This window comes from Gordonia sp. NPDC057258 (assembly GCF_042668985.1).
Lineage (GTDB): Bacteria > Actinomycetota > Actinomycetes > Mycobacteriales > Mycobacteriaceae > Gordonia > Gordonia hongkongensis.
Genome location: NZ_JBHUXZ010000012.1, coordinates 1 through 57671, shown reverse-complemented (window position 1 = coordinate 57671; position 57671 = coordinate 1). Strand labels below are relative to the sequence as shown.

The window sequence follows — 57671 nt, the reverse complement described above, 5'->3', positions numbered from 1 at the left end:
GGCGCGCAGCACTTTTCCCGCCTCCGCCACGACCGCCGCCGCGGCCGCGTCGACCCCTTTCTGGGGTGCTGCGGGCGCGTTCACGCCGACCATCGTCTCGTAGCAGTGCCGCCGTTCCCCCGACCGGTCATGGAAAGCATGCTGGTCGACGCGGCAGGGCAACGCAAAACGGCGGGGTGTCAGGCGCCGGCGGTGCAGGCCCAGATGATCGTGCGGGACCCCGGCCCGGACTCGTTCGCCGCGGCTACCTCAGCGGAGCGTCGGGTCGGGGCGTAGGCCCACCCCCACCGCAGGGTGCGGGGCTGCTGGGTGACCGCCCCGCAGTTGCGGGCCATCTGCACCACCCACCGACAGTCCGAGGCCCGGCACTTCGCTTCGGCGGCCCGTTTGGCCGCCGACGCGGTGGCGTAGTTGATCGCATAGGCGGTGTTGCCGGTGCGCTGGGAGATCGCGATCGCACCGTAGACATGCTCGGCGGCGTGGGCTGGTGCCGGCGCCACCAGCAGCCCAGCACCGGCAGCGACGACGGCCAGAGCGGTCACCGCCGCGCGCACACAACGAGTCGAGATAGGCATCAAGGGACTCCTCATCCAATGATCGAGAACGCCTCGACCCTAGATCGCACCTCCTGTGACCTGAGGGGTCGAGACGGGTGGTTTCGACCGTTCGAATGGGGGCACCGCCCGCCCGATGGCGGACCCGACTGTGCCGGCACGACGGTGGGCGCACTATTCTGCAGCCGAACAAGAGATCGTGCAGATTCGGGTTTCGGGGGAACCGTTCGGGGTTCGCGCAGCAACACACTGAGCAACACCAGTGTGTGCGGCGCTGGCCCGGGTGAGGTCGTTGGTCCTCCGCGGCAGGGCTGCAGGAGAGAAACGAGACCCTGATGAAGCGTTGGTACCCACTCGCGGCCGCAGCCGCGGTCACCGCGGGCATGCTGGCCGCATGCTCCACCGGCGGCGAACCCGCCCCTGAATCCTCGACGACCGGCAGCGCCGAGCCGACGGTCGATCTGACCGCGCTCGATCCGGGCGCCTACCCCACCGACCCGCGCCCACCGTTCGGTGTTGCCGACGACTCGCAACTGGTGCAGGTCGAAAGCCAACGGATGGCGCAGTTCATCGTGGTGCCCTTCGAGGTCGACCCGGACCTGACCGCCCCGGACAAATCCAACGCACCGATCACCAGCCGCCGCAACCTGGTGCCACACATCAACGCCGACGCGGCGGCGATCCCGGCCAATGACGCACTGCTCGGCGGGTTCTCGTCCCTGTTCACCACCGCGCCGACCGAACGTGACAACCCGCGTGGCCTGCACAACATGGTGCTGCGATACGAAACCGCCGCTGATGCCCGCGCCGCCGCGCAGCAACTCGCCCAGGTCAGCGCCCGCCAGCAGAACAGCCCGGTTACCAGCCTGCCGGGGGTGGAGGGCGCCTACGCCCTCGAGACCACCCGCAACGACAAGAGCTACTTCACGACCTACACCCCGCACGGGGTCTATGTGATCTATGAGTTCGCCTCCTCCCTGGCGGCCCACTCCGACCAGCTTGAGCCGATGGCCCGCAAAGCAATCACGTTGCAGTCGGCGCTGATCGACCAATTCCCGCGCACCCCAACGGCTGCGGAGAACGCCGCCCGCGGCAACGGCGGAGGTTTTCAGCCGCCGAAGATGGACGAGAACAGCATCCTCATCTACGCCCTGCCCTACACCGACACCGAGATGGAAAACGGCATCACCGGCCGACCACAGCAGAGCATGCGCGCGGTGTACGGGCCGCGCGGCTTGTCGCACTTCTCCAGCGACCCGGCCGGCATCTTTAACGACCTTCGGGCGGCCGGATCGACCGCGAACGCGATCGAACGTTCCATCGTCTACCGCGCCGACACCGAGGAGCAGGCCGCCACGCTGGCCGCTACGAGCGATGCCGACGATCAGAAGATCGACGCACCGCCCGGGCTGCCGACCGCCAACTGCTCTGCCCAATCCAGCGCCGACGGCCGCTACACAATCTATCACTGCAAGGTGCAGGTCGGCCGCTACGTCGGAGAAGTGCAGTCGCCCAACAAGACTGACGTCTACCAGCAAGCCGCGGCTCAGTATCTGATCCTCACCAAGGCCGACCAGAACGCCAAGTAGACGGGACGAGAGGCGACGATGACGCGCAGCTACCTCGGTCGCTCCATCGCCGCGGCCGCGGCGGTGACCGCAGTGCTGGCCGGCTGCACGGTCGACGGGCAGCCCAGTTCGGCAACATTCACCGACCCTGCCGTGCAGGTTGTGGCCCTCGACACCGGCGACTACCCCACCCGGGCGCGAGCGGCGTTCGGACGCGCGGTCACCGACCCCGAGCGGGTCGAGGCGACCCGGATGGCGCAGTTCGTGCTGGCACCGTTCGAGGTCAATCCCGATCTCACACATGGGCAATGGCCTGTCGGCGAGTTCGACGACGCTGCCGGGATCGGTCGCGCGGTCGTCCCGGGCGCGGCCGACGTTCCGGCCAACGCGGAGTTCGTCACCGGATTTGTCACCACCGCCGACAACGGGGATGCCAACGTCGGGGCTGCTCGTCACCTGCTGCGGCATGCGGTCCTGAGATATCGCAGCCCTGCCGACGCCTCGGCCGCCGCTGAGCAAATGAGTGCCGCGGTTGCCGAAATCGACAACAAGCCCATCGTGCCGCTCGACGGGGCGCCGGGCACCCGAACTGTCATCCAAGATTTCGGTGCGTCCACAGCGATCCTGGCTGTCACCGCTCACGACTCGTATGTGTTCTTCGATCGGTACTACGGCCCCACGACGCAGTTCCGTAGCGGAGAGTCGTTGGTGCGTATGGCCAACGCGATCACTCAGCAGAAGATTTTCATCGACGAGTTCACGCCCACCCCCGACGGTGAAACTCCGCTGATCGACCCCGACGCCATCCTCATCTACGCGCTGCCGTTCACCGCGGCCTACCTGCGGGCGAACCCCGAATCCCCTGACCGCGGAGCGGTGTACGGGCCCCGCGGCATCGCCCACACCAGCACCGACCCCGTCACCGACTTCGAGGTACTGACCAAGATTGGCTCGGATGCCAACGCAGTGGAGAACTCGGCGGTCTTCCGCGCGGACACCGCCGAGGGCGCGCGCACCTATCTCGACAGCTTCCTCGGATCCAACCGCACCCGAGGCTGGACCGGCGCCGACAGCCCACCAGGCTTGCCCACCGCCACCTGCCAAAAGCACCCGACAAGCCAAGCACACAGCTGCGCACTGACTGTCGGGCGATATGGCGCCCAGGTCATCGGCAACACCAAAACCGATACTCACCAACAGGCCTCGGCCCAATACCTGATCCTGACGACCGCCGACCAACGAGCACACTGACCGACGACATCGCGCACGTCGTCATCTCCTCGCAGACAGAGGTGCCCGGACCCGCCACTGCGGGTCCGGGCACCGAACTCACCCCGGATGTCAGGGGCGGAAAACCTTCGGCTGCCCAGCGTCACCGATCGGATCGCCGTAGCCACGGCGGGTGAAGTCGTCGTTGTCAACTGGATCGCCGTACTCAGCACCGAATTTGAAGGTGAAGGGCTCCTGACTCTCGGTGGCACCGCCGTGCACTTGGTGGATTCCGAAGTCCGAAACGAACGGGCCCGTCGCCGCGGTCGCGACACCCGCTCCGAGTCCCGCGAGGCCCGCTGCAAGCACAGCGCCGGCGAGCAGACGAGTCGAGGTTGTTGCCATAGGTTGGTTCTCCAATCGGGTGAGAGGTGGCCGCTGCGGCGACCCTTACACCCGTCAGTTGCTGTGTCGTCACCTAAATGTTCCCGAGTTTCGACGCCCGACACCCGGCCGACCATCAACGGCCCGCCAACGGAGGTGTGCCGGCGTGAGCAGGCGTCCAATCCGGCCCAGCACTATCTCCTTAAACCCCGCGGGAACTTCGCTGTGGCGTGACGTTGAACTGTCACGCGGAGTCCTGATGATCGCGGTGACACCTAAGCAGCGTTACTTGTCTGCATGTGACTACGCACCAACGAACGAGCCGACGGATAGTCGACCTTTCCGCTGGGCCGCGTCGGGAACCGCCCATACCGTGTCCGCGAGGGCGCTGCGATTGGCAGTGCGATTGCTTGCGGATCCGTTGCCACTCTGCCCGGTCCTCGATACCTTCGCTTCCCTCTTTGCTTTCGCCAGCGAAGTTCTTCATCCCACCAGTCCCGAACCAGTCGATCGACAAGATGGCTCTGCGCCCGTCGGACCATTGCGCCGTAAGATCCGAATGCGACGGCTACTTCGTCCCACCTATTTCTGTAGGGAGTCAGTAGGTTCAGCTCCCTGAAGTAGCGAAGCCACGCACGGACGCACCGGCTGGAGTAACCCGTGGCACTCACAAGGCCGAGCACGGATACGTGACCACCCTGCCAGGCTGCGTGGATCCTCTCGGCGATTCCGCCTAAACCTTCTCGCCAGACCCAGATGTCGTGGTGGGCATGGTGGAGTCTCAGGGTGGAGCTGGCAAACGGGGGGCGTGTTTCCCCTTGTGTTGCAGCTGTGTCATGCGCAACATGTGCGAGCTCCCAAGTTGCCGACTCTGTCCCCTGCGCCTCAGCGACTCGTCTGATCCAGCCTTCTGCCTGGAGGCGGTGGAGTGCCCTCGATGCTGTTGCGGCGTGAACGTTAGCGGCTTCGGCTAGCCGGCGAACGTCGATGTTCACGGTCGTTGTGTGCGCCTGAGCGCACACAACGAGGAGGCTGTGCAGGACCCGTTCAGCACTGGCCCACCCCTTCCGTGCCCAAGTTGCGGGATCTGAGTTCGCTGCAGCGAAGACAGCCTCAATGTGAGTGCGGACTGGGTCGTCGACGGTGTGGTCGCCTTGCGCTCTTGGCCACGCTGTCTCGGCAGCAGTGCGCAGAGCTTTGTGCCATTGCGTGAGGGCGTGCGCCTCGTTCTGGCGGAGGTCTTCGCGCAAGCGGACGAGTCCAGGCTTGTGCAGATGTTGAAGCACATCAGTCCAGCACCAACCGCTAGCGGCCATCCCGAGCATGATCGACCACGCGTGTGCCGAGCGATCGTCGGCGGCTGTGAGCCGCGTGGCTAGGCGCTCAGCCGTAGTTGTGGATAGTTCGGTTCGCGTGCGATCAACCCGTGTGGCAGGCCCCTGCCCGACCAGCCGTAGGCCGATAGTCGTCGTTCGCTGCGTGGAGTTTTGCCGCGCGGTTGTTGGGAACCTCGCTATCAGCCACTCAGCTAGGTCGGGTGGCGCCGGCCGAGCCTGCATGTCCCTGACGGCGTTGCCCAGTTCCCGTCCGGTCAATAGTGGGCTCGCGTTTCCGCCCGACCGGTGCACAGACCCGGGGATCCGAACTGCGCCCGACACGGGGTTGGTAAGCGGTGAGATGTCGAGGGTTGGAAGGTGTGCGCGCAGCCTACGAGCAAGGTCGGCGACTTTTTCCGCGGGTATCCCTGGGTCAATGACGCGCACCCAGATGTGCCGCCCTCCTGAGGGCCCCGACTGCACTTGCAGGTGGCTCACACCCAAGTCGGTTAGGACGCCGGTAAGTACGTTGGCATCCACAGCAACGGCCTCGGGACCGTACGGTCCTGCATCCAGGTCGAATGCGAGCAGCGTGTACCGGGAATGGCGGTCCGCTAGATACGTCGCGATAGGCACCGGTGGCATTCGTTCTGGCCATGGTGCTGATCGGTATCTGTGTTCATTTGTTGCGTCGACACGCACTGTGGAGCGGGGCGACCACTGCCTCCATTCACTCAGCATGTCCACCCACTAGTGGGTGAGTGCTGCGGACGAATGCAGTCGATTCCCCGCGTGTGGTTGTGCGACACGCGGAGCACAGGGATTGCGGGCACTCCGAGAGGGCGCACGCTACCCTGAGATCTGTCCGGCAAGACAGTCCCTTCGGGGATGGGCGAGAGCCCGTGAGACCGAGCTGGTAACTCAGTCTCGAAACTTCAGATCAAGGACCCTCCGACTGGTAATCGGGGGGTCCTTGTGTTGGACCTCGCGCGTTATTCAGATGTCAGCGTTCGGAAGGTTCGGAGGCTCCCTTCTGGGTTGGCGATGCTAGGCGCGCAGCACGAAGCTGGCGCAGGGTAGGAAAGATCTGGTTCGCGCCGAAGGCGCGGCGCCGGCGTTGATCGACCCTCGTCGGTAGTAGGGACCGACCGTGGTGCTGGGCTGAAGAACTGCGCAAGCTCGAGCACGATCTTCCGCAGGGACGATCGAGCCGCGGTGCAGTGGCCACGCTAGGACCGGCGCTACCTGCGCGTCCTGCAGTCATCACACCCCCTTGCTGGCTCGAATCACATCGGTGTAATTGTATGAGCGCGATTTCCGCGCGATTTTATGTTGGTGTTGGACGGCGGGTCAGGGGACATCAAGTAGGGCGGTTCTCTCATCTCCGCAGGTCATGGGCGTTGTTCGGCTGTATTTTCGCGCGAATTTATGCCACACTGGGTGGATGGATCGGTCCGCTGACGGCCGGCGTGGGCGCCTTGGCGCACCCACGCCAGTTCCGGCAGATATCGAGAACCGGTCGACCAAAGCTCCGGTAGTGACGGCGTACTGCGCTGACCCGCAGTGCCGAAAGGAGTTTCGTAGGACCGCGGGTCGTGGTCGGCCTCGGATCTATTGCTCGGATGCCTGCCGGCGCTCCGCCGAGAACGCCGCTCGACGAATTTCCGCGCAACTTCAGCATCATCGCGAGATGGCGCAGATGCTCGAACGCGACCTTGCGGCGTTCGATTCGTCCGCGTCACCCAAGTCCGCCCCGGAGCCCTCGTCAGTCGCTGGCTTAGACACAGCCGTTGCCCGCGCGGAAGGTGTGCTCTTGGGGCTTTCAGACGGGAGTGTTCTGGCAAGCGAGTTCACTCGCTTGCTGGACGCAGTTCGTGCTGCGCAGCCCTCGCAGCAGCAACATCGAGCGGGCTAACCGGCAGGCAATCGACAAGCCGTCGGCCTGTCGGTAGAAGCGGTACCGACTGAGGCACAGGCGCGCCTCAAGCGGGCCATCAGCAGTAGTTCGTTGATGGGTCTGAAAGATCTACTCCGCCGCGGTTCTCCGCTCCCCCACCGGCCAGCGGTGCCGGTCGAGAGCCAGCGCGTGACTACGATTATCGGATCACGACAACATTTGAGCACCGTGACCTGCGCAAATCGAAACTGCCTCCCAGTTTCCCGCAGAACGACGAAACTGAGTTGTCCTATCCCCTAGGGCCAAAATGGGTGGCAGCTCGTCACGGTGCGATCTGGAGCCGTTTACGTAAGTCTGTCGGTCTCAGCGCGATTGCCAGGACTCCTGTCAGCCGCACTAAGCGTTCATTCTTGATTCCTCAGCCCCAACGGGTCGTCGATACGCGATGGCCCACCTTCAGAGTCGAACATTCTCCCGCCGGCCCATACGGCCGACCCATACGGGTGTCATCCGGTTGGTGACGACGTCGGCTCAGTTCTCGGAACCCCACCGCAGCCATAACTCAGGGAGTCTCCCGAAGTGCCGAGAGCTTTGTGGCATTGGGCCTAGCGGCGGAACTCGAGGGGCCGGCGGCGACACCGGTGCCCCCGGGGGAGTGAGACGACTCGGTGATCTACGTAGAGCACGGATTGTAGGTGCCCGCCTGAGCTGCCGCATGTAGTTGTGGCACTGGTTCCCCGGTCAGCCATCAGGTCGTCCTAAGTCAGCCCGGTTCAGTTGTGGACCCACAAGAGCGGCCGATGTCTGTGTCGTGACCCAACAATGCGGTCCGCCCGGCCATTCCAAAGACTTCGAGGGCCGCTGTTACATGTTGGCGGATGGCTGCGTCGAGGTAGACGAGCGATCGAGCAAGGCGGATGCCATCCCCCGGTCATCATTGGTGGGACGAAACTCGTCGTGAACGAGCTGCGCTGTGGTCTCATGTCTTTATGGCTCTGTGCACCCGATGTCGCGAACGGTCAAAACCCGTCCCACCGGGTCAGGTCACGCAGACGCGCAAGTCTGCGCGGGGACCGCTTCGTTGAGCTGTCGGCTCACAAGCCACTTGGCCGACAGCCGTGCTGTGTGGCTATGTCACCCGGCGCCTTGGTCTTTCACGAGTCTAGTCGAGAGCGCGAATCTCTCCCGGGTGCAGACACGATGCTTCTGTTCGTCCCTGGGTATCGTATCCGCGATCCTGGTCTCCGACTTTCGTTCCCCGCACACGTGGCTACCGACCGCGTCGATGGGGACTGCCGTGCGCACAAACGGCCTGTTCAGCTCGTAATAATGCACGCATTACTTCGCGCTGCAATGCGCGCAGTCACGCGCTCAGTGCAGTTGACGAGACCGTCTAGGTGAATCGCGACAACACTGTGGTCACGGAGCTACGCGCTACGCCAAGCAATGGGCCTCATAGCACGAACTACAACACTCGAGACAGTGCACCCTCGATGGTGGCCGCCCGGATCTTGTGCGTTAATGGGCGCCACCAGTCAGACCACACGCCAGCAAATACGTTCCTACGTGTACCGGTCCGTACCCTGCACTGTTCGGCGCGCCATACATACAGCGTGAAGTGCCGCACCGATGTACGGGATGGGCCTCAGCGTCCTTACCCCCATACGCTGCGGAGCAGTAAGACACGTACCCACTCAACTGCGAGACACCATGTCGCACTCAGTACACGGTGCTGTGAAGTGCTACGTACTGGGCTGCTTGCGGACGCTGGCAAGGCGCTCTATGCGGCACAGAGCACTCATGTCCGCATGCATCGCCATATCTTGTCCCACGTCGCAAGCGTTGTGTGTCGAGATGTTTCACCATCTACCAGCTCCGCTGATGCGGTGCATGTAGATCGATGTACATACCAAACTACTGAACACATACCCGTGCGCAGTGATGGCAGCTCTGTCTAAGCAGTTATGTCTATACGTAACGCAAGACGTAGATGTTGCCCGCCGACCGGCGACATCGTCGTTGTTAACGCCTCGATCATTGCCACGCTCAAGTGAGTATCTGCGGCGTCGCGCACGGGAGACCTCGCGGTAGAACGCCAAGTCGTCCGTAGCGTGTCGTACACCGCGCGAACCGATGTGCGCTGTTATCCTCTGCGCATAGCGGACCCCAATGCGCCCGGGAGGCACTGCCTTCCTGCGGTCCATGCGCACCACCCCATTGGAGGACTCAGTGCAACACCTATCTCAACCCGCACTAGCTCGGGTTGTCACGATCGCAAACGGCAAGGGTGGCGTCGGTAAGACGTCAACGGCGACAAATGTCGCTGGTTTGGCCGCTGCCGCCGGTTGGCACGTCCTGTTCATTGAGCTCGATCCGCAGGGCAACGCGGGACGCGACCTCGGCTACGAGATGGATGGGTCAGGCGACTCCGGACAACAGATCTTCGACGCGATCATGCAGGAGAAGCCACTACGACCCAGTCTTGTCAACTACCGACCCAACTTGGACGTACTTCCAGGTGGGAGCGGACTCGACGATCTTGAAGCGATACTGATCGGTCGTTCTCAGCGTTCGCCAGGTTCACACAGGCAACTCGCAGATGCATTAAGCCCCATCGCAGATGATTACGACCTCATCATCATCGATACCCCACCTACACGACCCCATCTTCTACGGTTAGCGCTGGCTGCAACACGTTGGATCGTCATCCCGACGAAACCGGACGACTCGAGCATCGACGGCCTGCAAAAACTCGCTGACGAACTGGTTAGTGCCAGATCAACAAACCCCGACATCGAGGTCCTGGGCGCCGTGCTTTTCGGTATCGAGGCCGCTGCGAAAGCCATTCGTAGAGAGGCGCGGGCCAAGCTAGACGCAGCGCTCGGAGGAGTGGCCCCGCTGTTCAATTCTGTTGTGCGCCATAGCACCATGACCTCGGTTCAGGTACGGGAGAAGGGCTTGCTTGCCCACGAGCTGGCCGAGCAAGTCGACAACGCCGAGCCGTACTGGAAGGCCCTCAAGGAAGGCAGGCGGCCCGACCGTGTGCCAGGCACCGCGCCGTCTCTCGCAGAAGACTACGTCCTCCTCGCCCAAGAGATCCTCCAGGAGATCGACCGACGCGAGACCGAACAAGATTCCTCCGCGGAGCCGGCACACGAAGGAGCATCTGCCTGATGACCACCGATCGCAAGCCTGTCACCGGTCTCGCGAGGACCGGTAGCGTCCCGGGGCCGCCGCCCCGTAGACCAACCGCTCCTACAGCGGCACCGGCGGCAACCCCAGCAGTACCCGACGGCACAGCGCTACCGCACAATCAACCGCAACCGGCAGCGTCCACTCGGCCTGTCTCGCGAGGTGCCCGACGCCCGAAACGCGTCGAAACCCGCCCAGACGAGATGCTGGTGTCAGTCACCCTGTCGCTTCCCACGCCACTCTGCACAGCCACCAAGGCACACAACAAGCAGAACGAAACAACCATTGCCGGGACATTGATGGACGCGATTGTCGCCAATCACGACCGCTTGCCGGCGTTAGTAGAGAAGCTCAAACGCCAGCACCACGACGATGGGCTGTTCGTACGAATCGAAGCCAGACCAGAAGAAGAGCGATCTTCGCTGACGTTCCGGATGCTTGGTCGCAACCTGACTGTCATCGATCGCTTAGTTGTCGAAGTTGGTGCCGAGAATCGCTCGCAGCTGTGCAGGGCGGCTCTAGAAGCCCACCTCCAGTCTCAGTCGGTGGATTCGGAGTAAGCCGGTACACCCAATCCTCGGACGGTTCATCCCTGCCGGCTGGCGGTTCGCAGGCACGAGCTGCACACCCAAACCCGCGGCGTCCCTGCAGTCACGCGGGGGAGGGGTGATGGGTCCGCGCGACTAAACGCAGTTCGATAGGTGAGGGTCGCCGAAGGGCGTCTGATATCTGGGTACGTATCAGAACGAAGCAACGGGCACGCAGGGAATTGCCAGTCCATACCGTTGCGGGCCAGCCTGGGACTCACCCGCTTTGACGGACGCGCAGAGTGCACGCCCTTTATTTTGGTCTAATATCGGTGTAACTTCGGTTTGCCACCACCAATGGCGTCTTGTGGCGCGGCGCGATGTCCAATGACTGCGCAGCCTAAAGACTGGTCTTGCCGGATCGTGCTCGCGGGTCGGGTTGGAGGTTGCAGTAGACCAACCCGGCCCGCTGGGCCACCGCACCTAGCAACACCTGAGGAGAACTCCAAGTTTGTGTCAGTCAGCTTGCTCTGACTGACTCGCTACGAAGTCAGCGAACCGCGCTTCGTATCGCCGAACCTGAGGCATTGACACCGGGTAGCCGGCTAGCCACCTCAAGTAGTTGAGGTCATCGCTGTCAGAGGTGGACTCGCCTTCCGGTGGTGGCATGCGTAGATGATCGTCAAGAACAAGGATTAGATCAGCGAGAGTGTCATCACGACGCGCTATTTCTGCTTGCCTGATTATCCACGCTCGGGTCAACCTGTCGGTCGCATGACGAAGATTCGCAACCACAACGCGCTGGTCCTCGTCGAGCGAAGGCGACAGGTCATCGACTGCGCGCACCTTCCGAGCGAGTTCGGCCAGCGCGTCGGTTCGAATGAACACGCCGTAAGCAGAGGGCGTCAGAGGACGTGTGGGGCGAGAAGAGACCGGATCATTCGTACCCGGGGCCAGATCGGTCGTGGGTTCGTCCTGCAGAGGTACCGGGTCACCTCCCTCGAAAGCGCGCGCGGCGCTTCCGGGGGACCACCGCAGCGGAGCGTCCAGCTTGGTCAACGTGACGAACCTCGGCTTGGCCATTAAACCTTGCTCAAGGCGTCGCATAGTCGGGTCACTCGGCCCGCCGGCGAGACTTACATCGGCTTGCGACATTCCCAGTTCCTGCCGGCGCCGTTGCACGAGGCGCCCAAAGCGCAAAGCATCGGCCACACCCGCACTCTAGGCGCTATAGACCGCTCCGGGGCGTGCCCCCTACGGTATGCCACCAATGATCGTCTAACTTCGGTTTTCAATCGGTCTACTGTCGGGTTATAATAGGTATCGACGCTCGATAATTGATCGGTTACTGCACGGGTCAAGTTGCCGATTGAGCGGCTTTGGCACCTGGCGAGACCCATGTACACCACGTAGGCACAGGGTCTCTGTCTCGAAGTTTGACCCCGGCCGGACGCTGCAAAGTTTGGCGACTCGAACGGCGTCCGGACCGGGTGATTACCAGCTCGATGCGGTAAGTGCAGGCATCGAGGCGGGCGTTGAACAGTGTACCTGCGGGTATGCGCTGACAACGGTCGTCTGGGTGGGCTGCTCCTACAGCTTCGAGGAAACCCTTGGAGTGAAGGAACTCGCATGACGAACCTTCTTGAGCCCGATCCTCGTGGGCCAGATTGGTCTGGGCATGTCGCTGTCGACTCTCGATCGATCGCACAGGTCCCAGGCTCCGGAGAGGGACGGTCAGATTGCCGTCGAACAGTCCCTCTCCGGAGTGGTGGTTGGCGACTACGCGCGAGCGCGATTGATTTGCCGTCGAACGGCTCACGCGTAGTCACCCGAGGAGACAGCTCCCTGTCTGTCGATGGGGGGCTGTCCCGGTGACCAGTGTAGAGATGCATCGTCCTGTCCAGAGGGGTGGACAGGAGTCGCGACATTCGATCTGGGCCGCGACCTTGGCAGTCATGGCGACGGCCGTCATCGCCCTGGCCAATGTCGGGGTCGGGAACGTGTCAGCGGCGCCGGCGCAGCCGGGGGGCTGCCCTGGTCTGATGGTGTATGCGGTGCAGGGCACCGGCCAGTCGTCGCCAGACGCCGATCCGTCGAAGGACGCGGGCTTCCTGTCTCAGGTACTTCATCCGGCGATCACGGCCGCCCGCGGTGATATGGACCGCGCGTATGTGCCCTACGACGCCGGCTTCGGTGGTGCTGTAGCGGGCGGCAAGGTCCCGTACGAGCAGTCCGTTCAGGGCGCGGTCGCCAAGACACTGTCCTGGATCAAAGACAAAGCCGCCGCGTGCCCGGCCACGAAGTTCGGTCTGGTCGGCTACTCCCAGGGCGCTCACGTCACGCGGATCGTGTTGAACGACATCGTCGGTGGCAAAGCAGCGATCGGCGCCGACAAACTGGCTCTGCTGGCCAACCTCGGCGATCCTGGCCGTCCCGAAGGGGCTTCGTTGTTCCCCGGTAAGCCGGGGCAAACTTCTCCCGATCCGGTGCCGGGAACAAGCGGCGCGAACGTGTCCAAGGTCGTGGCGGTGTCGACGACCAACGCCCCGGGTGGCGGTATCGCCCCGGTCGGTGACGTCGAGGACACGTCGTACCAGGCCATCGCGGGGCGCTATCTGTCCGCGTGCACGCCCGGCGACCTCGCCTGCGATGCCCCGGCGAACGCACCGCTGGCGCGGTTGGTCACCAACATCGCGGGTCAGTCGGAACTCAACCCGGACGATCCGATCGGGTCGTTGTCGACGATCGCCGAAGCACTGGCATTGACCGCAGTCAAGACCGCGGTGCCGGTGGTCAATGAAGATGTCCAGGCGCCGGAGAACAACCTCGAATCCGTGAGTTACCAACCGCGACAGACCCTGTCAGAGCGGTTGGCCGTGGCCTCAGACCCTCGTACGCCCTTGCCGAGTGTCCAGGACGCGTTGTCGGCGGTCATCAAGGTGGGCACGATCGGGTTCAACGCGGTGAAGACCGTTGTGCAGACAGTCGCCACCCCGAGCACCATCGCCGCGATCGCTACTGCGGGTGCTGCGAATCCACTGGCCATCGTCGGCATTCTGGGCGCAAAGCTGGGCCAGGCAGCGGTCACGCTGGTTCCACCGGCAACCCAGGAACGTCTTGTCTCTGAGGCATTTACCGCGTTCAAGTCCGAGTTCCAAGCGAACTCCGACCTGTTCAAGGTGTCCTCGCTGTTGAAGTACTGGGATGCGGCCAAGCAGCACACGTCGTACTCGCAGGTGTCGGCCACGCCGACAGGCCAGCCCCCGACGAAGCTGATCGGTGATTGGATCGTGGCGGCCGCGCGCGACATCGCCGGCAAGGACGGCGCGCCGTCGAACTCGTCCGCTAGCGGCAGCGGCAGCGATGACTTTTCGTGGCTGTTCGGCGAGGGGTCCGCTGGTTCGTCGACGCTTCCATCGTTGACCACGACGTCGTTGCCGCCGAGCGCTGCGACGTCGGAACCGGCGTATCCGTGGGAGCTCGACACTTCGTCACCATCGGCTTCGTCCGAGACGGTTCCCTCAGGGTCCTCACCGGTCCCGCAATCCACACCTCCTGGCGGCGCGTCCGGCCTTCCGCCGTTCCTCAGCGGGGCCTCGCAATGAGTCTGACCGTCCTCTCGGCCAGCCCTTCCCGCGTGTGCGGGCGCGGGTTGTGCCGCGCTTGTGGTGGTGGTCGAACCACCACCTCCAGCTAGACCCTTCCTCTCCACTAGCGCACTCAACGAATCACTCCGGAAGGAGCGAGTACATGTTCAGTGACAGTGCAATCCGGCCCCCGTTCGGGGGACATGCCTCTCACAACCCCGGCCATCCGAACCGTCCCATCAACCCGCAGGGTGGTGAGCCGGCGTGGTTGAGTCCTATCGATCTGATCACCGCAGTCACCGACCCGGCCACGTCGGTGGTCCTGACCGATGAGAACGGCTGCGCGTCGACTCGATGGGGGATGGGCAACGGCCTCAGCATCACGCGGCTCAAAGAGGCTTACGACGAACGGGCGCGGTGCGTACTGCCCGGTGACCGCGGCTACCGCCTCGACGCGAACAGCGTTGTGCTGGTGGTCGGCTCGAACGGCTCGTTGCCGGACGAGCTGCTGGTCGGCGCCACCTACCGCGACGTGTTCGACGACACGCTGCACACCATCGATCCGTTCTCGCTGACCGCGGTCCGGCGCGGTGTGTTCGGCGATGAACATCCCCTGCACTGGCACCTCGCCGCGTGCGATCGCTGGACCCGCGCATACCGCCACGGGAACGAGGTGACGTTCGGATGAGCACTGATTGGCAGAACGACCCGAGCGTGCAGTCCTGGCTGCACACCAGCGAGCCTCACTCCGACCAGCTCACCGAGTGGGTTGACGACCCGACGCACCCCGAGCAGGACATCACAGCAGGGGGCGTTGACCAGGTCGACGACACTTACAGCTACGCCCCACTCGATGACGCTGAATCTGATGACGCCGATTTCGGGGAGGTCGCCGAGCCCGCAGTCGAGGAGCCCCCGTACACCGATAACGTCTATGCCGCAGCGCCATTCACACGAAGTGCGCCCGCTCCGGCCCCGGTTCGACGTCGGGACCGCCGGTGGCTGCTGATCGTGGCGGCTGCCGTTGTGGTGGCGGTCATGGGGCTAGTGGCGATCGCGGTCATGATCCGGGGCCTGGTCAGCAGCGGCGGCGAGGACGGCATCACCGATCCGGTTGCTGCGATGGACACCCCGGACCCGTTCTCCGATGCGGTGGAATGCCCCTCGACCAGTGATGGAGCCACCACTACCGGCCGCGACCCGGGCGACCTGACGTCGGGCCCGAACGTGATCAAAGCGTTCAACTACGCCTACTTCCACTGGCGTTCGGGACCGGCCGCGCGGGCGATGGCCTCGTCCAATGTCGAGGGCATCGGCAGCGCCGTCGATTTGCAGTCGAGCATCGACACGCTCAATCCCCAAGCGCGGTACTGCCTGTCGATTGAGGAGACCGGTTCCAACACCTATCGCGTGGCGGTCACGTTGATCCTGCCCGACGGCACCCGCGACCCCGACCCCGATGTCCAGAACATCACCACCACCCAGATCGGCGAACGCACCTACATCGCGTCTGTCACACGAAACAAGAAATAGAAAGGTCACCCCCTCCCATGTACATCACCTCACCAGCGGTCACGTCTCCGCGGTTCGACACCCCGCCCCGGCGGTCGCGGGCACAACGCCGGCACCGCACCGCCCCACCAGCCACCCCATTCGTCGGGACAGTGCTTGCCGCGCTGATGGTTTCCGGTTCCTTCGGAGCCACCCTCCTGGTCGACAGCCCGGCCGCAGCCTACGAACAGGGCGGTATCGACCAGGGCGAGACCGACGATGGATTCGAGCAGGGTGGGGTCGGCGGTGGCGGCGACGACGCAACCCCACCGGTCGCACCTCCGCAGCAGACTGCGCCGAGCTACAACTACAACCCCGGTCCGGGCGCTATCCCGGCACCGCCCCTGGAAGCGCCATACCGGCCCTACGCCGATCCGCAGGCGTACAACCAGCCCAACTACGACACCGTCTACAACCCGGCGCCGCCGCGGGCCTACACCCTGCCCCGCCCGGTCGCGCCGGTCCGCCCAATTGCCCCGCCCCCGAAGACGTTGCGCGTGGGCAACTTCCTCGTCGAGGAAGACCAGCTCAAACGCGATGCTCCCTGGCTGACCGACCGTCAGCGGGTCTCGATCAACGAGTGGTCGGCCTATGGCGAAGCAAAGATCGCCCAGGGCCTCATCTCGGTCGGGGTTCCCGAGGACGAAGCGTCCCGCCAGGCTGCCGCCACCATCATCGGTGTGGCGCTCGGCGGCACCGCAGGTGCGGTCGCCCTCGGCGTGCCCGCAGCAGTGACCGGCGGTGTCGGTGGCGCGTTGATCGGTACCGGCGTGGGAGCCGTCATCGGGTCGACCATGGTGGTGCCCTTCCCCGGCGCGCACACCGGAACGGGCGCGGCGATCGGTGCGGCCGCCGGTGCGGCGATCGGTGCCGCGGCCCTGGGTATCCCCGCGGCGATCGTCGGCGGTGTAGCCGGTGGAACGGCCGGTGGACTCCTCGCGCACGCCCTTGGTGCCGGAGATCCGGGTGCGAACCCGCGTCAGCCCGGGCTGCCCGGCCAGCCCGACCCGAACCGCCGCGTCCCGCAACCGCCGCGTCCGCAACCGGCTCCGCTGCCCAATCCCGGCGCCAATCAGTTCGAGGTGCATCTGCCCGCCGGCCAAGCCGCCAAAGCTGGTCTGCCCGCAGTGCACTACCAGGTCAACGTCGGTGGCGATGTCAACGCCGAGACCACCATCGGCGGCCAGACCTACACCGCCAACTGGACCGCGGAGCAGGCCGACGCCCCCTACAAGGCACTCGGTGGTGCCGCCGATCAGGTGCGCAAGACCGTCACCGACGCTGCCGTCGACCTCTCCCGACAGGCGGAGAAGGCAGTCCCGGGTCTCAAGGTCACCTTCCCACAGCTCACGCCGAAGGGGGCATAACAACGATGGCCGCGAGTGTGGAGACGGTGTCGGCGCACAACGCCGGAGCGATTCGGGGTGCGTCGATTTTGCCGCCGAGCGCGTCGGAGATGTTGGGGCGGCGCACGACACGGTTACCGGCGCATCTGGTGGCGGCCGTGGGCTGTCATGGCGGTGCCGGAGTGTCCACGCTCGCGGCCCAGCTCGAACATGTCGGCGATTCCGGCCAGTTGTGGCCAGGGCGGGCCGACGAGCCACCGTTCGCGGTACTCGTTGCGCGGGAATCGGCGCGCGGCCTGGCCGCGGCGTCGCTGGCCGCGCGCCAGTACGCGACGAACAATGCGCCAGCACATGTGCAGCTGCTGGGGTTGGTGCTGGTAGCCGGGCGGAAGGGAAAGCCGACCGCCCGGCTCCGCCGCGATCGCGAATTGCTTGTCGGGTCCGGGCTTTTCGCGCACGTGTGGCACGTCGCCTGGCACGACTACCTCGTCGACACCCCGCTCAACGAGCTGCCCTCGACCGGTCCCGACCCGGCCCCAGCGGCGCGGCGCACCGATCCGCGCACCGTCGTCACCCCGGACATCGCCGCCGTCGGCCAAGGCCTTCGTGACGCCGCAGTCGCGGTGATGTCAGGCGACGCCGGCACAACCCCATAACGGCACAACTCCACAACCTCCACCCTCACGAGAAGGAAGAGATCATGCTCCAGTCCACGCTCGCCTCGGCCAAAGCCACCACCACCTACGTGGCGTTCAACCCCATCCCGATTCCCGGTTTGTCGGACCGCCTCAACACATTCGGCGGGTGGGTCACCTTCCTGGCCTACTTCGCCACCGCCGTGGCGATCGTCGTCGGTGGCGGGTACATCGCCTTCGACAAGATCACCGACCGCGGCGACAACAAGGGCGTGAAGATCGCGATCGGCGCGGTTGTCGGGACGATGCTGATCGCGACCAGCGCCACGATCATCCAGGCTGCGGGCGGGCAGGGGTGAGCCGTGCGGACCGAAAGCTACAGCGATGAACACCACCATGACAGTGGCGTACGCGAAACTGCCTACCGAGGTGATGAACAACATCACCCTGATCGGCGGCTGGTTCGTGTTCGTAGCCAACATGCTCGCACTCGTGCATCTGGTCTTTCTGGGCGCCTCGATCGCGTTCGACAAGGTGCGCGAGCATCCACTCGCACAGATCACCGCGGGGGAGTGGTTCACCAAGATCATCTTCGGGGTGTGGGTGGTCGCGATCGCCGGCAACCTCGCCGCGGCGGTGCTGGTCTTCGGCTGATCGCTGCTCTCGTTGCCGCCTACGCGCTGGCCGGGTTGCTGACGGGATGCGGATCAGACCCCGACACCGCCACACCGTCGACGCCGCAACAGATTCCGTTGACGACGCCACCCACCGAGCTGCGATGGGTGGAGTTCAACGGCATGCGCATTCCCCAAGCCGCCGAAGGCCCCACCGAGGTGACAGATGCCGTCGCTCCGGAAGGGTTCGACCGCACACCGCCGGGAGCTGGGCTGGCCGCGGTCAATGCCATCGTGCGTCTCTCGGTAGCGCTCGATGACCAGTGGCCGCAGGTGGTCCGTGAACTCATCGCACCTGGACAGACGCGAGATGACTTCATCACCAACCGCATTCAGCTGTCGACCACCTCGGGTGTACCCGCTGGTCAGGCCCCGCAAGTACAGGGCTGGAAACTGACCGCGTTCACCCCCGACAAGACGTCCGTCGACATCTACACCCGGCTGCCGGACGGCTCAATGACGGTCAACCACACCACGGTCGTGTGGGCACCCGCGTTCGGTGATTGGCGGCTGCTGCTGCCCGACGCCGCGGCGGGCGCCTCACCGGTGGACGCGATCACGGCCACGCCGACCGACATGGTCGCACTGACAGGAGCCTAGCCATCATGAGCACCCCTGATCCTCGCGAGGACCTCGGCCGCCTTGCGGCGCTGCACTCACTGCGCCAGTCCGGCGGCTACAAAGGCACCACCCTGGTGCTGTCGCTGCTGGTGTTGACCATCGTCATCGGCATGGCCGTGCTGGTCGCCGTCCGCGGCGACGATGACGATACGTCGGCTCCGCCACAGGTCACCGCCACGGACACACCGACGTCGGGTACGCCGCAAACCCCGGTCACCCGGCTGCCCGACGACGCGTTCGGGGTGCCCACCACCGACACCCGCGGCCGCCGGGTGGAAACCCCGACCAACCCGCTCGGCCAGGTCCTCCCGCAGACCACCGATCCCTCGGACACCGATGAGCCTGAGGCTGTGCTCCCACCACCGGAGGGATTGATGTGGCAGCGCGTGTACGGCGCGACGATCCCGTTCTCCACCTCGGACGGTCCGACCGCGATCAGCACAGACGGGGTACCCACCGGGTTTGCCCACACCCCGCAGGGCGCGGCGCTGGCGGCCTGGCAAATCGGCCAGCGCGCCACCTGGGCACCTGATGACCAGAACATCGCGCTCCTTGATCGCGCAGCCGTGGTCTCTGAGGCCGCTCGTCCCGAGGCCGACACTCTGCGCACCAATGGCGCGCAAGTCTATGCCGGTAACCCTGAGTTGCCCGCGCAGATGCGGGATGTGCCGGTCGCGGTCCGTATCACCACCTACTCGAAGGACTTCGCCCACGTCGAGTTCGCCCAACCTCTCAATCGTGACGACGGCTTCACCGCCATCTCGGTCGGTGTCGACATGGTCTGGCGCAACGGTCAGTGGAAATGGGTGGTCCCCGAACCCGGCAACGATCCCAGCCGCCTGCTGATTTCGACCACTGGCGATGGGTGGACCCCATGGTGAACCACCACAACGACTCTCACCTCCGGGAAACGCGTTCCGGCCGACGGGGGCGTCTGCGCACTTTTCTGACCGGCCGCCGGACCCATGTAGCGGTCGTGGTGGCGCTGATTGTCGCGACGGTGTCGTCGTGGGCCGGTGCCGGCAGGGCCGCCGCGAACCCGCTGTGCGACGTCGCGGGCCCGTTGAGCCGCGCGGTGTGCGGCGCCGCGGGCAACGCGGCCAGCAATGTGGCCGGCAGTGTGGTCGGCGGGTCGTTCGAGAAGATCGTCAACTCGCTGCTCGAGGGCTACCAGACGATCCTGACGTGGGCGTTGGCGTGGTGGATCAAGCTGCCGAACCCGCAGTTGGACAACAGTTCCTCCCTCATGCAGGAAGTGCACGACCACACCCTGCAAATCCAGATCGTGGGCCTGACGTTCTCGCTGATGTTCTTCGGCCTGCGGATGATGATCGACCGCAAACGCTCCATGGCCGATGACGCCGAGGAGGGCTTCAAACTGATCTTCCGCTCGGCGATGGCCACCGCCGCGATCCCGCTGGCACTGACCGTCGGCGGGCAGATCGCCGACGGCATCTCCAACTGGCTGGTCAGCGAATCAGTGACCGCAGGCGGCGGCAACGGCGACGTCATCAAGAACTTCCTCAAACTCAACTTGCTGACCAACTCCGCGCTGGGCACCACCGCCATCGGCATCTTCGCCCTCGTCGGATTCCTCGGAGCCTTCTTGCAGTTGGCGTTGCTGGTGGTGCGTGAGGCGATGCTGCTGCTGGTCGTCGCCGCGCTGCCGGTGGCCGCGGCGTTCTCCGGCACCGGCCCCGGGTCGCAGAGCTATCAGCGGCTCGTGGCCTGGTCGGTGGCGTTCCTGCTGTTCAAACCCGTCGGCGCGCTGACCTACTTCGTGGCTTTCCGTGCCGGGGCCTCCAAAGACAACGCCCAACAGGTCGTGCTCGGCATGGTGCTGATGATGCTGTGCGCGTTCGTATTACCCGCACTGATGCGTTTGATTGCCCCTGCTGTGGCGAGCATGGGGGGCGGCGGCTCGGGTGCCGCGGCGGCCGGCGCGGCCATCGGTGCCGGCGTCGCGGCGGGCAAGGTCGCGGCCATGGCCGCCTCGGGCGGGGCGACCGCCGGGGCCAGCGGCGGTGCGAGCGCGGGCGGCATGTCCTCGATAGCCGGTCGCGGCGGCGGTGGACCCTCGGGCGGGATCTCCACGGCATCGGCGCCCTCACCGCCACCACCGTCGGGCGGTGGCGGCCCCGGCGCCCAACCCGCCCTCTCCGGCGGCCAGGGCGGACAGGCCAGCTCCGGCGGCGGCGGTGGTCCCACGTCCGGGCTGGGCGACGCCATGGGTTCGGCCGGCGGGCTCGCCGGGGCAGCCATGCAAACCGTCGCCGACAGCGTCGAATCCGAAGTCGAATCCACCAGCTCCGACCCGTCACTGAGTAGTCCGCCGCCGATGCGTTCGGGTTGGAACGAACACGCCATGGCGCACTAGCCGCCCACCCCATCTCTCTGACTGTCGAAAGAGGTTGTCATGACAGACAAAGCCGGCACCCGCCGATTGCTGTACCGCCCGGCCGCGGCGTTCCGGTCCTCCGGCGCGTTCGGGTTCACCATGTTCTCGACGATGGTGCTGCTGGTGTTCATGTTCGTCGCCGTTGTGGGCCTGATGCTGCCGCTGCCCGGTGTGATCAAGTTCTTCGGGCTGCCGTTCACGCTGGCAGTGCTGTTTGTGCCGCTGGTGGTGTCGCTGCGGGGGCGCTCAGCCTGGGAGCTGGGCATGGGTGCACGCTCGGTGTCGAAGGCCCGCCGTAATGGTGAGACTCTGCTGCGGTCCGGGCCGTTCACGATGATCCCCGACGGCACCCCACTACCGGGGCCGCTGGCGACGGCCGAGACGTTCGACTTCTCACCCGGCGACGGGTCGGCACCGTTCGGTCTGATCAGGTTGTCGTCGAAGAACTTCTACACCCTGGTGCTACGGACCTGGCCCCAGGGCGGGGAGTGGAATGACCAGCCTGTGCGCGATCGCTGGGTCGCCCGCCTCGGAGACATGCTCACCTTCCTCGGGCAATCGCCGGACTTCGTGGCCGCGACAATCACCATGGAGACGCTGCCCGAGTCGGGGATGCGGGCCTCGACAATCGTGCGGTCCCGGCTCAAGGACACAGCACCGGCGCTGGCCCGCAAGATCATCATCGAAGCCACCGAAGCGGTACCGACCGCCGAAGTGCGCCTGGAAGCCCGGATCGGATTGACCTGGCGCGCGGACACCATGCACCGCAAACGCGATGCCACCGACATGGGCAACGAGTTGGCGCGTCGTCTCGGACGGATTCGGGACTACTGCCACGCCGCCGGTCTGCGGGTGCGGCCGATGCTCGAACGCGAAATCTGCGCGATCGCCCGCCGCAGTTTCTCCCCAGCCGACGAGCTCGACCTCGAGATCGGGCTGATGAGCGGGGAACCGATGCGCCTGCGGTGGGAAGACTGCGGACCGACCTCGGCCTCAGACCAACACGGCCGCCTGCTTCACGATGCGGCGCAGTCGATGTCGTGGACGATGCGCAACGAACCCGAGGCGCCGTTCGACTCCAACGTACTTGTCGATCTGCTGTCCCCCCACAGCGACGTACCCCGCAAACGAGTCACCTTCGTCTACCAGCCCTACACCCCGGCCCAAGCCACCACCATCGTCAACAAAGACCACAACGATGCCCGCCAGGCCGTGCGCACCCACGTCGGCAAACTACCCGAACGCGCACTGGTACGCCTGGACAGCGCCGAAGACGCCCGCAAGGAACAAGCTCGCGGTGCGGGCGTGACCCGGGTGTCGATGATCGTGACCGCCACCTGCCCGATCGGCGCCGATACCCAGAAGATCGACACCCTCGTCACCGATCTGGGCCTCTCGGCGGCCACCCCACTCGAACCGGCCCGCGACGAACAACTCGTCACCTTCTGCGCCGGACTGGGTTTCGGCGTCGTGCTCTCCGAAGAGAGCACCGTCTCCGACAAGCTCGCCGCCTAACCGGGACAGAAAGGACCACCCCGCCAATGCCGACGCTCCCGGCCCTGACCTCGTTGCTGCAGCGCTCACGCGCCCGCCTGTCCACCTCGGCGACGACGCTGCCCCAAATCAACACCGTCCTGTCGATCACCGAACACCGCTCGGCCGGCGGTCACGACTACGGCCTGATCCGGGCACACGCCACCGGCCACTACACGGTGATCCTCGCCGCGACCGGGGCGACACTGCGCGACTGGCAGCAACTGTGCGACTACACCCGCATCGACTTCGGCGCCGACGCCTGGGATGTCGTCGCGGTCACCGCAGTCGCCGACCACTTCCCCCGCACCGACACCGCCCACCGGCAGTGGATGATCCCCGAGGGCCATCACCACCTCGACGTCGCCGACCTCGCCACCGACACCTATCTCGCGGTGACCTTCGTCGCGGCCACCTCAGCAACGAAGTCCACTCCCGACGAAATGGCCGTGGAAGTGGGCCGGCGCCTGCACACCCTGATCGGGTCCCTGCACGCCGCCGGGCTGCCCACCACACCGCTGACCGCAGCACAGGTCGCCGCGGTCGGAGTGCGGGCCTACCGCGGCGGCCTGGCCGACGACCCGGCGCCCGCATTCGCCGACATCGCACCGGACTCGACACCACACCGGGTGCGCGATGCGTTCTGCCACAACGACCTGCACTCGGCGACATGGGTGATCGCCCCACACGTGCTCGAACCGCCCCACGCGATGGGTTCGGTACTGGCCCAGCTCCTCGAGCGGGACCCAACCACCCCACGCACCCGGCTGGCGATCACCTGGCGAGCCACCCGGATCGCCGAGACCATCCACCCCGATGACCCGATCCGACTCACCTTCGAGCCCGCTCTGCAGCGGTTCGGCGCGACGCTGACGATCACCGAGCCGCGCCCTCGTACCCCGTCGGTGGACTCCGTGCGCGACCGGTTGCCGCTGTTCGCCCGCCTCGGCGTGCGCAACGGCTATGACCGCCACGCCGAACTGTTCGCCGCCGGCATCGGACTCGGGGTGTTGCTGCCCGAACACGGCGACATCACCGACGAAGCCCTGCGCCACCGCCACCGCTAACCGATTGCGAGACGCCACCATGACCGTCACCGACCTCCGTAAAACCACCACCGCCGCTGGTGGCGACACCACCGCGCCCTCGACGTTGCGCCTGGACGCCGGCGCCGCCTCAGCCACCCCACCGAGCGCCAAAGAACGCTCCACCAAGCCGACGATGTTCTACGACGACGACACCCGCGAGGACCTGCTCGACACCGCCCGCAGCGGTGGCGTCAACGGCTACCTCGCCCGACAGAAACTCGGCAACGACGCCCGCCGCCGGGAACGCCACGAAGCCGCCGTTGCCCGGCCGATCCAGTTCGATGTGCCCGCCCTGATCCGCACCAACCGGGGCTTCGACGGGCGTGGCGGCGGCCACGTCGCCCACGTGCGCCGCCCCAACGAACTGCGCGGCACCACCGCGCACGTTCCGGGGTTCTATCCGTTCCCCATCGGCGCCTCAGCCCCCCTGGACGGCGCGCCCGTCGGCTCGCACCTCGACACCGGCCAACCCGTCGGGTTCGACCAGATCGGCTGGTTCGAGGCCGGCCAGATCACCGCACCGTCAGCGATGGTGTTCGGCCTCAACGGATTCGGCAAAAGCACGCTCAACCGGCGCATCGTCTGCCACGACCTCGCGACCGGGGTCCGGCCGCTCATCATGGGCGATCACCGACCCGACTTCGTCAACATGATGCGTCAGATGGTCCTGCACGACAGCACCGGCCGGGTGCAGTACCGCGAGGACGGTGTCACCCCGGTCACCCCGCAGGTCACCAGCGTCGGATTCGACTCGCCGATGAATCCGCTGGCCGTGGGCACCTTCGGCAACCTCATCGCCCGATTGCCCGCCGCGGCCCGCCAACTCGCCGAACGCGAAATGCGGGCCCGCCAGGTCACCGCCGCGACCGGCCTGCTCGAGATCAGTTCCGGCCGCCCGATCGCTCCGCATGAGGAGACCCTGCTGACCACCGCGTTGCGGGTGCTCTACGGCACGGCCAACGAGTTCACCTTGACCAATGCGCCCCTGCCCGGCGATGTGCTCACCCTGCTGCGTCAGGTCCCGCAAACCCTCATCGACGCCACCGCCCGCGACGCCGATACCAATCCCGAACTGCGCCGCGCCCACCAGGACCTCCTCGATGCCTCCGGCGCCCTGGGCCGTCGACCCCATGACGCGATCGCCGTCGACCGCTACCTGCTGCTGACCGAGAACCTGCGCCAGTCGCTCGATCAGCTGGTGTCGGGGCAGTTCGGCGAGATTTTCAACGCCCCCACCAAAGAGCCCATCGATATCGACGCACTCGGGGTGTGCGTGGACATGTCCCGGCTGCCGGCCAACGCCCGCAAGCTGCGCGCCGCGGTGCTCCTGGCGTGCTGGTCGGACGGGTTCTCCGCCGTCGAAGCCTCGCATCTGCTCTCCGATCACGGCCTGCAAGAGCCCCGCAACTACGACCTGGTGTGCGACGAGTTCTCGCTGGTGCTCGGTGTGGGCAACGGCATCGTGTGGCGCGTCGACGAAGTGACCCGCGTCCAGCGCGAACAGGGCACCGGCAGCCTGTTCACCACCCACACCGTCAAGGACCTCCAGGCGTTCGACTCGATGGAAGATCGCCAGCGCGCCATGGGCTTTCTCGACCGCGCCCGGGTCAAGGTGTGCTTCCCGCTGCCCGAGGACGAAGCCTCGCTGATGGAGGGCAAGGTCAACCTCAACGAGAAAGAAGCCGCCACCCTCGCCGAGTGGGCCACCACCCCCCGCGGCATCGACGACCCGGTCGTCTCCGAGATCAGCGAATCGGCCTGGGCCGACGGGGTCCGCGCGACCGGCACCGAAACCAACACCGTCCCCCCGGGTATGGGCAAGTTCTTGATCAAAGAGGGTGAGCAGCCCGGTATCCCGGTGCAGATGCGGTTGACCGCCACCGAGCGCGCCACCGAGATGCACAACACCAACAAGCGCTTCGCCCGCGGCCGCGGCGCCAAGTCCGGATCCGCGGCATGAGCACCGACAGCGACCCGGGGGTGGCCACCCCGATCGACCCGCACCCCAGTGCCTGGGAGCAGGTGCAGGACTGGGTGATCGAACCCAACCCGCGCCGCACCGCCCACTCCGAGGAAGTCCGGCGACTGGCCGTGCGCGCCGTGGCTGAGCTACTCGCTCGCACATCGCTGTCGCTGACCGCCGCGGCCGCCGACGTCGCCGCCAACATCGGCGCCGGCACCAACAGCGTCATGCGGTGGTGCCGAGCAGCCGGGGTCGGCCGCGACGTCACCGCCCGCGACCGCGAATGGGCCACCCGCCTCGACGTCATGCGCTCGATGAACAAGGCCCTCACCGAGCACGTCCGCGACCTCGACACCACCACCGCCGACTATCGGGGTCTGCCTCGTGGGTGAGGGCAACGCCTCCAAACTGCTGGTGCCGCTGCTGGCACTGGTGATGGGGTTCTTCGCCTCATGCACAGTCATCATCTCCGTGGCCGGCGACGACGACGCGTGTCTGCCGCTGACCAGCGGTGTCGACCAACCCGCCGACGCCTCCCTCTCACCCGGCGCCAAGGTCAAGCCGATGAAAGTCAAGGACTTTCAGATCACCTCCGGCTACGGGATGCGCGACGGGGCGATGCACGAAGGCATCGACCTGGCCGGGGCAGTCGGCGCACCGATCTATGCCGCCGCCGACGGCACCGTCACCGCCGCCGGGACCGCCTCAGGGTTCGGGCACTGGATCGTGCTCACCCACAACATCAACGGGCACGTGTGGTCCACGGTCTACGGGCACATGTTCGCCGACGGCGTGCTGGTCAAAGCCGGCCAGAAAGTCACCTCCGGACAACACATCGCCAAGCTCGGCAACGACGGCCAATCCACCGGCCCGCACCTGCATTTCGAGGTGTGGGATGGCGGGCACCGCGACTTCACCGGCGGCCGATCGGTCGACCCAGCCGGGTGGGTGTCCACCAGCCCCGAACCCGGCGCCGCCCCGGCCGGGCGAGCGCCCGCCCAACCGGGCGGGCCGCGGATACTCACCGCACCCCGGGTCCTGCCCGCCGCCGACGTGGTCACCGCCGCCGACTGGGATGCCGTGGCCAAGCACGAATCCGGCGGCAACTGGAAGATCAACACCGGCAACGGCTACTACGGCGGATTGCAGTTCGCGGCCTCGACCTGGACCGGCGCCGGCGGCGCGCAGTACGCGCCGACCGCCGACAAAGCCACCCGCGAACAGCAAATGGAGGTCGCCAACCGCGTCCTGGGTTCCCAAGGCTGGAATGCCTGGCCGACCACCTCCAAGACCGCCGGGGTCACCGGCAAGAAACCCGCACCCGCAGGCACCTTTCTCAACGCCGCCGCGGTGCCGCCACCAGCGGGCGCCCCCAGCGGCCCGCCCGCACCGTCAGGGCCGTCGGGCCCGCTGCCGCCGCTGCCGAAATCCAAGGGCTCCGAAGCGCACTTCCAGGTCGACACCATCCGCCTCGCCCGCGCGATCGCCGCCAAGTTCCCCCAGATCCAGACCATCGGCGGCTGGCGCGCCGACGGCGGCGGCTACAACGACCACCCGTCCGGTCGCGCCGTCGACGTCATGATCCCCAACTACACCTCCGCACAAGGGATCGCGCTCGGCAACGCCGTCAACAAATACATCCTCGACAACAAGAAGCACTTCAAGCTCGAGTACACGATCTGGCGTCAGACCTACTACCCGGCCGTCGGCAAGTCCAACGTCATGAACGACCGCGGCGACCCCACCCAGAACCACTTCGACCACGTCCACGCCACCGTCGAAGGCCACGGCATGCCCCGCGGCAATGAGGTCTACACCGCGCCCGGTATCACCGGCGGGATCGGCGCCGACGAGGGCGTCGACTGCGGCCCGGTCGAGGACCAGCACGGCGGGGGAGTCGACAACCTCGCCGCCGGGCGGGTCCCACCGGCCTACGAGCCGTGGTTCCGCAAAGCCGGGGTGCTGTGCCCGCAGATCAGCTCGGCGTTCCTCGGCGGGATCGGTAAGCAGGAGACCGGGTTCAACGCCTCCTTGGTGTCCCCGGCAGGGGCGAAGGGGCCGATGCAGTTCATGGACTACACCTACCCGTCCTGGGCCAAAGACGATGACGGCAACGGCCGCGCCTCGGCCACCGACATCGGTGACGCCGTCATGGCCGCCGGCCGGTTCTCGTGCGCGAACGCCAAACAGATCGACGCCGCGATCGCTTCTGGGCGGGTGAAAGAACCCGCCGAGGGCCGCGAAATTCTCTACGCCTACGCCTACAACGCCGGAGTCGGCGCGGTCCTCAATGCCGGCGGAACACCCACCGGCGGCGACTACGACACCCAGACCCGCCCGTACGGCCAGAAAGTCATCGCCTACGCCAAACAGTTCGCCGATCAAGGACTTCCGGAGAAGAACCGATGAACCACCACCGCCATCACCACCGTCGCCACCACCACCTGCTGGCCGTCATCGCGATCGTGCTGATCGCCGCACTGGCCGGATGCTCCGGCAGCGACGACACCACCGAACACGCACACGGCCACGATGACCACGGCGAGCACTACAGCACCCCGCCCGGCCTGCCCGATCGCGCCGAACCGATCGGGGTGTTCACCACCACCGTGACCACCATGTTCAGTTGGCAACCCGCCACCGACACCTCACCCACCGACGCGCTGCGCCGCACCCGCGCCACCCTCACCGGCCAGGCACTGGCCTCGGCGGACAGCCCCGCCACAGTGCGGCCCAGCGCCCAGTGGGGCGCCTGGAAGCAATCCCTCGACGTCATCACCGCCCGCGTCGACAACGCCTCGGCAGTGCTGATCTCACCGCAGAAGGCCAGCGCGCACGGCACTGTCACCCAAACCGTGCTCGGCATCGACGCCACGGTGACCTCCTACCGAAAGTTCACCGTCACAGCCGAACTCGTCCGCATCGACGGCCACTGGAAAGTCGCCACCTACCCCCGCGCCGACACCTGACCACCGACCGCCCAACACCGCCCCTCGAAGGAAGGCACGCCCCATGCTCGACCCACACAACGTCACCCAGGACAACAGCCGCGAAGTCGACGACATCTTCGACGAAATCCGCACGATCATGCGTCACTCCCGCCGCCACGCCGACGACGCGCTGCGTCAGGTCCGCAACCAGCAGCACCGCCGACGTTCCCGGCAGACCCGCGCCCAGCAACGCCTGAACACCGCGCGCGCCACCGGCGTCCGTCCGCCCCGCTACACCGACACCAGTGCCGAACGCCACCCGCTGACACCGGATCTGATGGCGCGCTGGGCCGGAGCGCACGCCGCGGCCGACCTGGCCCGCGAGGCCGCCGCCGAGGCCGCCCGCGGCGGTGACACCGCCCGGGAAGCCCAGACCCAGGCCACCGTGCAGCGCGCCGAGCAATGGGCGCACGCCTGGGATGAGCGGCTACGTGAGGCCGGCGTCGACCCCGACACCATCTCTGGTCGCGACCGCGACCACGACCTCGGCGAGGTCGCCGACACCGACCTGCTCGGGCAGGTGTCGACCGCGGCCGCGAACTACGCGATCGACGTCGACGACGCCGCGGCCGCGGGCAGGTACCGCTCGACCAGCGAGCTCATCGCCGACACCGAACCCGCGCCCGAAGCCGCGTTGATCGCCGCCGGCGACAACGGCTGGCAGATCACCCCGGCCCCTGACGTCGGGGCCAGCGTCACCCTCGACACCGGAGCCCAGCTGTGAGCACAACCCATCGCCGCGACCGCGGCCAACACGAATCCATGATCGGCTACTACCTCGCCGCAGCCGTGTTTGCGCTGCTGGCGATCATCTACGTGTGCTGGCGGGCCGGATGCTGGCTCACCGGCCATCCCGGCCCGGTGCTGATCAACCCGGCCACCGCCGCCGTCGACGGCACATTCGAGTGGCCGGTGGCCTCCACCGTGCTCCTGGTGGTCGCGGTCATCACCGCCGCCGCGATCGCGGTCGTGGTGGGACGTCATCGCGCCGCCACCGCCGTGCTACGTGAGTTCGACCAGGTGGCACAGTTTCTTCCCCGTCCCCGGGAACTGCACGCCATCACCGCCCGCGACGCCAAGCACTCCGCGCAGCGCCTCCGCGGCCGCGACGCCATCACCGGGCACCTCGACTACGGGCTGGTGCTGGGATCGCTGATCGGCGCGGGCACCTCCGCGCTCTACATGAGCTGGGAGTGGGTCGGACTCGTCATCGGCGGACCCCGATGCGGCAAGACCACCGGCTACGCCATCCCGATGATCTGCCAGGCGCCCGGCGCCGTGTTCGCCACCTCCAACAAGCCCGACATCTACGACGCCACCCGCTGGGTCCGTGACCGCAACGACCTCGACGCCGCTCCCGCCGTCGTGGCCGACACCAGCCGACAAGGGTTGCGCGCACTGTGGGCCTACCGCACCCAGCGGCGCGAACCGCCACGCACCCGCGGCACCATTTGGCTCTCGGACCTCCAGCACATCGCCGGCACTCAGGGCCAGCAGTGGTGGTGGGACCCGTTCTGGTGCGTGCACGAACTCTCCGACGCCCGCGAGCTGGCCGCGATCTTCGCCGCCGCCGAAACCGCCGAAGGATCACGCCTCGACGCCTACTTCGACGGCGGCGCCAAAGAACTGTTGGCCCTGCATATTCTGGCCGCAGCCGTCGGTGGGGGAGACCTCAAACACGTCGACGGCTGGCTCACCGACCCCAAACTCAAAGTCGCCCGCCAGGTGCTGACTCGCCACGGCCACCACGACGCAGCGGCCAAGATCGACACCGCCGCCAACCTCAACCCCCGCCAGCAAGACGGCCTCTACGACATGGCGCGCCGGTTCATCAACGTCATGACCGTGCCCGCCTACGCCCGATCGGTCCTCCCACCCCAACGTGTGCGGTTCGACGGCGACAACACCGTCGGCAGCAACGACATTCGCCACGACCTGCCCAAGTTCGATCCGCAAGCGTTCGTCACCTCCACCGACACCATGTACGCGCTGTCGATGGAAGGGGCCGGATCGGCCACCGCGCTGACCACCGCCCTGGCCGACACCATCTTCAAAGCCTCCGTCGCCCAAGCACGGCGCAACGGTGGACGTCTGCCGGTGCCCGTCGTGGCAGTGCTCGATGAGGCCGCCAACGTGTGCAAGCTGCCCGAACTACCCGACTGGTACTCCCACTTCGGCAGCCAGGGCATCGTCATCGTCACCATGCTGCAATCGCTGGCCCAGGCCGCGAAAGTGTGGTCCAAGGACAAACTCGACATGCTCGTGGACTCCTCGAACGTCTACATCTACGCCGGATCATCGAACAACGAGTCATACCTGTCGGGCCTCAGCCGCATGATCGGCCAACGCGACGTCCGCCGCCGCAGCCGCTCGCACTCCAACTCCGGTCTGGGATCGACCAGCACCAGCGAATCCTGGTCCAGCGAACCCATTCTCGGTATCGACGACCTCAAAGCACTTCCCGCCGAAAGGGCAGTGCTGGCCACCTCCGGTAACCGCACCGTCGTCACCACCAAGAACTCCTACTGGCTCGGCCCCTACGCCGAGCTGATCGACGCCTCCAAGAAGGCCTGCGCGACTGAACGCGCAGCCCAGCAGACAGCACTGACCACTGCACCGCCCCTCGCCGCCACCACCCGGGAAAGGACGACCTTCTGATGACCACCCACGACACCGACACCCCCGACGACGACAACCGCGCGCACTGGCGGTTCACCTCCGGCGCCGACTGGTTCACCAACTGGCTCAGCCACATCAAAGCCGGACGCTTCGACCGCGACACCCGCTGGTGCGCGCAGTGGTGGCGCCACGACGAAGTCGTCATCCGCCTCGAGGAGCTGTGGAAGGCCTGGGAGACCGCCCGCCTGAGCGAAGACCCCGCCGCGCTGTCGTCGTGGTGGACCGCCCACCTCGACGCCCACTGGCGAACACTCACCGCCGAAAACGGGCCGCTGTACCTGTGCACCCCCGAAAAACACACCGCCACCGACACACTCACCGGTGCGAGCACTCCACCACCGCCGGGATGGTTCGACCCACCCGCCGACCACACCACCGCCGCATAGACCGCGAAAGCCAGCTCATGCCGCCACCGGTTCATATCGCCCTCGTCGGCTGCTTCGTGCTGCTGGTGGTCGGAGCTATCACCGGCGTCATCGTCATCACCAAAGCCACGCTGCGCCAACGCCGACGACAGCCCAGACACCACCACGGACCTGACCACGACGGAGCACACCATGACGACTAAACCCGGCGACGGCGAGGACCCGCCGTGAGATGTCTCAGGCCCTGGCAGGTGCGTCAACACCTGCCAGGGCACTGATCGGCCAGAGATCGAGCCTCTGACCAGTGAGAAACGATAGCCACCCACCCTCGCCCCGGCGTAGTCCGGGCGGGAGTGGACCTCACTTTGGTAGGAGCTCGACGTATGGCACGCAACGCCACCCCTGAGGACAACACCCCCAATCTGTTCGATCTACTCGCCGACACCGACCCATCCGGGCAGCGGATGTCGGCACCGCAGAGCACTATGGATACCCACACCGAGGAGGACACCGATGTTTCACGATCTGCGCACGGCACTGACCGAGCGGTACGCCCAGGAACTGACGCAGATGGACCGCACGCAGTTCGAGGACTTCCTGACCGCGGAAGTGACACGGCTGGAAGCCGAGATCGCTCAGACGCAGTCTCAGACCGAGCTGACGACGATCGCGGCGTGGAAGGACCAGCACGGGGGCAACGACCCGGACGTGCTGACGACGCAGCGGCTGTATCAGCAGGCCCGGTACTCGGCGGAGGAGACGGTGCTGGCGACGCTGTGGGAGGGATTCAGCAGTCCCGAGGACGACGATCAGCCGGACGACGAGCCGAACCCGGACACGATGACCGGGATGCAACGGTGGCTGACGCAGTGGGCGATCGAGGCGAGCCGAGAGACCGAACGACTGACCGAGCAGGTGTGGCCGGATCAGACACCACGGTTTCAGGTGTGGGCCGAGCAACTGCTGGAAGCACGTCTGACCGACGGACTGCCGGTGCCCGACGGGCCGGCACATCCGCTGGTTCCGGAGCTGACCGCGATGGTGGACGCAGCGCTGGCCGATCAGGATCGCGCCGACGCCGAGCGCGTGCGGAGGTAGTCGACGACGGCCAGGGACTGCTGTTTGAGTCTCTGGACGATCTGCGGATCCCAACTGACCCCGCCGTCGTCGACCCCGGCGGCACGCCGCTGCCACCGAAGGCCGACGACGCACTGCCGCAGGTGCCGCAGTCCGAGACCGGGTTGCCGCTGACAGCGTGGGCGAGCACCCGAGTCGCCCCCGCACGCCGCCCGGACGGCTCGGTCGTCTACGTCAAGGCCGACCATGTGGTGGCCGGCCTCGAACCCGACCCCATCCCCGACTCGGAGGCACCGGAACCGGAGCCGCCGAGCATCGCGGCCCTCGACGAGGCCACCACCCCGGCACCGACCGAGGTGGTGGCTGCGACCCGGTTCACCCATCCGGGGACGGTGCTCGTGCCCTCCGGGGCCAAGTCCCGCGCCCGCGCCAATATCGCCGCACTCGAGGTCCTCACCGAGACAGCGCGCACCGGACGCCCGGCGACGCCCGCCGAGCACGAGGTCCTGGCGCAGTGGTCGGGGTGGGGTGCCGCGGCCGACATCTTCGACGAGTCCAAGCCGGAGTGGGCACCCGAACGCGACCAGTTGCGCGCCCTGTTGGATTCCGAGCAGTGGCGTCAGGCGAAGGCCTCCACACTCAACGCCCACTACACCGATCCGGCGATCGCCCAGACGATGTGGTCGGCGATGACTCGCGCTGGGTTAGACGAGGGACTGGTACTCGAACCGGGTTGTGGCAGCGGCACGTTCATCGGTCTGGCACCGCCCGGCGCGCAGATGGTGGGCGTGGAGCTCGACCCGACGACCGCTCAGATCGCACATCTTCTCTACCCCGACGCCCAGGTGCGGTTGGAGGGTTTCGAGACCACCCGCGTCCCGGACGGCTCGTTCGCCGCGGTGATCGGCAATGTGCCGTTCGGCGGGTTCACCGTGCACGACCCGATCCACAATCCGGCCCGCCACCGCATCCACAACCACTTCCTGCTCAAGTCGCTCAACCTCACCGCCCCCGGCGGTTACGTCATGGCGATCACTACGGCCGGAACGCTGGATGCCGCCTCGGACAAGGCGCGCCGCGACATGCACGCCGTCGCCGACCTCGTCGGCGCGGTCCGGTTGCCCTCGACGGCATTCGAACGGGTTGCCGGCACCCAGGTCGTCACCGACGTGCTGGTGTTCCGCCGTCGCGAGGCCGACGTCGCCGCACCTGCGGACGCCGACTGGCTGCATTCTGACCTCGTCGCCCTCCCTGACCGGACCGGCGAGACCACCGAGATCGGGGTGAACCGCTACTTCACCACCCACCCAGAACATGTGCTCGGCACGATGCGTGTCGATCGCGGGCTCTACCGCGACGGAATGCTCGTCGTGGCCGCCGAAACCGGCAGCGATGTCGCCGCCGACCTGAACGACCGACTGACCAACATCGTCGACGCCGCACTGGAGCGCGGCGACGGACTGTTTCTCGCCGACGACACCGCCACAGCCGGGATGGAGTTCACCGCCGGCGCCCTGGACGCCGCCGCCCTCTACGGCGAGGACATCCCGATCGGGCACGTCAGCTACGACGAGACCACCGGGGTGTTCACCCGCCGCGGGATCGACGGCGATGAGCCGATGAAGGTGCCCGCCACCCGCACCACCGAGACCCGGCACCTATTGCGGCTGCGCGATCTGTTCGCGGCCACGATCGCCGCCCAGCGCACCCAGAGCAGCCGCGCCGAGCGTGACGCGCTGCGCGCGGACCTCAACGAGGTCTACGACGCCTACCTGAACATTTACGGCCCGGTGAACCGGGCGAAGCTGGTGGGCGGCAAGGAACGCACCGCCGAGGAAGCCGCGAAGAAGTTCACAGAACTCGAAGGCAAGTGGCGTACTGCCAATCGCGACGCCGACGGCGCCGACTATCCCGGCCCGCTGCCCGAGGATGTGGCGGCCGAGCTCGATGAGAAAGCATGGCAGGTCAGCGCACCCTCGCGGCGCCAAACCCATCTCGAGGCGGTCCGCGCCGATCCAGGGATGGCCGGCGTGCTGGCGTTGGAACGCTACGACGACCAGACCGGCACGGTCAGCAAGACCGCGGTGTTCTCCCGCGACGTCGTCGTCGCCCCGGTCCCGGTGTCACGCGCGGACACCCCGGCCGAGGCGGTCGCGATCAGTCTCGGTGAACGCGGGCGAGTCGATCTCGACCGCGTCGCCGAACTGCTCGACCAGCCCGCCCAGCAGGCGCGCGAGTCGATCCGTGGGCTGGTCTACGCCGACCCGGACATGCCCGAGGACCTGGTGCCCGCGCCCACAGCGTTGTCGGGCAACGTGCGCGCCAAACACGCCCGCGCCGCCGAAGCTGCCCGTACCGATCCCGGTAACCGGGACTGGGCAGAGCTAACACAAGCACTGGCGCAGGTGATTCCGGACGACAAGCAACCCTCCCAGATCGGGTCAGTCAAACTCGGACCGACCTGGATCGAGCCGCGCGACTACGAAGCGTTCGTGCGCGAAACCTTCGGCGCCACGAGTGCCCGAGTGACGCGCGCGGCCGGTTCGTGGGGCGTCGAGGTGCCACCTGACGAACGCAACAGCGCGCTGATGCGCACCGAGTACGGCGCCGACAATGCCGACAGGAAGAACAAGGCGCTCGATGCGATCGACCTCACCGAAATGCTGCTCAACCAACGGTCGATCGTGGTCAAAAACTCCAAGCCAGCGCAGGAAGAGGGGGCACCGGAAGTCGACGCCCAGGCCACCATCCTCGCCCAGGTCCAAGCCGAGAAGATCACCACCGAGTTCCGGTCGTGGCTGTGGTCGGATGATGAGCGCCGCGACCGCCTCGTCGCTGAGTGGAACCGCCGCTTCAACACCTGGGTCCGCCCCGAGCACGACGGATCACGGCTGGCACTGCCCGGTCTGTCCCCGGTGTTCGAGCCGCACCCCTACCAACGCGATGCGGTAGCGCGGATTCTCGCCGAGCCGACGGTGCTGCTCGATCACGTGGTCGGTGCGGGCAAGACCGGCACGATGTTCATGTCGGCGATGGAGCTCAAACGCCGCGGCCTGGTCAATCAGCCGTGGATCGTGGTGCCCACCCACCTCATCGAGCAGTTCGGCCGCGAAGTGAAGATGTGGTACCCGGCAGCGAACGTACTCGTGGGACGCAAAGGCATGTCGCCTGAGGACCGCCGCGTGTTCGCCGCCCAGACCGCGACCAGCGACTGGGACATGGTCATCATCCCAGCCTCGGTGTTCTCCGCGATCCGGGTCCACCCCCAGCGCCGTGTCGACTACATCTCCGGCCAGCTCGCCGAACTCGACGCCGAATTGTCCGCGAGCGCAGGCGACATGACCCAGGCAACGGTCAAGAAGATCGAACAGGCAAAGAAGCAGCTCCAGAAACGACTCGACGCCGCGACCGATCAGGCCAAGAAGGACCACGGGGTGTTGTTCGAAGACACCGGCGCGGACTATCTGTTCGTCGACGAGGCCCACGAGTACAAGAACAAGGGCCGCCAGTGCGCGATCGACTCGCTGTCTCTGACCGGGTCGAACAAGGCCGAGGACCTGTCATTGAAGCTGGACTACCTGCGTGAACGTCGCCAACACCAGGCGGTCGCGGCCGGGCGGGTCATTACCCCGGGCGCTGAGCGGGTCGCGACGTTCGCCACCGGCACCCCGATCGCCAACTCGCTCGCCGAGTCGTGGGTGATGCAGCAATACCTACGCCCGGATGTACTGGAGGCGGCCGGGGTCCGCTCGATCACCGACTGGGCGGCGTCGTTCACCGCGACCCGCTCCGAGACGATTCCCAACGCCACCGGAACCAAACTGCGTGTCGTGTCGAAGGTGTCGGCGTTCGCCAACCCCAAAGAGATGTTCGCCATGGCGGCCCAGTACACCGATGTCGTTGTCCGTGAACAGGTCCCAGCCAATCTGCCCGTCCATGACGGGCGGCAGATCATCACCAGCACACCCGGTCAGGAGCGGCGCGATTTCATCGCCGACCTGGACTATCGGGCCGACCATCTCGACCCGCGACGCGCCGACATCGACAACGTGCTCAAGATCCTCAACGACGGCCGCAACGTCGCCCTCGACCCGGCGCTGGCCAACCTCGAACCGGATCCGGGAAACACCCGCGCCGATGCCGTGGCCGAACAGGTCGCCCGCATCTACCACGCCACCGCCGACAACGAATATCTCACCGAGGAAGGGGAGCGGTCCCCGATCCGGGGAGCGTTGCAGCTGGTGTTCTGTGACCGTGGCACCCCGCGACCCGACGGCCCGTCGGTGTACTCCAACCTCAAAGACCTTCTCGTCGAGCAGTACCAGGTGCCCGCGGAGAAGATCGCGTTCATCCACGACGCCAAATCGCCGTCGCAGAAACTGGCGTTGCAGGCCGACTGCCGAGCCGGTCGGATCGCGGTGCTGGTCGGATCGACATCGAAGATGGGCACCGGCATGAACGTCCAAGGCCGCCTCATCGGCCTGCACCACATGGACGTGCCGTGGCGGCCCGCCGATCTCGAGCAACGCGAAGGCCGGATCATCCGCCAGGGCAACCAGAATCCGCAGATCGAAATTCTGAACTACGTCACCGCAGGCACCACCGACACCGTCATGTGGTCGAAAGTCGAGTCCAAGGCGGCGTTCATCGAGCAAGCCAAACGCGGCCAGCTCGACGACGTCGCCGAAGTCGACGACATCGCCGACGACTCACTGTCTGAGGCGGCCGCGGCGACCAAAGCCGCCGCGACCGGCGACGAACGGTTCCTCGAAATGGCGACCCTGGAAGACGAGGTGAAAAGCCTGTCCGCCCTGGCCAGCGCCCACGCCGACTCCCGCTCCCACGCGCGGCGGGTCGTGGCTGCAGCGGACCGGGCCATCCCACGGTTGGAAGGCAGCATCGAGAAACTCGATCTCCTGCTGGCCGGTCACCAGGAGTGGATTGACGCCGGCAAGGAGTTCGTCGTCCCCGGTGCCGGTCCCCGGTCGAAGCGTCCGGAGCGGTCCGAGGTGCTGTTGTCGCGGGTGACCGCGGTCTACCACGAGCTCAAAGGTGCCGGCATGAAGCAGTCCATGCCGATCGCGTCGATACCGTCAGGGCTCCAGGCGCACGCCTCGCGCGAGTTTGCCCAGGACAAGATCCACGTGTGGCTCGACTGCCCGGGGCGGCCAGGGTTTACTCTCGACGCCTCCCAGGTGTTCACCACTGCCGAGCGGCGCACCGCCACGGCGTCGGGGCTCGCTACCCGTCTGGAGAACCTGTACACCGGCCTCGACGACACCCGTGCTCAACTGGTCGCCGACATCGGCAGCTACCGCCGTGAGGTCGAGGTCAACGCGCCGCGTATCGACGCACCGTTCGCCCGGGCGGATGAGTTGCAGACCAAACAGGTTCGGCTGCGACAACTGCGGATGGAGATCGAACGCGCCCAGCAATCCGAAGAAGCCGTCGCCGCCCGCCAGGCTGCCGAGGAACGGATGCGAAGTGCTGGTCGTGAACCTGGCTGGAGTCTGGAACTCAACCCGACACCGGTCATGGTCGAAGAAGCCGGACTCGACCATGCCGCCGACTACATCGCCGTGATGAAACGCTCCCACCAACACAAAGCGGAGCTCTACCAAGCCGAAAAGGACGCCACCACAGCAGAACCGGGAATCGGGACACTGCTCGCCGACACCCGACCCCCACCAGAAGCAGAACGCACCGAGAACACCGGATCGCAGCCCCCGCCACACGACCCACTCGATAACGGGACACAGCCCCAACGCGACCCGGACCTAGACCTGTGAGTACAACAGGGACGTTCACCGCGCTCAGACGGAGGCGATGGCAGGTGCGAGCTCGCTGTCGCACCCCCGATGCGGTTCTCGGCCCGGCCTGGCAAGCAGGTCGAGCAGGCCGCCTCGGACCCGGCCAGGCCTGTCCCAGGTTCGTGATAGAAGCGAACCGCCAAACCACCCGCGCACCCATCACCAGCAACCGATACCGAACAGGACGTGACTTCATGCCTTTGCAAACAGCTCGACTCTCCACCGCCGTCAAGACCATCGTCGCCGGACTTCTCATCACCGCCGGCCTCGCCACGGGTCTCGGCCTAGGTAGTGGGCAAGCGCACGCGAAGATCGACGACGGCCGATATAAGTACCAGCTGGTTATGTACGGCGTCATCCCCTACCCGGAATCCAACGCGCGAGTGATCGGCAACCGTCTGTTCCAAGACATCTACGGCGTCGGGCCGTGGAATGCCACCAACAGCCACATTACCCACACCCGCAACGGCGGCATCGTCTCGATCGCCGGTGACCCAGTCGCGCACTGGTACTCCCGCATCGAACTACGCAAGACACCACACGGTTACAAAGGTGTTCTGTTCGCCGGCGGCGTCCCCACCGGCGACGTCTACCTACGTAAAGTCCGCTGACCACACAAAGGGTCGCGCAGGAATTGCCTGTGCGACCCTTTGTCGTTCGGTCGATCGGACGGACGACGCTGTCGGGCGGGCGGTGCTGGCAAACAGTGACGTTCACCGCGTTCCGACTGAGGCGTCGACGGGGTGGACGTCCTGGCACTACCATTCGCGATGACAAAGGTCGGGGTTATGAAAGGGAATACACGATGCTGACGAGGTCGGGGATACGCGCGGGGGTGGCGGGTGCGGCGCTCAGTCTCGCGGTAGCTACCGGTGGGGCGGTGCTGTCCAGTCCGCCGGCGCAGGCCGCGCGGATCGTCGAGACGTCGCAACCGGGGGTGGTGGTGATCGAACTCAGCCACGCCGACACCGTGGCCGCCGCCCACCTCGGCGCCGGTCGGGTCATCAACGCCGTCCTGGGCAACGATTACTGGGGCGTCATCCTGGAAACCGACTCCCGCTATCGCGCCGGGGCGTACTACCGTCCGGACAAGGCCGCCAGCTGGAATGACGTGACCGGTCATCAGGTCATCTCCGAGGCCGCCGCCCACCCAGGCGAGAGGGTCGTGATCGCGGTCTACGTTGACCGAACCAAGAGCCTGAACGGACATCCGCTGTGGATACAGCAGGTCTGGTGACCGGCGAGACGAAGAGGGAGTGGACGTGCCGTATCTCGGGTTGATCTACCTGGTGATCCTGGTGATCGCACTGATCGACATCATCAACACCGACGACGCCGCCGTGCGCGGGCTACCCAAGTTCGCCTGGGTAATCCTGGTGGTGATGCTGCCGTTGGTCGGTGCGCTGGTGTGGCTGGCGGTCGGACGCCCGGCCACTGATGAGCGACCACACCGGCAGCACACGGGTGCGGCCAGCGGATTCCCGGAATACGACCACCCGGGCCGCTACGTCCCGCAAGATCCTGAGGCAGACCGGGAATTCCTGCAGCAGTTGCGCGATCGAGCCGAACAGCAACGCCAGACCGCCCGCAAGCAGCAACGCGCCGCCGACCGATCTGACCGCCCAGACGACATGGGCCCGCCGCCGGCCTCCACGTGAGGGTCAGAATCGATGCGCATGGCGGATCGCAACCACCAGTGCGGGGTAGGTACGTCATAATCAGGCGATGGTGTTCGGTGATCCCACAGCGGAGAGCAGTTTTCCGATAAGTCAGCTGTTCGCTGCGCAATCCGGCCCTAACGAATCCCTACCTGATGACGAACTCGGACCAGATCTGCTGTACCACTACACCGATTCCGCTGCGCTAACAGGGATCATCGCTCCGGGGGGATGGCCGATCGAATACCCGGACTCGTCAGTTCATGCGTCGGCTGCGAAATTGTGGGCATCGGATGCCCGCTACATGAATGACGAGCAAGAACTGCTCTTTGGAGCCAAGATCTTTCACCGCCACCTCCGTCACGCGGCCAGCCGGCCCGGCGTCGACGACGTTCTGGGGAACGCGTTCACTGCGGTCGCGGACGCCTTTGCGAATCTGTCGGTCTACGACTGGGAGTTTGGGTGCTTCGCGGTGTCGTTGAGCGCGGAGCCCGACCTCTTGTCACAGTGGCGTGGCTACGGTGGCGGTACGGGCGGCTTCGCGATCGGTTTTACCTGGGATGCGCTGGCCGGTCACACTTTCGCCTTCCATCCCAAGTCAACCGCGATGGGGACAACCGCCTTCCGCACCGAGCTGCGCAAAGTCGGCTACGGCAAAACAGAGGCCGAGCGCCGAGCAGAACTCTTTGTGTCGTCCACGATCGCTCGCTGGCATACCACCGGAATGGGAGGACTCATTCGAGAGGGTGATGCACCGCATCTTCAGTTTCTGGCTGAGCAGGTATTCCGTGAGATCGCGACGGTAAAGGACGATGCATTCGCTGAGGAACAGGAGTGGCGGCTCTGGGCGATCAGCGAGGCGAAATATCCGGTGAACGTCCGTTCGGGCCGTTCCGGTCTAGTGCCTTACCTTGAGGTGGGCGTCAACTTGCGGTTCGATGATCACACGCATCCTACAATCGGAGCACTGATTGTAGGCCCACATGCAGTACAGGATGGCCAGATAGCCGCGGCCCGTGAGCTATTGAAGATGCAGGGGCACGACCCCCGTGTCGTAAGGGGGTCCGAGGTTCCATTCCGGGGATAACCGGAGAGGTAGCCCCAAGTGCCGCGTAGTCAATGACGATTTGCCTCGGTGTTGCGCCGGGGGAGCTTTCAGAACTCGAAAGTGCGCCACTGGGTGGTCTGTCTGAGACGCTCAATGTCGTCTCGGGTAAGGCGGACGAACTGCCTTCTGTGGATGTATCGCACCCCCGTCCTGCCCTGTGTCACGTCGCGGTCAGATCGAACTGGCGGGGAGCCGGCCAGCCAGGCGGCGATCATCGGCTGGCCGTGCGGGTCGACGGTGCGTTCCCATTGCAGCACCTTGCAGTAGTTCTGGACGGGGTCCGGACTGTCGGTGTATCCAACCTCGATCAGCATCCACCAGTCGCCTCCATCGTTAAGAACGGGTACAGGCACGGGTTCGGTCATTGCGCGCTCCTTCGGGTATTTCGGCTGCCCGAGAGGTTAGCTGGGGATGCAGACACGGCGCGTGTACGCGATGGCTTACAGCAGGATCTTCGCCGTCAGCTCAGCTCAGATGTCGTATCCGGAGTCTCGGCGAGGCGCAGTGTCCGGCGGTAGATCGCTGGTGCGGGGCGGCAGCGCGGCCGACGCGGAAGGGACGGTCGTAGGTTCAGCTTGGGTTCCTGTGTGGTCAAGTGCCGTGCGGATCGAGTCTTCGACGGCCCGGGCCTCGCCGGGAAGGTCGCGGCGGCGGGCCACTTCGGCTCGGGCGTGAGCTATGGCGGCGGCTGCGGCGTCGCGATCGTCGATGGCCGTCTGGTGGAGCTGGCGGGCACGGGCATCGGTCTGCTCGGCGGCTGCGAGTTCGCGTGCAAGCGTGGCGGTGTCGGCGGCGCGGGCGGTCAGTTCGTCCCATTGGTGTTCGGGAACGCCGACGTCCCGACGGGTCTGTTCGTGGGCGGCGGCGAGGTACTGATGCTGACGCTCGGCCGCGGCGACCGCCTCGGCGAGACGCTGGTGGTGCTGGTCGTGCTCGGCGCGCGCTTTGCGGCCGCGCCCGGCCGGCGGCAGTCCCGCCAGCTCGGTGCGTGCGTCGGTGACGCGGTCGGCGGCGTCGGCGAGGGCGAGTCCTGCGGTGCGGGCTGTGGTGATGCGGTCGACGGTGGCGGCGAGTTCGGCGTGCTCGGCGCGCACCCGCGGCGTCCGCTCGGGCGCTGGTCGGCTGGTTTTCAGGTCGTCGACGGCGAGGGCGTGGCGGCGGGTGAGGGTGCGTAGGTGTGCGGTGAGCTGGTCGTCGCTCATGACGCGGAGCGGGTCCTGGTGGAGCCAGTCACGCAGCTCGGCGTCGGCCGCCGGTTCGGCGACCGCGGTGGCGGTGGCTTCGGCGGCGGGTTGCGTCGCCGTCGGCGTGACCGCGTCGGGGGTAGCGACGGGCCCGGTGGCCGTGGTCGGCATGAGGAAGGTGTCGCGGTGGTGGTGAGCGGTGTGGGTGAGGGCGTGGACGTGGTTGAGACGGTTGTCGATTCGGTAGATGCGGGTGGTGAGGTCGGCGCGGCGGGCGCGCAGGTCGGCGAGGTTGAGTTCGTCGAGTTCGCTGGCTTGCAGGCGCATGAGTTCGACGTCGGTGTCGGTGACGCGGACACCGCCGGATTCGGCGATCGCGGACTCGAGGCGGGCGTTCGCGTCGTGGTAGACGGCGGCGAGGGCGTCGCGGTCGACGGTCGCGGCAGTGATGCGCCAGTCCAGGGCGGTGGCATCGGCCTCGGCGCGTAGCGCGGCGAGGTCGGGGGCTTCGTCGTCGCTGAGGGGATCGAGGTCGGTGGTGTCGGCGGCGCGGAGCTGGGCGGCGGTGCGGCGCAGGGCGGTTGCCTGGTTGGTGAGGTCTTCGATGAGTTGTTCGGCCATCATCAAGTCGTGGTGATGCCCGGCGGTGTCGGCGGCCGCGGCGAACTGGTGGTCGGCAGCAGCGCGCAACGCCAGAACATGCGGGGCCATGGCCTGCTGGTGGGCGCTGGTGCCGGCGTTGATCGCCTCGCGCAGCTGCGCCATGTCGGTGCCGAGTTCGGCGAGCTGGGCGGTGAGTTCGTAACGCAGCGCGATGCATTCGGCGAGGTCGGTCGGCGCGGCGAAGCGATCGGGTGCAGCGACGGCGTCAGCAGCGAACTCGTCGAAGTCCAGGTCCTCGTAACGGTCGAGGTCGTCCGGATCGAGGACATCGACGCCAGTTTCCGGCGGCGGGTCGGTGGCGGTGAGCGCGGCGAGGTAGTCCTCGTCAACGCCGACGTTCTCGTCGAGGTCGTTGCCGGGTTGTCCGGTGAGGGTGTCGGCCCAGGGGTCGGCCAGTCCGGCGGCTTCGGCGGCGGCTTCGGCGGCGGCTTCGTCTTCAGGGGTGGGCGGTGCCGGCGGTACTGGGGTGGTGTCGGTGGCGTGGCTGCTGTGGGTGACGAGCAGTTCGACTCGCCAGGTGAGCAGGCGGGCGTACTCATCGAGGCGGACGGTGTAGTCGTCGTCGGTGCCGCTGTGGAGCAGGGTGTCGGCAAGGTCGAGCAGCTCGTGGGGAGTCCACTGGGCGGGGTCGGCGGCGCTGACCGCGGCCACGAGTGCGGGCCAGGCGCGGTCGGTGAGGATCGCTTCGGCGGCCCGGTCCCCGACGATCCCGACGAGAGCGTCAGCCCAGTCGGGGCGCAGGCCGGTGTTGGTGGCTTCGGCCGCGGCGGGAGCCAGCTCACCGGACAGGCGCCACCACAGTGCGGCGGCGGGCATTTCGGTGGGCAGCGGGTTGTCGACGAGGGCGTCGCGGGCCAGAGCATCGACGTCGAGGCCGGCGCGGGCGGCCAGCGACAGGTGGTCAGCGAGTTCGGGCCAGTACGGGTCGGCGAGCAGGTGGGGGTCGAGGTCGCGGGCGAGGTCGGCGTAGCGGGCAGCCTCGGCAGTAGTGGTGGTGACCAGGGCGTCGGCGCGCTCGGTCAGCGCGGCGTGACGCCGCGCCAAGGCGATGGAATCTGGTCGCGGTCCGGCGGGACGCCGGTCGGTGTCGTCGACGCCGCGGGCGGCGCGGAACACGGCGAGTTCGGCGACGAGCTCGCCGCCGCGTTCGGCGTCAGCCAGGAGCAGCGGACGCGCCCACACGGGGGCGGTGGTGGCGTCCCAGGATGCGGCGCGTTCGGTGACGGCGGCGGCGAGGTCGGTGACGAGGGCGCCGCGGCGGGTGAGGTAGGGCGCCCACTGGGGGTCGTCGAACCCGACGGGGACCCGCGGCAGCCAGGGCAGAGGACCGCCGCCTGCGGAGTGTTGCTGGGTGGGGTCCAGGCGCCAGTCGAGCACGGCGGCCGGGTCGGCGGCGGTGGCCAGTTCGCGGTGGGTGATCGCGGCCTGTAGCCGCTCGATCGGGTCGTCGCCACCGAGGGCCAGCGTGGCGAGGTGGGTGCGCAGGGTGGGCCAGGCTGCGCACGCGGTGAGCGTGCCGGCGGGGGTGCCGGTGTGGGTGCTGTAGAGGGTGTCGGCGTCGTGTTCGAGGTCGCGCAGCGCCTTGGCGCCGAGAGCATGTTCGGCGGCCGAACCGAGGGCGTGGTCGTAGGCGGCCGCGGCCCGGGACAGACGTAGGAAGGGGTCGACGGCGTCGCGTTGGGCGGTGGTCGCCGACTGTTGGGTGCCGTCACGGCCGAGGATCGCGGCCAGGGTTTCCAGCCCGGTTTGGGGGTGGCGGGCCTTGGGGGTGGTGGCGTTGTGCGGGTCGGTCTCAGTGGTGGGCAGGTAGATGTGGTTGCCGTGGCGGCCGCGGGTCATCGCGACGTAGAGCAGTTGGCGGTCCAGGGCGTCGGAGCCGATGACGTGGCAGGTGTCGGCGGTCAGGCCCTGGGCGGCGTGAATGGTGGAGGCGTAGCCGAGGGTGGTGTTCTCGGCGACGTAGTCCGCCGGTAGCTGCACGTGCCGGTTGAGGTCGAGGTGCGCGGCGGTGAGGGTCCCGTCTGCGCCGATGTGGGTGACCCGCCACCGGTCGCCGTTGCGCACCCAGTCGGTGGCCGACAGGCGTAGATCGCGGCGGTTGCTGCGGGTGCTGATGATGTCGCCGACGCTCGCGGCCAGGCCATCAGACAGGCGCAGCTCGGGGCCGCGGAGGCGGGGGTCGATACCGGCGAGACGGTCGGCACGGGCGCGTTCGTTGAGGGCGTTGACGGTGTCGCGGGTGGCGGCGAGCATCACGGTGTCACGTCCGGCTGCGCGGTCGCCCAACCAGGCCAGGTAGGCGTCATCGGTGGCCACGGCGTCGGACTCGACGTGGATGCGCCCGTGGTCGGCGTAGAAACCGAGCGCGGCTGGGTCACCGTCACGCAGCGCCAGCGACGCCGCACCCTCGGCGGCGGCGGAGAAGCGGACCACCTGGCTCAGGGTCAGCGCACCGGTTTCGTGCGCGACGTCGCGCAGCACACCACCGGCAGAGATCGAGGCGAGCTGCTGGTCGTCGCCGACCAGCCGCACACTGCCACCGCGGGCGGCCACGCACCGGATCACCTCATCGAGGTCGGCGGTCGAGGCCATCCCGGCCTCGTCGACGACGACGAGGGTGTCGGGTCCGATGCTGGTGAACCAGTCCGGTTCCTTGGGTGCGTGATAGGCGGGATCGGCCAGTTTCTCTTGCGCCGCGGCCACCTTCGCCGCGAGCTCGGGGTTGTCCTCTGTGCGCGAGGGCGGCGTCGCGGCCAGGGCGCGGTCGCGGCTGGCTTGGGCGAGTTGGACGAGCTTGGCGGCGGTGTCGGTGGTGGTGTCGAGTTCTTCACGCAGCACCGCGGCTGCGGCGGCGGTGGGGGCCAGGCCGATGAGGGTTCCGCCGCTGTCGGTCCACGCCCGCGCAAGGGTGCGCATGGCGGTGGTCTTACCGGTACCGGCGGGCGCCAGCACCAGTTGCACGCGACGCCCGGAGGTGGCCAGTTCGCGCACCATGGCGGCTTGGCCGGCGTTGAGTTCGCGGCCGTTGGCGGCTTGCTCGAGCAACGCGATGTCAACGCTGGCCTCGTCGAGGCGGCGGCCGTCGGCGCGTCTGGCGGCGGCCACGATCCGGTGTTCGGCGGCCAGGATCTCGGTGCTGGTGTGCAGGGCGACGTCGTGGCGCACGAACACTGATTCGCCGTTCGCGCGGCGCAACACGTCGGGTTCGTTGAGGTCGCCGTCGAGGGCGTCAGACGACACCGCGACGCTGGTGTCAGCAGCGAGTGCGGTGTCGACGATGCGCTCGATGGCGGCGGCGAGGTCGTCGGTGTCGGTGATGCCGGCGAAGTCGCGGGCACGTAGTTGGCGTTCGGCTTCGGCGCGCAGATGCGGACGCTGCCAGCGGGCGCGTGTAGCCGAGATGTTCTCGATGCACGCACCGGCGAGGTCGGTGCACAACTCGTCGGTGAACTCCGAATACTCACGGGTGCGGGGGCGCGGGTGGGTGGCCTCGTGCACGAGGTCACTGATCGCTCGATCGCCGCCCAGGACGCGGCGCGCTTGGCTGCGCCACGCCTGGCGTTGCTCGGCATAGGAGCGGGGTTCGTGTTTGGCTTCGCGGGTTTCCAGGGTGGCCCGCTGGGCCAGATCGAACGCCTCACCAGTCGTGGGTTCACGGCCGTGATCGGCATGAAACTGCTGCGACAACTCACCGAGACGCTGCTCGATCATCGCGCGCCGCGACGACCACTGCGCCATCAGTTCGGTGGACACACCGTCGATTTCGCGGACCGGCCGTTTCCGTGCATCGGTCTGCTGACGTTCGCTGAACGAGACCCCGAGATCACGCTGGAGGTAGAGCTCGATGCGCGAGTTGTACACCTCCGACGCGGACACGGCGGCCTTGAACAACGGAGTGCCGTCCAGGGCCATCCACCGGGTGATCCCGGCCGCATCACGCACCCGCACCTTGTTGGAGATGGCGACGTGGGTGTGTAGGTCCGGGTCCCCGGCTCGGGAGTCGCGGTGGGTGAACGCCGCCGCGATCAGACCGTCGGTGTCGACCTGGGCGATGCCGTCGGTTCCCAACCGCGACAGGCACGCTTCACGCTCGATGAACGCCAGTGCATCGGCGACCGCCTGACGGTGGGCGGCCTCGATCTTCTCGGCCATCGGCAGCGGCGCGACCGCCCACAACGCCGACACCGATTTCACCGGACTGAACGTCATGTCGTAGCCGGCCACCGCCGACTGACGCCGGCGGCTTTGCTGCGCGATGAACCCTGAGAGCTCGCGCGAATCACGCGGCGGGCGACGGTAGGTGGCGCTGAACCGCTCGCGGCCCAACTCGGTGCGCAACGCCGCCCGGGTGTCGTCGTCGATGACCGCATCCCACCGCTCGCCGCGGGCGAGGTTGTGGTCGCGGAACACCACCGCGAGTTCCTGTAGAAACTCCGGGAATTCGTTGTAGACGGCGTAGGCGTTGCCCAGTTTCGTCGCCGCCAACGCCTCGGCCGTTCGGCAGTCCGAGGAGGCCACGGCGTGCTGTTCGATCGCGGTGGCGTTGGGGTGGCGGCCCTCGCCGAACAGGGCCTTCATCTGCGCCGCCGACACCATCGACCCGGCCTCGACGGTGCGCTTGTCGACCAGCTGCTCGGACACTTCCAGCCCGGCCCCGACATCGCTCAATCCGGCCAGCCCGGACCCGATCCACTGCCCCGGGGAATCACCTTTGGCGCTGTAGTAGTCGGCCAGCGTCACCCGCCCCTTGTCGGTGGCATCCATCGCCGCAACGGATTTCGTCAGGTACTCATACCCGTCGCCGGCGGTGAGCTTGTGGATGGTGGCGGTCACTCAGGTCACCGCCGGAATGGGCGCAGCTCGTTGGTCCGGATCACCGCATGGACGCTCGCGCGGTGCGCCCGGACCAGCTCGGCAATGACTCCGCTGGCGACCTCGTCGCCGCCCTCGATCCGCTCAGCCAGTGTCCCCAGAAGTTCCGCGGTGGCGGTGGGGGAGGCCAGCACCTGGGCCACCGCATCCTGAGCGGTGACCCCCGCCGTGGCGGGCCGGTCGTGGCGGCGGACCCACGCTGCGCGGCGGCACTCATCCGAGCACCAGCGCCGCGGCCGGCCGCGTCGCGGTGCGCCGTCTCCGGGCAGCACACCACCGCAGTGATCGCACGCCCCGGCACCGGCCATGACTGCATTCTGGCACATGAATTTCGTCGGACGAATCCGGAATGCAAGAGGTGTGTGGGAGTTAGAGGGTTTGTGGGTACATGGGATGAGGTGTGGCGTGAGGGGTGATCGGGGGTGATGGTGCAGGTGAGAAGGCTGAGGGGCGGGACTGGGAAGGCGGAAACGGTGGCGAGGTTGAGGGGGAGTGAGGGTGAAAGTGCACCGAGAGCGGGCGTGTGGCGGTGGCGAGGGGGCGTTGGCCGGCGTTATCGTGGCTGGTATGCCGTCGAACAATTCAAAACTCACTGCCAGTCAGGCGCGCGCCGCTGCGCGCAAACGAACCCTCGGGGCGTTGGAGACGCGTCGAGCCGAGGAACGCGCGAAACTCGAACGCAGACTCGAAGCCGAGTTGCGGGTGATGGAAGCCAACGAGGCCAACATCGCTGAGTTCCTACAAGCCGACTCCGAACTCGCCGCTGCCGAAGCAGAACTGCGCGTGATCACCGAGCGGTCAGCGAAGGCCAAAGCCGCCGCGCTCGCCGCGATCGCCGAGCGAGTAGGAAGTGTTAGTGGCGCGGCCGATCTCGTGGAGATCAGTGCCGCGAAAGCCAAGACGCTGCTGCGCGAGGCGGGCCTGTCCGTCGGGACCAAGAAGGCCACCCCCAGCCCGGAGCCAACACCGACCCCCGGCGCTCCGGATGCGGCCACCGATGAGACCCGCACCGAGCCCTCCGAGCCAGCGGTGATGTCGGCCTAGGGCTTTAGGGTTCGGCCATGAGTGTCGACCCTGACCACGATCAACTCGGCCTGTTCGCGGTGCCGGCCACCCACCTGGCGGTCGACACCGCGACACCGTCGCCGGGCGTGGTCACCGACCCGACGCTGATGCCCGATGCTCGCGCCGAGCAACACTTCTGGCAGCACGTCGTACTCACACCCCGTGGCTGCTGGTACTGGATCGGCGCGATCAGCTCCCCCGACGGGTACGGCCGATTCACCTTCCGCCGCAACAACCGCCAACGAGCGATCAGCGCGCACCGTTTCGCACTGCTGCTGGTGCACCCCGACCTCGGCGCCGACGCCGCCGACATCGGCGAGCACTACTGCAACGAACCACTCTGCGTGCGCGTCGATTCCGCACACGTGCGCATCGGCACCCAGACCAACAACCTCACCTACGCCGTCGGCCTCGGCCGCCACCGCGGATCACGACCAACCACCGCCATCGACCGCGCCGCGCGCTCGATCATGCTGCGCACGTACTTGCGTGACGGCGGCGACCCGGACCACGCGCGTCGACTGTTCCAACCCGTACCGTCCGCTACCGCCGACCAGCTCGGCCTGTTCTGAAATCGGCAACCAACCGCCTTGTGTTAGTGCCCGTAGTGCTCAGCGCTCACGCGAGGGTCGTCGTCACCGCATTGCGGCCGTCATTCCTACCGAGCTCAGAGGAGACCCCAATGCTCGAACTTGAACCCTCAGACGAGCCAACCGAGGCAGATACCGTCGGCCTACTGCGCAATGCGTCGGGGCGCTCGTTATCACCGTGGCGACGTACCTCGCCGGGTCCCATCGCGTTCGCGGCGGCTCACACTGCATACAACATCTGCATCAGCTACTCGTTCGCTATCTGGGTGGTGCGGGGCGCTGCCGCGGCGAGCGTGATCGCGATCGCGGTGACGCATCGCGTCCGGACAGGACAGTGGATCAGCATGGCGGCACCTGTACGTGCGCCCGACCCTGTGCGCACCTGACCCCACTACATTCCGCCGGGCGCTGGACGACTGAGGAGTACCGCAGCAGAGGGCAGAGCGTGGAGGTGTTAACTCAGACCGCGGCGCTCCCGAGGGGTCTAATGTTGCGCTCAACGACCAGCAGGAGTGACTGTAATGAACCAAGACGAGAGTGAGGCCGCTCGCCGCCGCGGGGCGCCGGACCTCGAGGTGTACAACCGGAACAGAACGGCTTTCAGGTCGATTGCCCCGCGTTTCTCTTCGTCTACGCCTAGCCGGGTAATTGCGTTAGTAGCTGTCTCGCTGATCATCTCGGCGGTATCTGGGTGTGAGTACTCGACGCCGACCAAGAGCATCGTTCCCCAGTTGATCGGTACGCCGCTAGACGAAGCAACAGCCCTCCTCGATGAGCGAGGGTTCGACAACGTAGACACCGAGGACGCCGCCGAGGACCGAACGATCTTCGCCGAGTCCAACTGGGTCGTCGTCACGCAGAGCCTCCCCGCGGACAGGTCCGTGCCGACGAATGCGCCACTGACACTGGGAGCGGCGAAGCCTTCTGATGCCAGATACGCCGAGCTCCTTGCTGCCGCTGGCGACAGATCGAAGCTCGACGAGCAGGAGGCAAACGCACGAGCGGACCGCGAGGCGAAACGCAATCCGTGCAGGCTCCTGGCCGGTATTACAGTCGACTCAAGAGTTTTCAGCGACCAACTCCAGGCTCCGCGATCAGATACTGGTGACTACGAGAACGGGTTCCGGCCGGTAAAGCTCGCTTGCGCGAACGACGACCTCGGACTTGCAATCGAACTGAACAGCTACCCCACCCCACAACAAGCGCGCGACGCGGCGACGCAAGCCGTGACCGTCAATCCGGATGATAAGTACGCCACAGACATGCTGATCGGTAATAGAGGGGTGGTGGTGAAGTACCCCGAGGGCGGCGGCTACTTCCTCAACCCAGACACTGGTGTTGGCCGGCAATCATTCAACGTGGGGACCTGGCAAATGATGACTGAAGTCAATTTTGACGACGCTCCAACGGCAGCCGCCTCCGGTCAGCCCGACCCCGCCCCCGCCGTAGTCTCGGTCTACAACCAACTGAGGTCCAAAGCGACTCAGATCATCCCTGGTGACAATTGGTGAGATACCGAGGGTGCCCCGCATGGGAAAAGGGATATGTACGCGCGATGAATGGTCGGCGTCACCTGATTGGGTGACACTGCGAACGGTGAGCCTGAAGCGGGTGCCCCTGGCAGGGGTCAGTCGAACAGCGACATCTGCTGTTCGGCGGCGGCGGCGTCGGTGCGGTCGATGTAGGTCTGCGCCCAGTCCTTGACCACGGCGACGGGTTCGTCGAGGGCGGTAGCGACCTGGTCCCAGGTGAGGTTGTCGACGTGGCGCAGGGTGTAGGCGTCGGCGTAGAGCTTGGTGAGGTCGGCGGCCGGGTATCGGATGTCGACGGTCATGGCGGGGTTCCTTTCGGTGTGTCAGTTCGGGCGGAGGGCGGACAGGCGGGTGCGGTGTTCGCGTAGTGCGATGCCGTGGGCGCACATGTAGTCCCACAGTTCGGCTTCGGGGAGGTGGTCGGCGGCGTGGGTGATGCCGTCTCCGGCGGCGCGGTAGCGGCGGCGGTAGGCATCGGCGACGACCATCGCCGCGTAGTGGCGTGCCTGGATGCCGTCGGCGCCGGCGGCGGTCGCCGTGACGAGCGCACGGGTGAGGTGCTCGGCGCCGAGGGTGGCCGCGCGTCCTTGGCGGCGTAGTTCGTGGGCGACGGTGGTGGCGTCGTGCGCGCGGTGGGCGCCGTCGGTGATGAGTTCGGCGATGATCGTGAACAGTTCGCCGTGGGCGGGCACGTAGAAGTCCTTGGCCTGGACCAGGCCGACGATGTCGGCGAGGTCGTCGTGGTGGGCGGGTGTGGCCCACAGCAGCGCCGAGAGGAACAGGATCTCGGCGTGGCCGGTGTCGCTGGCCCACCCGTGGCCGCCGGTGAGTGCCACGTCGTGGGCGGCGGCGCTCGCCGACGGGTCGGGTGGGGGCTCGGCCGGCATGGTTCAGATCACCTGGTGGCGTCGTGTGGTGTCGCCGCGGCCGTCGTAGTCGTAGTTGAGGTAGTGGCCGCACTCTCGGCGGGCGCGCTCGACCAGTTCAAGGGCCTGGTCGAGCAGGTGGGGAAGCACAGCGATGTCGGCGAGGCGGGTGTTCACCTCCGTGAGCGGGAGGCGGGTGAGGTCACCGTCTTCGTAGACGGCGATGACGATCGGGTGGACGGGCGGGCGGTGCGGGTTGCTCGGCACGAAGACGCCGGCGCCGTTGTCGATGAGTGCCTGCCAGTTGTCGTCGATGATCACCACGGCGTCGCGCGTGCGGGTGTAGGCGAGGTGCCCGCTGCGCTGCGAGCCGAAGGTGGTGCGGGTGAACACCAACCCGGTGGTGGCCGTGATGTCGGCGAGAGCGGCGTCGAGGGTGTAGCTCATCGCAGCCGCCGTTCGGCGCGGGCCTCGAGAGCAGCGAGCATGGCGGTGTCGTCCTGGGCGGCGAGCGCGGCCTCTTCGGCGGCGCCGATCTCGCAGTCCGGTGCGTGCGGATCGCTGAAGTGTTCCCCGCACCTCTGGCAGCAGTCCGAATGGATGTTGGTCATGGTGATCTGGATGACGCCCTCGTCGAAGTTGGCCACGAAGGTGAGGCCGTCGGGAACGGCGATCCTGACGACGAGGTCGCCCTCGACGTCGGCGAGTGTGGCCTGCACCTGGGGTGCGGCGGTGTCGGCGGGATCCGCTGCGGCTTGGGTTGCCCACAGCGAGGCGTTGTCGGTGGCGATCGCGAGGCCACCGAAGGTCCACTGGGTGTGGTCGTTGGTGGCGGTGGTGGTGGTGGTGGATGGACGGCTCATCCTGGTTCTCCTTGGTCGGTGTGCTGGTGGGTGTCGTCGACGGCAAGTGCGACACCCCGTTTCTGGGGGACAGGCGGGTCAGGCTGCGGTGGCGAGAGCCTTGACTCGGTCTGGGCGGAACCCCGACCAGTGCGTGTCGCCGGCAACCACGACCGGTGCCTGCTGGTAGCCCAGGCTCATCACGTAGTCGCGGGCCTCGTCGTCGGCGCTGATGTCGACCACCTGATAAGTCAAACCCTGCTTGTCCAACGCCTTGTAGGTGGCGTGGCACTGGACGCAGGCGGGCTTGGTGTACACGGTGATCGTCATTTCTGAAACCTTTCTTTCGGTGGCTGTTTGCTTTCTTCTATTCTATACCTAATGGGCTGTATAGGCAAGGGCTGCAACGTCTTTCAAAGTTCAAAGAAATGCACCGAGACATGCTGTTAGGGGTCCTTTGAATGCCCCCACCTCGTCTATTCCGGGATTCTTTTTATACGTTCGGAAATCTCCACAGAAACGCGCACCGAATAACTTCGGAATTGCAGGGAGTTGCGTGACTGCGCCGGTAGGCAAGAGGGCTCTGGCCCTCGTGGGATGGCCGCGGGCGAGCTGAGAGTGGCGGGGCCGGGTCAGCGGATGGTGGTGATGAGTGCGCTGGGGGTGGTGTGCAGGGCGCGAGCGATCCGGGTGAGGGTGACCACGGTCGGCGCGCGCTCACCGGCCTCGATGCCGCGCAGGAAGGTCCGGCTGGTGCCGACGGTGCGGGCCAGGGCTTGCTGGCTGATCTTGAGTTCGGTGCGGCGGGCGACGATCGCGGCTCCGACAGCGGCCATGACGGCGGTCTCGTCGACGCTGATCGCGGACGGTTCACTCGACATGGACGCGGGCCTCTCGGGGGCGGTGGGTGGTTGTGTGGTGTCGAGCTTGCCAGAGCCGACCGAAGGCGAGTGCGTGCCGTGCCCGGCAACGCAGGCCGGGCACGCCACGATCGGTGGTGTCGGTCATTGGCCGAGAGTTTCGGCGGCGACGTCGTAGCCTCCCCACAACGATCGGCCTGGCACTGCCCGCCACCCGTGCGGTCCGCGGCGGGTGATCATCGGGTAGCCCTGGGGGCGATCGGTGCCGTGTAGCTCGGTGACGGTGGTTTCCCAGTTGCGGCGGGTGCGGCGCTTGGGTCCGTCGTCGTAGGGCGCCGAGGGCACGATCGGGTCGTCGCGCCATCCCGGGAAGCAGTGGTCCAGGCCCAGCAGCGCCGCGTCGGTGTCGTCGTCGACGACCTCGGAGTGCCAGCCGCAGCCTCGGCAGAAGCTGCGCGAGACCAGATCACCCACGCACAGGCAACCGCGGTGCGATGCCCGGTTGCATCGGAGGTCGGTTTGCAGGGTGATCGGGATGCACGTGTCGGTCGGTTCGCGGCTGCTCGCGTACTCACCGATCGCGACGTGCCAGCCGTGCGAGTCGCGCAGGCAGGCGAGATCAGGCCATGCCTTCCTCCACTGCGTCATCGCGTGCTCGTAGTCGGCAATCGTGATGCACCGCAGGGCATACAAGCGAGGGACACCAGTTGTGCGCTCGGCGTGCGCACGCTCATCGCGTGCCGCCTCGGCGAACATGTCGAGCTGTAGGCCCTGCGAGGACGGCGCGGTCGGCGTCGTCGGGAGAGTGGTTGTGGTCATGACTTGACTGTACCCTATAGGGTGCATATTGTGAACCCTATAAGGTGCAGAACTACGGCGGGTTAGACGCCCAGAACATGCACCACCACAGCAACATTCGACACAAAGGGAGCCTCGCATGTCGTGGAGCTACAGCAACATCGCCGCCAGCCCGAGCGCACGCGAGATCATCCGCGCCACCAACGTGCTCCAGAGCGGACATCACGAGTTGGTACCCATCGAGCACGTGCACGCCATGGTTGATCTGACGTGGTCCCAGTGGGCGCTTGGTCTCGCCGAAATCCTCACCACCGGTATCGGGATCGTCCTGGCCGATGACGAGAATCGCGAATGCCTGTTCCTGGCCCGCACACCGATCTACGCCGCCAACTGACGCCGCTACGCCACGACGTCATCTGAGAGGACACCCCATGACGCGCCGCACATCGTCCGACCACGACGACATCGACCTGCTCGATCTGCTCGACGGCACCGCCGAGCGCATCGAGGAGCAACGTCGCCTCGATGCCGAAATCGCGACCCTGCGTCAGCTGTGGGAGCAGCGTCGCGCCGGTCGACCCGACGGCCAACCCGTGCCGACCGGCGAGGACTGGTGTGGGCGCTGCGGGCAGAACACCTTCGACTACGGGCTGGTCATCAACCACGACCTGGGCTACCTCGGCTGCCCGGTCGAGGTCGACCCCACCTGGTCGAAATACCAGTGCGTCGGCTTCCGGGGCGCCGTGGGCTACCCGTCAAGCACGCTCATCGTCGAGGACCTCTGCGACCGCTGGGACCGCCAGTTCTTTCCCGACTGCGAATGCGGGCACCCCTGGGGAGTACACACCCACGCCGCCCACCCCACCTGGAGCTTCGCCTGCAACACCTCGTGCGGCTGCCCGATCTACCGGGAGCCGTCCACCTGAGTTCTCACCATCAGGTCGCTGCATGCAGGGGACCGCGTCCGCTACGGTACGAACGTGTCGACTCCTTCTGGACAGCCTGGCCAGGCGTCTATCGACGTGCAGATTCTTGCGCAACGGGTCTACGGAAACCCCGGCGAGGGGCTTGTGTCGAATTCAGCGCTGCGGTCCTCGATGGACGAGGAAGCGTTGCTCAAAGGCTTGGTCGGCGAGCAGAAGTCGCACGATCTGTTCATCGCGGAGTTGGCGCGGTTCCATGCAACAGATGGGGTCCAGATCGTTCACGGTCTCCGATATCCAGGCACCGAGCACGCCGATATCGACCATGCCCTCGTCTGTGGTGACCGGGTGTTTCTGATCGACTCGAAACTGTGGATGCCCGATGACTACCGCTGGTACGGCGACGCTATCCTCGCTGGTCCTGCCGACAACCCACGCCTGATCCGGAGCAGTTTCGGCGATGCCGTTGCCAAATTCGCGACCATCGTGGCGCCGGCGAAAGTCAACGCGGCAATCCTCGTTCATGCCAGCCGACCCGGGCGCCTCACGGTCGACAACACGCTGGCTGGTCACCACCCACCTATGCGCCTCGCCGCAGACGGTCTCGACGACGTGATCACGTGGCTGGCGGCGGGAATCCCACGAAACGGCAACGCCGTTCACGTCCAGCAGTACCAGCAGTGGCAAACGATCACCATGACGTGCGTCCTCGAGCAAAAGCCGGGGACACCGCAAGCCCACAGGGTCGAACAACACCAGGCCCTCCTGCGGGCACGCGATGAACAGCGCGCGGCCCAGCAGCAACGCCGCGAAGCACGCCAGCAGGTCGCCCAAGACTGGCTGGACAGCCGAAAGTCCAAGAAGCAGAAGAAGAAGGCGGATCTCGCCCGACAACAGCAACAGTACGAGCAGAAACGTCGGCAACGCCGCCAGGATCAGGTACTCCGCATGCAACACGATGCGCTGAACAAAGAGCGGCCCGGATGGAAACGAAAGTCCTGGTGGTAAGGCCACCACACTGGACTTCCCGAACCAGGCACGTCGTCGAGCGGCGTTACGCGACTGGACACCCTCGTTCGACGTTCGCGGCTACAGCTCGGGCCCGTAGTCGCGGGAGCGTTCCGTGCTCGGCGCCGGCGGCCCGCTGGACGTCTCCGGTGCGGGTGTGCGGGGCGCCGCGTGTGGAGCGCGAGTGTCGCCGAGCAGTTCTCCGATCGAGCGTGGTCTCTCCGAAGTCCACGCACCGTCGTCGGGGTTCCATCGGCAGTGCCCAGCCGTACCCGCCAGGATTGGTTCGATGAGGCTGTTGGCGGCCGTGAGCGCGGCGTCGGCCTGGTGCAGGTGCGCTGGTAGGCCACTGTGTGCGGCCCGTTGAGGGTAGTCACGTTCCCAGGTCGGGTTGGGCAGCACCAACGGCGCAGGGATCGTCAGGTCGCGGCGCTGTTCTTGGTGACGGATCGCGGCGCGCAGCTGCTCGGCGTCGAACGACTGGGTGCGGGCGAGGATGACGAGGTCGACCAGGTCGTGGGCGCGCGTGGAGGGGCTGTCGCCGTGGGGGCCGTGCAGCTCGTAGAGGGCAGCGACTTTGTCGGCGACCGCTTCGGCGGCGGCCTGCATCCGGATCACGGGCATGGGGTCGAGTTCGTCGAGGGCGAGCACCGGGCGCGGGCTGATCGTCTCGGGCGGTAGCAGCATCTCCCGGTGGGTCGCGAGGTCGAGCGTGGCGTCGGAGAACCGTTGTCCGGC

At 66.7% G+C, this 57671-nt stretch carries 52 protein-coding genes (1 of these 52 running past the window's edge); 36 read left to right on the top strand and 16 right to left on the bottom strand.

Going from position 1 to position 57671, the window contains the following annotated elements:
- Together ACFUEJ_RS11115 and ACFUEJ_RS11110 are read right to left on the bottom strand one after the other, a co-directional pair.
- On the bottom strand, positions 1–93 hold the 5' end (the start) of the coding sequence (locus ACFUEJ_RS11115; RefSeq protein ID WP_388029333.1) for a dynamin family protein. The gene continues 1731 nt to the left of window position 1, outside the view; the window shows 93 of its 1824 coding nt (coding positions 1–93); its start codon is at positions 91–93; its stop codon lies off the left edge, out of view.
- 86 nt (positions 94–179) lie between these two features.
- Entirely contained in the window at positions 180–575 is a 396-nt protein-coding gene (locus ACFUEJ_RS11110; protein WP_388029330.1) for a DUF4189 domain-containing protein, read from the bottom strand.
- A 362-nt stretch (positions 576–937) separates the two neighbouring features.
- Between ACFUEJ_RS11110 and ACFUEJ_RS11105 the strand changes: the two genes are divergently transcribed.
- Both ACFUEJ_RS11105 and ACFUEJ_RS11100 read left to right on the top strand, forming a co-directional pair.
- Positions 938–2143 (top strand): hypothetical protein, encoded by a 1206-nt coding sequence (locus ACFUEJ_RS11105; RefSeq protein WP_388029328.1) that lies wholly within the window; start codon positions 938–940, stop codon positions 2141–2143.
- 18 nt (positions 2144–2161) lie between these two features.
- Positions 2162–3373: a hypothetical protein gene (locus ACFUEJ_RS11100; RefSeq protein ID WP_388029325.1), complete on the top strand. Its 1212-nt coding sequence runs from the start codon at positions 2162–2164 to the stop codon at positions 3371–3373.
- Positions 3374–3463: 90 nt separating this feature from the next.
- Here ACFUEJ_RS11100 and ACFUEJ_RS11095 read toward each other — a convergent pair whose 3' ends face one another.
- Together ACFUEJ_RS11095 and ACFUEJ_RS11090 are read right to left on the bottom strand one after the other, a co-directional pair.
- Positions 3464–3736, bottom strand: coding sequence for a hypothetical protein (locus ACFUEJ_RS11095; RefSeq protein ID WP_139115519.1), 273 nt, complete (start codon positions 3734–3736; stop codon positions 3464–3466).
- Between the two features lie 254 nt (positions 3737–3990).
- Positions 3991–5031 carry a helix-turn-helix domain-containing protein gene (locus ACFUEJ_RS11090; protein ID WP_388029322.1) on the bottom strand — a complete coding sequence of 347 codons (1041 nt, stop codon included), beginning with the start codon at positions 5029–5031 and terminating at the stop codon, positions 3991–3993.
- 4099 nt (positions 5032–9130) lie between these two features.
- Between ACFUEJ_RS11090 and ACFUEJ_RS11085 the strand changes: the two genes are divergently transcribed.
- The 9 genes from ACFUEJ_RS11085 (at position 9131) to ACFUEJ_RS11045 (ending at position 18420) form a co-directional block, all read left to right on the top strand.
- On the top strand, positions 9131–10102 hold the full coding sequence (locus ACFUEJ_RS11085) for a ParA family protein (RefSeq protein WP_065629415.1): 972 nt from the start codon (positions 9131–9133) through the stop codon (positions 10100–10102).
- 227 nt (positions 10103–10329) lie between these two features.
- A complete protein-coding gene (locus ACFUEJ_RS11080) occupies positions 10330–10680 on the top strand; it encodes a hypothetical protein (RefSeq protein WP_144066077.1) in 351 nt (116 codons plus the stop codon).
- Positions 10681–12602: 1922 nt separating this feature from the next.
- Entirely contained in the window at positions 12603–14252 is a 1650-nt protein-coding gene (locus ACFUEJ_RS11075; RefSeq protein WP_388029317.1) for a cutinase family protein, read from the top strand.
- Positions 14253–14397: 145 nt separating this feature from the next.
- On the top strand, positions 14398–14922 hold the full coding sequence (locus ACFUEJ_RS11070; RefSeq protein ID WP_014928866.1) for a hypothetical protein: 525 nt from the start codon (positions 14398–14400) through the stop codon (positions 14920–14922).
- A gap of 26 nt (positions 14923–14948) precedes the next feature.
- On the top strand, positions 14949–15767 hold the full coding sequence (locus tag ACFUEJ_RS11065; protein WP_388029314.1) for a hypothetical protein: 819 nt from the start codon (positions 14949–14951) through the stop codon (positions 15765–15767).
- A gap of 146 nt (positions 15768–15913) precedes the next feature.
- Entirely contained in the window at positions 15914–17152 is a 1239-nt protein-coding gene (locus ACFUEJ_RS11060) for a hypothetical protein (RefSeq protein ID WP_388029311.1), read from the top strand.
- A gap of 5 nt (positions 17153–17157) precedes the next feature.
- Positions 17158–17787, top strand: coding sequence for a hypothetical protein (locus tag ACFUEJ_RS11055; protein WP_388029309.1), 630 nt, complete (start codon positions 17158–17160; stop codon positions 17785–17787).
- A gap of 44 nt (positions 17788–17831) precedes the next feature.
- Positions 17832–18125: a hypothetical protein gene (locus tag ACFUEJ_RS11050; RefSeq protein WP_277244347.1), complete on the top strand. Its 294-nt coding sequence runs from the start codon at positions 17832–17834 to the stop codon at positions 18123–18125.
- A gap of 25 nt (positions 18126–18150) precedes the next feature.
- Complete coding sequence (locus ACFUEJ_RS11045; RefSeq protein WP_044508700.1) at positions 18151–18420, top strand: hypothetical protein; 270 nt, start codon at positions 18151–18153, stop codon at positions 18418–18420.
- A 19-nt stretch (positions 18421–18439) separates the two neighbouring features.
- Here the strand turns inward: ACFUEJ_RS11045 and ACFUEJ_RS11040 are convergent, their stop codons facing one another.
- Entirely contained in the window at positions 18440–18565 is a 126-nt protein-coding gene (locus ACFUEJ_RS11040) for a hypothetical protein (RefSeq protein ID WP_280362045.1), read from the bottom strand.
- Here ACFUEJ_RS11040 and ACFUEJ_RS11035 point away from each other — a divergent pair.
- The 18 genes from ACFUEJ_RS11035 (at position 18564) to ACFUEJ_RS10950 (ending at position 41709) form a co-directional block, all read left to right on the top strand.
- The gene (locus ACFUEJ_RS11035) at positions 18564–19040 is read left to right on the top strand and encodes a hypothetical protein (RefSeq protein ID WP_277244349.1); all 477 of its coding nucleotides are present in this window, start codon (positions 18564–18566) and stop codon (positions 19038–19040) included. The two genes, ACFUEJ_RS11040 and ACFUEJ_RS11035, sit on opposite strands and share 2 nt — an antisense overlap.
- 5 nt (positions 19041–19045) lie before the next feature.
- Positions 19046–19942 carry a hypothetical protein gene (locus tag ACFUEJ_RS11030; RefSeq protein WP_388029306.1) on the top strand — a complete coding sequence of 299 codons (897 nt, stop codon included), beginning with the start codon at positions 19046–19048 and terminating at the stop codon, positions 19940–19942.
- Positions 19943–20037: 95 nt separating this feature from the next.
- Entirely contained in the window at positions 20038–21438 is a 1401-nt protein-coding gene (locus tag ACFUEJ_RS11025) for a hypothetical protein (protein WP_388029303.1), read from the top strand.
- Between the two features lie 39 nt (positions 21439–21477).
- Positions 21478–22974 (top strand): SCO6880 family protein, encoded by a 1497-nt coding sequence (locus ACFUEJ_RS11020; RefSeq protein WP_388029300.1) that lies wholly within the window; start codon positions 21478–21480, stop codon positions 22972–22974.
- 26 nt (positions 22975–23000) lie between these two features.
- Positions 23001–24059: a hypothetical protein gene (locus ACFUEJ_RS11015; protein ID WP_388029298.1), complete on the top strand. Its 1059-nt coding sequence runs from the start codon at positions 23001–23003 to the stop codon at positions 24057–24059.
- A 19-nt stretch (positions 24060–24078) separates the two neighbouring features.
- Positions 24079–26040, top strand: coding sequence for a hypothetical protein (locus tag ACFUEJ_RS11010; RefSeq protein WP_388029295.1), 1962 nt, complete (start codon positions 24079–24081; stop codon positions 26038–26040).
- Positions 26037–26435 (top strand): hypothetical protein, encoded by a 399-nt coding sequence (locus ACFUEJ_RS11005; RefSeq protein WP_388029292.1) that lies wholly within the window; start codon positions 26037–26039, stop codon positions 26433–26435. The genes ACFUEJ_RS11010 and ACFUEJ_RS11005 overlap by 4 nt, the downstream gene beginning before the upstream one ends.
- Positions 26428–28452: a transglycosylase family protein gene (locus tag ACFUEJ_RS11000; RefSeq protein WP_388029289.1), complete on the top strand. Its 2025-nt coding sequence runs from the start codon at positions 26428–26430 to the stop codon at positions 28450–28452. Before ACFUEJ_RS11005 ends, ACFUEJ_RS11000 begins: the two co-directional genes overlap by 8 nt.
- On the top strand, positions 28449–29012 hold the full coding sequence (locus ACFUEJ_RS10995) for a hypothetical protein (protein WP_277244357.1): 564 nt from the start codon (positions 28449–28451) through the stop codon (positions 29010–29012). Before ACFUEJ_RS11000 ends, ACFUEJ_RS10995 begins: the two co-directional genes overlap by 4 nt.
- A 43-nt stretch (positions 29013–29055) precedes the next feature.
- A complete protein-coding gene (locus tag ACFUEJ_RS10990) occupies positions 29056–29757 on the top strand; it encodes a hypothetical protein (RefSeq protein ID WP_388029286.1) in 702 nt (233 codons plus the stop codon).
- A complete protein-coding gene (locus ACFUEJ_RS10985) occupies positions 29754–31691 on the top strand; it encodes a type IV secretory system conjugative DNA transfer family protein (protein WP_388029284.1) in 1938 nt (645 codons plus the stop codon). Before ACFUEJ_RS10990 ends, ACFUEJ_RS10985 begins: the two co-directional genes overlap by 4 nt.
- Positions 31691–32098, top strand: coding sequence for a DUF4913 domain-containing protein (locus ACFUEJ_RS10980; RefSeq protein ID WP_388029281.1), 408 nt, complete (start codon positions 31691–31693; stop codon positions 32096–32098). Before ACFUEJ_RS10985 ends, ACFUEJ_RS10980 begins: the two co-directional genes overlap by 1 nt.
- A 492-nt stretch (positions 32099–32590) precedes the next feature.
- Positions 32591–33175 (top strand): hypothetical protein, encoded by a 585-nt coding sequence (locus ACFUEJ_RS10975; RefSeq protein ID WP_338857871.1) that lies wholly within the window; start codon positions 32591–32593, stop codon positions 33173–33175.
- Positions 33176–33297: 122 nt separating this feature from the next.
- The gene (locus tag ACFUEJ_RS10970) at positions 33298–38943 is read left to right on the top strand and encodes a DEAD/DEAH box helicase family protein (protein WP_388029279.1); all 5646 of its coding nucleotides are present in this window, start codon (positions 33298–33300) and stop codon (positions 38941–38943) included.
- 215 nt (positions 38944–39158) lie between these two features.
- Positions 39159–39575 carry a hypothetical protein gene (locus tag ACFUEJ_RS10965; protein WP_279939801.1) on the top strand — a complete coding sequence of 139 codons (417 nt, stop codon included), beginning with the start codon at positions 39159–39161 and terminating at the stop codon, positions 39573–39575.
- A gap of 194 nt (positions 39576–39769) precedes the next feature.
- On the top strand, positions 39770–40201 hold the full coding sequence (locus ACFUEJ_RS10960; RefSeq protein WP_388029276.1) for a hypothetical protein: 432 nt from the start codon (positions 39770–39772) through the stop codon (positions 40199–40201).
- Positions 40202–40226: 25 nt separating this feature from the next.
- A complete protein-coding gene (locus tag ACFUEJ_RS10955; protein ID WP_338857874.1) occupies positions 40227–40622 on the top strand; it encodes a PLD nuclease N-terminal domain-containing protein in 396 nt (131 codons plus the stop codon).
- A 67-nt stretch (positions 40623–40689) separates the two neighbouring features.
- Positions 40690–41709, top strand: a complete 1020-nt coding sequence (locus ACFUEJ_RS10950) for a DUF2971 domain-containing protein (RefSeq protein WP_338857875.1) — start codon at positions 40690–40692, stop codon at positions 41707–41709.
- Positions 41710–41777: 68 nt separating this feature from the next.
- Here the strand turns inward: ACFUEJ_RS10950 and ACFUEJ_RS10945 are convergent, their stop codons facing one another.
- From ACFUEJ_RS10945 to ACFUEJ_RS10935, 3 genes are all read right to left on the bottom strand, one after another.
- Positions 41778–42095: a hypothetical protein gene (locus ACFUEJ_RS10945; RefSeq protein ID WP_139114244.1), complete on the bottom strand. Its 318-nt coding sequence runs from the start codon at positions 42093–42095 to the stop codon at positions 41778–41780.
- Between the two features lie 105 nt (positions 42096–42200).
- Positions 42201–48410: a MobF family relaxase gene (mobF, locus tag ACFUEJ_RS10940; protein ID WP_388029271.1), complete on the bottom strand. Its 6210-nt coding sequence runs from the start codon at positions 48408–48410 to the stop codon at positions 42201–42203.
- Between the two features lie 5 nt (positions 48411–48415).
- Entirely contained in the window at positions 48416–48775 is a 360-nt protein-coding gene (locus ACFUEJ_RS10935) for a hypothetical protein (protein WP_388029268.1), read from the bottom strand.
- A gap of 241 nt (positions 48776–49016) precedes the next feature.
- Here ACFUEJ_RS10935 and ACFUEJ_RS10930 point away from each other — a divergent pair, with 241 nt between their 5' ends.
- The 4 genes from ACFUEJ_RS10930 (at position 49017) to ACFUEJ_RS10915 (ending at position 51615) form a co-directional block, all read left to right on the top strand.
- Positions 49017–49493: a hypothetical protein gene (locus ACFUEJ_RS10930; RefSeq protein WP_338857877.1), complete on the top strand. Its 477-nt coding sequence runs from the start codon at positions 49017–49019 to the stop codon at positions 49491–49493.
- A gap of 17 nt (positions 49494–49510) precedes the next feature.
- Positions 49511–50086, top strand: a complete 576-nt coding sequence (locus ACFUEJ_RS10925) for a hypothetical protein (protein WP_388029264.1) — start codon at positions 49511–49513, stop codon at positions 50084–50086.
- A 110-nt stretch (positions 50087–50196) separates the two neighbouring features.
- Positions 50197–50490, top strand: a complete 294-nt coding sequence (locus tag ACFUEJ_RS10920) for a hypothetical protein (protein WP_388029262.1) — start codon at positions 50197–50199, stop codon at positions 50488–50490.
- Between the two features lie 135 nt (positions 50491–50625).
- On the top strand, positions 50626–51615 hold the full coding sequence (locus tag ACFUEJ_RS10915; RefSeq protein ID WP_388029259.1) for a hypothetical protein: 990 nt from the start codon (positions 50626–50628) through the stop codon (positions 51613–51615).
- Between the two features lie 116 nt (positions 51616–51731).
- Here the strand turns inward: ACFUEJ_RS10915 and ACFUEJ_RS10910 are convergent, their stop codons facing one another.
- From ACFUEJ_RS10910 to ACFUEJ_RS10880, 7 genes are all read right to left on the bottom strand, one after another.
- The gene (locus ACFUEJ_RS10910; RefSeq protein ID WP_338857881.1) at positions 51732–51938 is read right to left on the bottom strand and encodes a hypothetical protein; all 207 of its coding nucleotides are present in this window, start codon (positions 51936–51938) and stop codon (positions 51732–51734) included.
- A gap of 21 nt (positions 51939–51959) precedes the next feature.
- A complete protein-coding gene (locus ACFUEJ_RS10905) occupies positions 51960–52523 on the bottom strand; it encodes a DnaB-like helicase N-terminal domain-containing protein (protein ID WP_388029256.1) in 564 nt (187 codons plus the stop codon).
- A 3-nt stretch (positions 52524–52526) separates the two neighbouring features.
- Complete coding sequence (locus tag ACFUEJ_RS10900; protein WP_388029254.1) at positions 52527–52949, bottom strand: hypothetical protein; 423 nt, start codon at positions 52947–52949, stop codon at positions 52527–52529.
- Positions 52946–53365, bottom strand: coding sequence for a hypothetical protein (locus ACFUEJ_RS10895; protein WP_388029251.1), 420 nt, complete (start codon positions 53363–53365; stop codon positions 52946–52948). Before ACFUEJ_RS10895 ends, ACFUEJ_RS10900 begins: the two co-directional genes overlap by 4 nt.
- A 78-nt stretch (positions 53366–53443) precedes the next feature.
- Positions 53444–53674 (bottom strand): redoxin NrdH, encoded by a 231-nt coding sequence (locus ACFUEJ_RS10890; protein WP_065629383.1) that lies wholly within the window; start codon positions 53672–53674, stop codon positions 53444–53446.
- 302 nt (positions 53675–53976) lie between these two features.
- Positions 53977–54225, bottom strand: a complete 249-nt coding sequence (locus ACFUEJ_RS10885) for a helix-turn-helix domain-containing protein (protein WP_388029248.1) — start codon at positions 54223–54225, stop codon at positions 53977–53979.
- Positions 54226–54348: 123 nt separating this feature from the next.
- Positions 54349–55023: a DUF6349 family protein gene (locus ACFUEJ_RS10880; protein ID WP_388029245.1), complete on the bottom strand. Its 675-nt coding sequence runs from the start codon at positions 55021–55023 to the stop codon at positions 54349–54351.
- Between the two features lie 118 nt (positions 55024–55141).
- On the opposite strand from ACFUEJ_RS10880, the gene ACFUEJ_RS10875 reads away from it, so the two are divergent.
- Genes ACFUEJ_RS10875 through ACFUEJ_RS10865 form a run of 3 tightly spaced genes read left to right on the top strand, consistent with a single transcriptional unit; the run spans position 55142 to position 56933 of the window.
- Complete coding sequence (locus ACFUEJ_RS10875; RefSeq protein ID WP_065629386.1) at positions 55142–55396, top strand: hypothetical protein; 255 nt, start codon at positions 55142–55144, stop codon at positions 55394–55396.
- Positions 55397–55433: 37 nt separating this feature from the next.
- The gene (locus tag ACFUEJ_RS10870) at positions 55434–55928 is read left to right on the top strand and encodes a hypothetical protein (protein WP_388029242.1); all 495 of its coding nucleotides are present in this window, start codon (positions 55434–55436) and stop codon (positions 55926–55928) included.
- A gap of 54 nt (positions 55929–55982) precedes the next feature.
- Complete coding sequence (locus ACFUEJ_RS10865; RefSeq protein ID WP_388029239.1) at positions 55983–56933, top strand: nuclease-related domain-containing protein; 951 nt, start codon at positions 55983–55985, stop codon at positions 56931–56933.
- A gap of 81 nt (positions 56934–57014) precedes the next feature.
- On the opposite strand, the gene ACFUEJ_RS10860 is transcribed toward ACFUEJ_RS10865, so the two are convergent.
- On the bottom strand, positions 57015–57671 hold a 657-nt coding region (locus ACFUEJ_RS10860), incomplete at its 5' end, for a nucleotidyl transferase AbiEii/AbiGii toxin family protein (protein WP_388029236.1).

What these genes read in the sequence shown, in the direction of transcription:
- ACFUEJ_RS10980 (WP_388029281.1), top strand. Translation starts at nt 31,691, where the DNA reads ATGACCACCCACGACACCGACACCCCCGACGACGACAACCGCGCGCAC.
- ACFUEJ_RS10915 (WP_388029259.1), top strand. Translation starts at nt 50,626, where the DNA reads ATGAACCAAGACGAGAGTGAGGCCGCTCGCCGCCGCGGGGCGCCGGAC.
- ACFUEJ_RS11100 (WP_388029325.1), top strand. Translation starts at nt 2,162, where the DNA reads ATGACGCGCAGCTACCTCGGTCGCTCCATCGCCGCGGCCGCGGCGGTG.
- ACFUEJ_RS11045 (WP_044508700.1), top strand. Translation starts at nt 18,151, where the DNA reads ATGAACACCACCATGACAGTGGCGTACGCGAAACTGCCTACCGAGGTG.
- ACFUEJ_RS10960 (WP_388029276.1), top strand. Translation starts at nt 39,770, where the DNA reads ATGCTGACGAGGTCGGGGATACGCGCGGGGGTGGCGGGTGCGGCGCTC.
- ACFUEJ_RS10920 (WP_388029262.1), top strand. Translation starts at nt 50,197, where the DNA reads ATGCTCGAACTTGAACCCTCAGACGAGCCAACCGAGGCAGATACCGTC.
- ACFUEJ_RS11105 (WP_388029328.1), top strand. Translation starts at nt 938, where the DNA reads ATGCTGGCCGCATGCTCCACCGGCGGCGAACCCGCCCCTGAATCCTCG.
- ACFUEJ_RS10925 (WP_388029264.1), top strand. Translation starts at nt 49,511, where the DNA reads ATGAGTGTCGACCCTGACCACGATCAACTCGGCCTGTTCGCGGTGCCG.
- ACFUEJ_RS11005 (WP_388029292.1), top strand. Translation starts at nt 26,037, where the DNA reads ATGAGCACCGACAGCGACCCGGGGGTGGCCACCCCGATCGACCCGCAC.
- ACFUEJ_RS11050 (WP_277244347.1), top strand. Translation starts at nt 17,832, where the DNA reads ATGCTCCAGTCCACGCTCGCCTCGGCCAAAGCCACCACCACCTACGTG.
- ACFUEJ_RS10870 (WP_388029242.1), top strand. Translation starts at nt 55,434, where the DNA reads ATGACGCGCCGCACATCGTCCGACCACGACGACATCGACCTGCTCGAT.
- ACFUEJ_RS10880 (WP_388029245.1), bottom strand. Translation starts at nt 55,023, where the DNA reads ATGACCACAACCACTCTCCCGACGACGCCGACCGCGCCGTCCTCGCAG.
- ACFUEJ_RS11085 (WP_065629415.1), top strand. Translation starts at nt 9,131, where the DNA reads ATGCGCACCACCCCATTGGAGGACTCAGTGCAACACCTATCTCAACCC.
- ACFUEJ_RS11020 (WP_388029300.1), top strand. Translation starts at nt 21,478, where the DNA reads ATGACAGACAAAGCCGGCACCCGCCGATTGCTGTACCGCCCGGCCGCG.
- ACFUEJ_RS11060 (WP_388029311.1), top strand. Translation starts at nt 15,914, where the DNA reads ATGGTTTCCGGTTCCTTCGGAGCCACCCTCCTGGTCGACAGCCCGGCC.
- ACFUEJ_RS10975 (WP_338857871.1), top strand. Translation starts at nt 32,591, where the DNA reads ATGTTTCACGATCTGCGCACGGCACTGACCGAGCGGTACGCCCAGGAA.
- ACFUEJ_RS10935 (WP_388029268.1), bottom strand. Translation starts at nt 48,775, where the DNA reads ATGTGCCAGAATGCAGTCATGGCCGGTGCCGGGGCGTGCGATCACTGC.
- ACFUEJ_RS10910 (WP_338857881.1), bottom strand. Translation starts at nt 51,938, where the DNA reads ATGACCGTCGACATCCGATACCCGGCCGCCGACCTCACCAAGCTCTAC.
- ACFUEJ_RS11110 (WP_388029330.1), bottom strand. Translation starts at nt 575, where the DNA reads ATGCCTATCTCGACTCGTTGTGTGCGCGCGGCGGTGACCGCTCTGGCC.
- ACFUEJ_RS10895 (WP_388029251.1), bottom strand. Translation starts at nt 53,365, where the DNA reads ATGAGCCGTCCATCCACCACCACCACCACCGCCACCAACGACCACACC.
- ACFUEJ_RS11010 (WP_388029295.1), top strand. Translation starts at nt 24,079, where the DNA reads ATGACCGTCACCGACCTCCGTAAAACCACCACCGCCGCTGGTGGCGAC.
- ACFUEJ_RS10900 (WP_388029254.1), bottom strand. Translation starts at nt 52,949, where the DNA reads ATGAGCTACACCCTCGACGCCGCTCTCGCCGACATCACGGCCACCACC.
- ACFUEJ_RS10905 (WP_388029256.1), bottom strand. Translation starts at nt 52,523, where the DNA reads ATGCCGGCCGAGCCCCCACCCGACCCGTCGGCGAGCGCCGCCGCCCAC.
- ACFUEJ_RS11030 (WP_388029306.1), top strand. Translation starts at nt 19,046, where the DNA reads ATGAGCACCCCTGATCCTCGCGAGGACCTCGGCCGCCTTGCGGCGCTG.
- ACFUEJ_RS11055 (WP_388029309.1), top strand. Translation starts at nt 17,158, where the DNA reads ATGGCCGCGAGTGTGGAGACGGTGTCGGCGCACAACGCCGGAGCGATT.
- ACFUEJ_RS10990 (WP_388029286.1), top strand. Translation starts at nt 29,056, where the DNA reads ATGCTCGACCCACACAACGTCACCCAGGACAACAGCCGCGAAGTCGAC.
- ACFUEJ_RS11070 (WP_014928866.1), top strand. Translation starts at nt 14,398, where the DNA reads ATGTTCAGTGACAGTGCAATCCGGCCCCCGTTCGGGGGACATGCCTCT.
- ACFUEJ_RS10950 (WP_338857875.1), top strand. Translation starts at nt 40,690, where the DNA reads ATGGTGTTCGGTGATCCCACAGCGGAGAGCAGTTTTCCGATAAGTCAG.
- ACFUEJ_RS10945 (WP_139114244.1), bottom strand. Translation starts at nt 42,095, where the DNA reads ATGACCGAACCCGTGCCTGTACCCGTTCTTAACGATGGAGGCGACTGG.
- ACFUEJ_RS10965 (WP_279939801.1), top strand. Translation starts at nt 39,159, where the DNA reads ATGCCTTTGCAAACAGCTCGACTCTCCACCGCCGTCAAGACCATCGTC.
- ACFUEJ_RS11090 (WP_388029322.1), bottom strand. Translation starts at nt 5,031, where the DNA reads ATGGCCGCTAGCGGTTGGTGCTGGACTGATGTGCTTCAACATCTGCAC.
- ACFUEJ_RS10995 (WP_277244357.1), top strand. Translation starts at nt 28,449, where the DNA reads ATGAACCACCACCGCCATCACCACCGTCGCCACCACCACCTGCTGGCC.
- ACFUEJ_RS10875 (WP_065629386.1), top strand. Translation starts at nt 55,142, where the DNA reads ATGTCGTGGAGCTACAGCAACATCGCCGCCAGCCCGAGCGCACGCGAG.
- ACFUEJ_RS11035 (WP_277244349.1), top strand. Translation starts at nt 18,564, where the DNA reads ATGCGCATTCCCCAAGCCGCCGAAGGCCCCACCGAGGTGACAGATGCC.
- ACFUEJ_RS11095 (WP_139115519.1), bottom strand. Translation starts at nt 3,736, where the DNA reads ATGGCAACAACCTCGACTCGTCTGCTCGCCGGCGCTGTGCTTGCAGCG.
- ACFUEJ_RS10890 (WP_065629383.1), bottom strand. Translation starts at nt 53,674, where the DNA reads ATGACGATCACCGTGTACACCAAGCCCGCCTGCGTCCAGTGCCACGCC.
- ACFUEJ_RS11015 (WP_388029298.1), top strand. Translation starts at nt 23,001, where the DNA reads ATGCCGACGCTCCCGGCCCTGACCTCGTTGCTGCAGCGCTCACGCGCC.
- ACFUEJ_RS11040 (WP_280362045.1), bottom strand. Translation starts at nt 18,565, where the DNA reads ATGCCGTTGAACTCCACCCATCGCAGCTCGGTGGGTGGCGTCGTCAAC.
- ACFUEJ_RS10930 (WP_338857877.1), top strand. Translation starts at nt 49,017, where the DNA reads ATGCCGTCGAACAATTCAAAACTCACTGCCAGTCAGGCGCGCGCCGCT.
- ACFUEJ_RS10885 (WP_388029248.1), bottom strand. Translation starts at nt 54,225, where the DNA reads ATGTCGAGTGAACCGTCCGCGATCAGCGTCGACGAGACCGCCGTCATG.
- ACFUEJ_RS11075 (WP_388029317.1), top strand. Translation starts at nt 12,603, where the DNA reads ATGGCGACGGCCGTCATCGCCCTGGCCAATGTCGGGGTCGGGAACGTG.